Source organism: Nostoc sp. NMS2, from assembly GCF_017115105.1.
Lineage (GTDB): Bacteria > Cyanobacteriota > Cyanobacteriia > Cyanobacteriales > Nostocaceae > Nostoc.
Genome location: NZ_JABXKH010000109.1, coordinates 1 through 57,363, shown reverse-complemented (window position 1 = coordinate 57,363; position 57,363 = coordinate 1). Strand labels below are relative to the sequence as shown.

The 57,363-nt window shown below is 40.9% G+C and carries 60 protein-coding genes (1 of these 60 only partly in view); 29 read left to right on the top strand and 31 right to left on the bottom strand.

Going from position 1 to position 57,363, the window contains the following annotated elements:
* The 6 genes from HWQ36_RS19970 to HWQ36_RS19945 all read right to left on the bottom strand — a co-directional run.
* Nucleotides 1–1,696, bottom strand: the 5' portion of a protein-coding gene (locus tag HWQ36_RS19970; protein WP_292705528.1) for a DUF1998 domain-containing protein. The gene continues 188 nt to the left of window position 1, outside the view; 1,696 of the gene's 1,884 nt are visible here — the first part of the coding sequence; the start codon lies at nt 1,694–1,696; the stop codon falls past the left edge of the window.
* Nucleotides 1,696–5,118, bottom strand: a complete 3,423-nt coding sequence (drmA, locus tag HWQ36_RS19965) for a DISARM system helicase DrmA (protein WP_292705526.1) — start codon at nt 5,116–5,118, stop codon at nt 1,696–1,698. Before drmA ends, HWQ36_RS19970 begins: the two co-directional genes overlap by 1 nt.
* 111 nt (nt 5,119–5,229) lie before the next feature.
* Nucleotides 5,230–9,201, bottom strand: coding sequence for a DNA methyltransferase (locus HWQ36_RS19960; protein WP_292705524.1), 3,972 nt, complete (start codon nt 9,199–9,201; stop codon nt 5,230–5,232).
* Nucleotides 9,202–9,215: 14 nt separating this feature from the next.
* Nucleotides 9,216–12,068 carry a DISARM system SNF2-like helicase DrmD gene (gene drmD / locus HWQ36_RS19955; protein WP_292705522.1) on the bottom strand — a complete coding sequence of 951 codons (2,853 nt, stop codon included), beginning with the start codon at nt 12,066–12,068 and terminating at the stop codon, nt 9,216–9,218.
* Nucleotides 12,069–12,078: 10 nt separating this feature from the next.
* A complete protein-coding gene (locus HWQ36_RS19950) occupies nt 12,079–12,438 on the bottom strand; it encodes a hypothetical protein (RefSeq protein WP_292705520.1) in 360 nt (119 codons plus the stop codon).
* A 553-nt stretch (nt 12,439–12,991) separates the two neighbouring features.
* Nucleotides 12,992–15,967, bottom strand: a complete 2,976-nt coding sequence (locus tag HWQ36_RS19945; RefSeq protein ID WP_292705565.1) for a Tn3 family transposase — start codon at nt 15,965–15,967, stop codon at nt 12,992–12,994.
* Between the two features lie 99 nt (nt 15,968–16,066).
* On the opposite strand from HWQ36_RS19945, the gene HWQ36_RS19935 reads away from it, so the two are divergent.
* The gene (locus HWQ36_RS19935) at nt 16,067–16,537 is read left to right on the top strand and encodes a hypothetical protein (RefSeq protein ID WP_292705518.1); all 471 of its coding nucleotides are present in this window, start codon (nt 16,067–16,069) and stop codon (nt 16,535–16,537) included.
* Between the two features lie 243 nt (nt 16,538–16,780).
* Here the strand turns inward: HWQ36_RS19935 and HWQ36_RS19930 are convergent, their stop codons facing one another.
* Both HWQ36_RS19930 and HWQ36_RS19925 read right to left on the bottom strand, forming a co-directional pair.
* Complete coding sequence (locus tag HWQ36_RS19930; RefSeq protein ID WP_292705516.1) at nt 16,781–17,074, bottom strand: hypothetical protein; 294 nt, start codon at nt 17,072–17,074, stop codon at nt 16,781–16,783.
* A gap of 90 nt (nt 17,075–17,164) precedes the next feature.
* The gene (locus HWQ36_RS19925) at nt 17,165–17,443 is read right to left on the bottom strand and encodes a hypothetical protein (RefSeq protein ID WP_292705514.1); all 279 of its coding nucleotides are present in this window, start codon (nt 17,441–17,443) and stop codon (nt 17,165–17,167) included.
* A gap of 321 nt (nt 17,444–17,764) precedes the next feature.
* On the opposite strand from HWQ36_RS19925, the gene HWQ36_RS19920 reads away from it, so the two are divergent.
* Nucleotides 17,765–22,240 (top strand): NACHT domain-containing protein, encoded by a 4,476-nt coding sequence (locus HWQ36_RS19920; protein WP_292705513.1) that lies wholly within the window; start codon nt 17,765–17,767, stop codon nt 22,238–22,240.
* Nucleotides 22,241–22,350: 110 nt separating this feature from the next.
* Here the strand turns inward: HWQ36_RS19920 and HWQ36_RS19915 are convergent, their stop codons facing one another.
* Both HWQ36_RS19915 and HWQ36_RS19910 read right to left on the bottom strand, forming a co-directional pair.
* Nucleotides 22,351–23,622, bottom strand: a complete 1,272-nt coding sequence (locus tag HWQ36_RS19915) for a plasmid pRiA4b ORF-3 family protein (RefSeq protein ID WP_292705511.1) — start codon at nt 23,620–23,622, stop codon at nt 22,351–22,353.
* Nucleotides 23,615–23,791, bottom strand: coding sequence for a hypothetical protein (locus HWQ36_RS19910; RefSeq protein WP_292705509.1), 177 nt, complete (start codon nt 23,789–23,791; stop codon nt 23,615–23,617). Before HWQ36_RS19910 ends, HWQ36_RS19915 begins: the two co-directional genes overlap by 8 nt.
* Before the next feature lie 14 nt (nt 23,792–23,805).
* Here HWQ36_RS19910 and HWQ36_RS19905 point away from each other — a divergent pair, with 14 nt between their 5' ends.
* The 9 genes from HWQ36_RS19905 (at nt 23,806) to HWQ36_RS19865 (ending at nt 29,673) form a co-directional block, all read left to right on the top strand.
* Nucleotides 23,806–24,045, top strand: coding sequence for a hypothetical protein (locus HWQ36_RS19905; protein WP_292705507.1), 240 nt, complete (start codon nt 23,806–23,808; stop codon nt 24,043–24,045).
* Nucleotides 24,045–24,299, top strand: a complete 255-nt coding sequence (locus tag HWQ36_RS19900) for a hypothetical protein (RefSeq protein WP_292705505.1) — start codon at nt 24,045–24,047, stop codon at nt 24,297–24,299. Before HWQ36_RS19905 ends, HWQ36_RS19900 begins: the two co-directional genes overlap by 1 nt.
* On the top strand, nt 24,296–24,694 hold the full coding sequence (locus HWQ36_RS19895; RefSeq protein ID WP_292705504.1) for a type II toxin-antitoxin system VapC family toxin: 399 nt from the start codon (nt 24,296–24,298) through the stop codon (nt 24,692–24,694). Before HWQ36_RS19900 ends, HWQ36_RS19895 begins: the two co-directional genes overlap by 4 nt.
* A gap of 10 nt (nt 24,695–24,704) precedes the next feature.
* The gene (gene ybaK / locus HWQ36_RS19890; RefSeq protein ID WP_292705502.1) at nt 24,705–25,169 is read left to right on the top strand and encodes a Cys-tRNA(Pro) deacylase; all 465 of its coding nucleotides are present in this window, start codon (nt 24,705–24,707) and stop codon (nt 25,167–25,169) included.
* 489 nt (nt 25,170–25,658) lie between these two features.
* Nucleotides 25,659–25,949, top strand: a complete 291-nt coding sequence (gene hxsA2 / locus HWQ36_RS19885) for a His-Xaa-Ser repeat protein HxsA2 (protein WP_179076355.1) — start codon at nt 25,659–25,661, stop codon at nt 25,947–25,949.
* A 528-nt stretch (nt 25,950–26,477) separates the two neighbouring features.
* Nucleotides 26,478–26,810 (top strand): His-Xaa-Ser system protein HxsD, encoded by a 333-nt coding sequence (gene hxsD, locus HWQ36_RS19880; protein WP_292705499.1) that lies wholly within the window; start codon nt 26,478–26,480, stop codon nt 26,808–26,810.
* Nucleotides 26,811–26,820: 10 nt separating this feature from the next.
* Nucleotides 26,821–28,296, top strand: coding sequence for a His-Xaa-Ser system radical SAM maturase HxsB (gene hxsB / locus HWQ36_RS19875; RefSeq protein ID WP_292705497.1), 1,476 nt, complete (start codon nt 26,821–26,823; stop codon nt 28,294–28,296).
* Nucleotides 28,297–28,298: 2 nt separating this feature from the next.
* Complete coding sequence (hxsC, locus tag HWQ36_RS19870; protein WP_292705495.1) at nt 28,299–29,465, top strand: His-Xaa-Ser system radical SAM maturase HxsC; 1,167 nt, start codon at nt 28,299–28,301, stop codon at nt 29,463–29,465.
* A 10-nt stretch (nt 29,466–29,475) separates the two neighbouring features.
* Nucleotides 29,476–29,673, top strand: coding sequence for a hypothetical protein (locus tag HWQ36_RS19865; RefSeq protein WP_292705493.1), 198 nt, complete (start codon nt 29,476–29,478; stop codon nt 29,671–29,673).
* A 194-nt stretch (nt 29,674–29,867) separates the two neighbouring features.
* Here the strand turns inward: HWQ36_RS19865 and HWQ36_RS19860 are convergent, their stop codons facing one another.
* Nucleotides 29,868–30,404, bottom strand: a complete 537-nt coding sequence (locus HWQ36_RS19860; protein ID WP_292705491.1) for a thermonuclease family protein — start codon at nt 30,402–30,404, stop codon at nt 29,868–29,870.
* Nucleotides 30,405–30,632: 228 nt separating this feature from the next.
* On the opposite strand from HWQ36_RS19860, the gene HWQ36_RS19855 reads away from it, so the two are divergent.
* The 7 genes from HWQ36_RS19855 (at nt 30,633) to HWQ36_RS19820 (ending at nt 36,573) form a co-directional block, all read left to right on the top strand.
* On the top strand, nt 30,633–31,070 hold the full coding sequence (locus HWQ36_RS19855; RefSeq protein WP_292705490.1) for a hypothetical protein: 438 nt from the start codon (nt 30,633–30,635) through the stop codon (nt 31,068–31,070).
* Nucleotides 31,071–32,203: 1,133 nt separating this feature from the next.
* Nucleotides 32,204–32,956: an SDR family NAD(P)-dependent oxidoreductase gene (locus HWQ36_RS19845; RefSeq protein ID WP_292705488.1), complete on the top strand. Its 753-nt coding sequence runs from the start codon at nt 32,204–32,206 to the stop codon at nt 32,954–32,956.
* Nucleotides 32,957–33,172: 216 nt separating this feature from the next.
* Nucleotides 33,173–33,811, top strand: coding sequence for a plasmid pRiA4b ORF-3 family protein (locus HWQ36_RS19840; RefSeq protein WP_292705486.1), 639 nt, complete (start codon nt 33,173–33,175; stop codon nt 33,809–33,811).
* Entirely contained in the window at nt 33,808–35,226 is a 1,419-nt protein-coding gene (locus tag HWQ36_RS19835) for an ISKra4 family transposase (RefSeq protein WP_292705484.1), read from the top strand. Before HWQ36_RS19840 ends, HWQ36_RS19835 begins: the two co-directional genes overlap by 4 nt.
* 150 nt (nt 35,227–35,376) lie before the next feature.
* The gene (locus HWQ36_RS19830) at nt 35,377–35,817 is read left to right on the top strand and encodes a tyrosine-type recombinase/integrase (protein ID WP_292705482.1); all 441 of its coding nucleotides are present in this window, start codon (nt 35,377–35,379) and stop codon (nt 35,815–35,817) included.
* Entirely contained in the window at nt 35,789–36,013 is a 225-nt protein-coding gene (locus HWQ36_RS19825; protein ID WP_292705480.1) for a tyrosine-type recombinase/integrase, read from the top strand. Before HWQ36_RS19830 ends, HWQ36_RS19825 begins: the two co-directional genes overlap by 29 nt.
* A 188-nt stretch (nt 36,014–36,201) precedes the next feature.
* Nucleotides 36,202–36,573 (top strand): hypothetical protein, encoded by a 372-nt coding sequence (locus HWQ36_RS19820; protein WP_292705478.1) that lies wholly within the window; start codon nt 36,202–36,204, stop codon nt 36,571–36,573.
* Nucleotides 36,574–36,776: 203 nt separating this feature from the next.
* Here the strand turns inward: HWQ36_RS19820 and HWQ36_RS19815 are convergent, their stop codons facing one another.
* Nucleotides 36,777–37,112 (bottom strand): hypothetical protein, encoded by a 336-nt coding sequence (locus HWQ36_RS19815; RefSeq protein ID WP_292705476.1) that lies wholly within the window; start codon nt 37,110–37,112, stop codon nt 36,777–36,779.
* 129 nt (nt 37,113–37,241) lie between these two features.
* Here HWQ36_RS19815 and HWQ36_RS19810 point away from each other — a divergent pair, with 129 nt between their 5' ends.
* Nucleotides 37,242–37,430 (top strand): hypothetical protein, encoded by a 189-nt coding sequence (locus HWQ36_RS19810; RefSeq protein ID WP_292705474.1) that lies wholly within the window; start codon nt 37,242–37,244, stop codon nt 37,428–37,430.
* An 82-nt stretch (nt 37,431–37,512) separates the two neighbouring features.
* Here HWQ36_RS19810 and HWQ36_RS19805 read toward each other — a convergent pair whose 3' ends face one another.
* Complete coding sequence (locus HWQ36_RS19805) at nt 37,513–37,974, bottom strand: hypothetical protein (RefSeq protein ID WP_292705472.1); 462 nt, start codon at nt 37,972–37,974, stop codon at nt 37,513–37,515.
* 206 nt (nt 37,975–38,180) lie between these two features.
* On the opposite strand from HWQ36_RS19805, the gene HWQ36_RS19800 reads away from it, so the two are divergent.
* Nucleotides 38,181–38,747, top strand: a complete 567-nt coding sequence (locus HWQ36_RS19800; RefSeq protein ID WP_292705470.1) for a GIY-YIG nuclease family protein — start codon at nt 38,181–38,183, stop codon at nt 38,745–38,747.
* A gap of 67 nt (nt 38,748–38,814) precedes the next feature.
* Here HWQ36_RS19800 and HWQ36_RS19795 read toward each other — a convergent pair whose 3' ends face one another.
* The 11 genes from HWQ36_RS19795 to HWQ36_RS19745 form a co-directional block, all read right to left on the bottom strand.
* The gene (locus HWQ36_RS19795) at nt 38,815–39,318 is read right to left on the bottom strand and encodes a hypothetical protein (RefSeq protein WP_292705468.1); all 504 of its coding nucleotides are present in this window, start codon (nt 39,316–39,318) and stop codon (nt 38,815–38,817) included.
* Nucleotides 39,308–39,640: a hypothetical protein gene (locus HWQ36_RS19790; RefSeq protein WP_292705466.1), complete on the bottom strand. Its 333-nt coding sequence runs from the start codon at nt 39,638–39,640 to the stop codon at nt 39,308–39,310. Before HWQ36_RS19790 ends, HWQ36_RS19795 begins: the two co-directional genes overlap by 11 nt.
* A 107-nt stretch (nt 39,641–39,747) precedes the next feature.
* Nucleotides 39,748–39,963 (bottom strand): hypothetical protein, encoded by a 216-nt coding sequence (locus HWQ36_RS19785; protein WP_292705464.1) that lies wholly within the window; start codon nt 39,961–39,963, stop codon nt 39,748–39,750.
* 23 nt (nt 39,964–39,986) lie between these two features.
* Nucleotides 39,987–40,454, bottom strand: a complete 468-nt coding sequence (locus HWQ36_RS19780) for a hypothetical protein (RefSeq protein ID WP_292705462.1) — start codon at nt 40,452–40,454, stop codon at nt 39,987–39,989.
* Between the two features lie 11 nt (nt 40,455–40,465).
* Nucleotides 40,466–40,705: a hypothetical protein gene (locus HWQ36_RS19775; protein ID WP_292705460.1), complete on the bottom strand. Its 240-nt coding sequence runs from the start codon at nt 40,703–40,705 to the stop codon at nt 40,466–40,468.
* A gap of 35 nt (nt 40,706–40,740) precedes the next feature.
* Nucleotides 40,741–41,187, bottom strand: coding sequence for a hypothetical protein (locus tag HWQ36_RS19770; protein ID WP_292705458.1), 447 nt, complete (start codon nt 41,185–41,187; stop codon nt 40,741–40,743).
* A gap of 63 nt (nt 41,188–41,250) precedes the next feature.
* On the bottom strand, nt 41,251–41,472 hold the full coding sequence (locus HWQ36_RS19765) for a hypothetical protein (protein WP_292705456.1): 222 nt from the start codon (nt 41,470–41,472) through the stop codon (nt 41,251–41,253).
* Nucleotides 41,469–41,849, bottom strand: coding sequence for a hypothetical protein (locus tag HWQ36_RS19760; protein WP_292705454.1), 381 nt, complete (start codon nt 41,847–41,849; stop codon nt 41,469–41,471). Before HWQ36_RS19760 ends, HWQ36_RS19765 begins: the two co-directional genes overlap by 4 nt.
* 172 nt (nt 41,850–42,021) lie before the next feature.
* Nucleotides 42,022–42,516, bottom strand: coding sequence for a DUF262 domain-containing protein (locus HWQ36_RS19755; RefSeq protein WP_292705453.1), 495 nt, complete (start codon nt 42,514–42,516; stop codon nt 42,022–42,024).
* The gene (locus tag HWQ36_RS19750; RefSeq protein WP_292705452.1) at nt 42,513–43,373 is read right to left on the bottom strand and encodes a hypothetical protein; all 861 of its coding nucleotides are present in this window, start codon (nt 43,371–43,373) and stop codon (nt 42,513–42,515) included. The genes HWQ36_RS19755 and HWQ36_RS19750 overlap by 4 nt, the downstream gene beginning before the upstream one ends.
* Nucleotides 43,370–44,335 carry an HNH endonuclease gene (locus HWQ36_RS19745; RefSeq protein ID WP_292705451.1) on the bottom strand — a complete coding sequence of 322 codons (966 nt, stop codon included), beginning with the start codon at nt 44,333–44,335 and terminating at the stop codon, nt 43,370–43,372. The genes HWQ36_RS19750 and HWQ36_RS19745 overlap by 4 nt, the downstream gene beginning before the upstream one ends.
* An 8-nt stretch (nt 44,336–44,343) precedes the next feature.
* Here HWQ36_RS19745 and HWQ36_RS19740 point away from each other — a divergent pair, with 8 nt between their 5' ends.
* The 4 genes from HWQ36_RS19740 (at nt 44,344) to HWQ36_RS19725 (ending at nt 45,741) form a co-directional block, all read left to right on the top strand.
* Nucleotides 44,344–44,583, top strand: a complete 240-nt coding sequence (locus HWQ36_RS19740) for a hypothetical protein (protein ID WP_292705450.1) — start codon at nt 44,344–44,346, stop codon at nt 44,581–44,583.
* Complete coding sequence (locus HWQ36_RS19735; RefSeq protein ID WP_292705449.1) at nt 44,583–45,038, top strand: hypothetical protein; 456 nt, start codon at nt 44,583–44,585, stop codon at nt 45,036–45,038. The genes HWQ36_RS19740 and HWQ36_RS19735 overlap by 1 nt, the downstream gene beginning before the upstream one ends.
* 79 nt (nt 45,039–45,117) lie before the next feature.
* Complete coding sequence (locus HWQ36_RS19730; RefSeq protein ID WP_292705448.1) at nt 45,118–45,381, top strand: Nif11-like leader peptide family natural product precursor; 264 nt, start codon at nt 45,118–45,120, stop codon at nt 45,379–45,381.
* Between the two features lie 93 nt (nt 45,382–45,474).
* Entirely contained in the window at nt 45,475–45,741 is a 267-nt protein-coding gene (locus HWQ36_RS19725) for a hypothetical protein (protein WP_292705447.1), read from the top strand.
* Between the two features lie 331 nt (nt 45,742–46,072).
* On the opposite strand, the gene HWQ36_RS19720 is transcribed toward HWQ36_RS19725, so the two are convergent.
* Nucleotides 46,073–46,252 carry a hypothetical protein gene (locus HWQ36_RS19720; protein ID WP_292705446.1) on the bottom strand — a complete coding sequence of 60 codons (180 nt, stop codon included), beginning with the start codon at nt 46,250–46,252 and terminating at the stop codon, nt 46,073–46,075.
* A 186-nt stretch (nt 46,253–46,438) separates the two neighbouring features.
* Between HWQ36_RS19720 and HWQ36_RS19715 the strand changes: the two genes are divergently transcribed.
* Both HWQ36_RS19715 and HWQ36_RS19710 read left to right on the top strand, forming a co-directional pair.
* Nucleotides 46,439–47,524, top strand: a complete 1,086-nt coding sequence (locus HWQ36_RS19715; RefSeq protein ID WP_292705445.1) for a DUF3696 domain-containing protein — start codon at nt 46,439–46,441, stop codon at nt 47,522–47,524.
* Between the two features lie 99 nt (nt 47,525–47,623).
* The gene (locus HWQ36_RS19710) at nt 47,624–48,187 is read left to right on the top strand and encodes an HD domain-containing protein (protein ID WP_292705443.1); all 564 of its coding nucleotides are present in this window, start codon (nt 47,624–47,626) and stop codon (nt 48,185–48,187) included.
* A gap of 57 nt (nt 48,188–48,244) precedes the next feature.
* On the opposite strand, the gene HWQ36_RS19705 is transcribed toward HWQ36_RS19710, so the two are convergent.
* The gene (locus tag HWQ36_RS19705; RefSeq protein ID WP_292705441.1) at nt 48,245–48,724 is read right to left on the bottom strand and encodes a hypothetical protein; all 480 of its coding nucleotides are present in this window, start codon (nt 48,722–48,724) and stop codon (nt 48,245–48,247) included.
* 192 nt (nt 48,725–48,916) lie between these two features.
* Here HWQ36_RS19705 and HWQ36_RS19700 point away from each other — a divergent pair, with 192 nt between their 5' ends.
* The gene (locus HWQ36_RS19700) at nt 48,917–50,614 is read left to right on the top strand and encodes a serine/threonine protein kinase (protein ID WP_292705439.1); all 1,698 of its coding nucleotides are present in this window, start codon (nt 48,917–48,919) and stop codon (nt 50,612–50,614) included.
* 243 nt (nt 50,615–50,857) lie between these two features.
* Here the strand turns inward: HWQ36_RS19700 and HWQ36_RS19695 are convergent, their stop codons facing one another.
* The 5 genes from HWQ36_RS19695 to tnpB form a co-directional block, all read right to left on the bottom strand.
* On the bottom strand, nt 50,858–51,409 hold the full coding sequence (locus HWQ36_RS19695) for a hypothetical protein (RefSeq protein WP_292705437.1): 552 nt from the start codon (nt 51,407–51,409) through the stop codon (nt 50,858–50,860).
* 3 nt (nt 51,410–51,412) lie between these two features.
* Entirely contained in the window at nt 51,413–52,357 is a 945-nt protein-coding gene (locus HWQ36_RS19690) for a nuclease-related domain-containing DEAD/DEAH box helicase (protein WP_292705435.1), read from the bottom strand.
* Nucleotides 52,358–52,451: 94 nt separating this feature from the next.
* On the bottom strand, nt 52,452–53,978 hold the full coding sequence (locus tag HWQ36_RS19685; RefSeq protein ID WP_292705433.1) for a DEAD/DEAH box helicase: 1,527 nt from the start codon (nt 53,976–53,978) through the stop codon (nt 52,452–52,454).
* A 383-nt stretch (nt 53,979–54,361) separates the two neighbouring features.
* Nucleotides 54,362–54,697 carry a hypothetical protein gene (locus tag HWQ36_RS19680; protein ID WP_292705431.1) on the bottom strand — a complete coding sequence of 112 codons (336 nt, stop codon included), beginning with the start codon at nt 54,695–54,697 and terminating at the stop codon, nt 54,362–54,364.
* The gene (gene tnpB / locus HWQ36_RS19675; protein ID WP_292705429.1) at nt 54,694–55,920 is read right to left on the bottom strand and encodes an IS200/IS605 family element RNA-guided endonuclease TnpB; all 1,227 of its coding nucleotides are present in this window, start codon (nt 55,918–55,920) and stop codon (nt 54,694–54,696) included. Before tnpB ends, HWQ36_RS19680 begins: the two co-directional genes overlap by 4 nt.
* A gap of 404 nt (nt 55,921–56,324) precedes the next feature.
* On the opposite strand from tnpB, the gene HWQ36_RS19670 reads away from it, so the two are divergent.
* Nucleotides 56,325–56,597, top strand: coding sequence for a GlsB/YeaQ/YmgE family stress response membrane protein (locus HWQ36_RS19670; protein ID WP_179069685.1), 273 nt, complete (start codon nt 56,325–56,327; stop codon nt 56,595–56,597).
* A gap of 228 nt (nt 56,598–56,825) precedes the next feature.
* Nucleotides 56,826–57,308: a DUF4174 domain-containing protein gene (locus tag HWQ36_RS19665; RefSeq protein WP_292705425.1), complete on the top strand. Its 483-nt coding sequence runs from the start codon at nt 56,826–56,828 to the stop codon at nt 57,306–57,308.
* Nucleotides 57,309–57,363: the final 55 nt, after the last annotated feature.

Sequence of the window (57,363 nt, the reverse complement as noted above, 5' to 3'; positions counted from 1 at the left end):
CTGGATCGTTAGAACAAAGTTTTCCCAACTCTAGGGCAACATTCAAATGTTCTTCAAGTTGATTCCCTACTTGTACAAGTCCCCCTAAAGTCCCCTCAGAACCGGGAGAACCAGTATATAAAAGGATGCCATAACCTGCATCACTGGCATAGATGCGTTCACGAATTGAACTAGCTGCATAACCACACTCCAAAGATACTGCTGTAATCAAGAGGTGTGATAGGGAATGGAGCATGATATAAGGAAGTCCAGGGAAAATGGCTTTTTCAGGGGGAATGCCCTTGCGATCGCGCCAGACATTGAAACCCCTTTCTAATTTTTGCCCCTGTTGTTTAACAGCCTTCCGTTGCTGCCAATCTTTTATCGCTTGTTTGTTAAAGGCAATAAACACCCCTTCGCCTTTATTCTCGATCGCAGGCACCCATTGACGTTCAAAATCCAAATCAGCACGCCGCACATTAATGCTTAAATCATCAATTTCTCCTTCAATATTAGGGATGGATGCCTCAAAACGGGTAAAGCCAACTTGGGCAATCACTTCTCGCAGACGATGCACTAACACCACCTGTTCTATAAATGGCAATAGTGCAGGATTGAAATTATCTAACTTGCGTTTACTAGCGTAAAACTCGTCATTAGAAGTACCTATTTCTGCTGAACAAGAAAGTAAGGCTTCAATTTCTACTTGTTTGATGGTTTTAGAATCGCTGCTTCTTCCACTTTGACGGCGTTGAATTTCTGCCCAAACCACCTCCGATCCAAATTTAGTTAAGTCAGCATACTTAGGATTCCTTTTCAGATTTTTTTGCACTTCATCTAAGTCTTCCAAATATTCCAAGTCCTGTAAGTAATGGCGATCCACTACTTTTTTCAATTGCTCATCAGCATCTGGAATCGAAATCACGCTGAGGGTTTGAGCAAAATAGGCATTACTAGCAGAACGTACCAAAAGACGGTTATGTTCTCGTTCGTTGGTTTGGACAATATTACCTGATTTATCTGGGGCACAAACCCAACAAGGTTCCTGAGCTTTAGCACCCAGCCAAGGACGATCCCCTTGGCATTGTCCGAAAACTTTGGAATTTTTGGCTTTAGCTATGGAAAGTGGACGACGAGCTTTGCAGCCTTCACAGCGCACAAAAATTTCTTCAAAGTCATTGCCAGAGCCACCTTCATCTAGCCACAGTTGTCCCCGACAGGTGGTTTCAAAATCTTTATGGGCAAAGGCGTACCAGTTTATATCACTCAGATGTCCATTTATACAAGCTTGCACAAAGCGGACTGGTACGTATGACACGCGCTGTCCTTCAAATTTTGATCCCTCCTTAACTGTTCGCCAGTTAGCTAGGGGACGGGTACGATAATCTTTCCCGTTGAAGCGAATGGTTTGATCAACTTGAGCTACAAACCAAGCAGGAAAAATAAATGCATCCACACCACTAAGAGGCATATTCGGGTCTGAAGTCTCTCGCGGTGGACTAAATAGTTCGATATTCTTAACTTGCAGCATTTCGCAAACTTTATCTTTCAAACGGTCTTCACGAATAGGCTGCATTTCGCCTTTCCAGTAGGTCAATCCCCCAATTACTACCGAGTATTTAGGTAAATCTACCATCGCTCCCGGGCCAAAGGTTGATAAAAGCTGGCTTTGGCGGATTTCTGCTTGTGGTTTTATTTTATTATTTGACTTCTTCATTAAACTTCTTCCTCTATTTCTAAACCAACAGGGTCACGCACAAAAAGTTTCACTACTGGCTCGACATCTCGCAAGCTGCGCTGGGCTTTGAATTTTTGCCGATCGCTACTTTCTTTGTCCGCCTTGGGGTCAAGGGCATCAAGTAGTAAAGGGGCTGCCATCTCTACTTCATTGCGTTGATATTGTAGGCGTTGGTCTTGCACGGCAATATGTTGCCATGTATCTAAACGGTCTATAACTTGTCGCCGGATTTCTTGACGCAGACTTTCGGCTTCATCGGCTTTTAAGGGGCTATGTCCTTCTGCACGTTTAACGATCGCATCCACCACAAAATCTAAAAGCAGGCGATGTTGGGTAATTTGAGCAGCACCTAGAGGCGCTGTCATCTCTGCATTACCTAATCTGGCAAGGGCAACGGTAACACCTGATAAACCGCGATCGATGGCGCGGGGTGAGAAGGGAGTAACGCTACTTGCTTCCACTGTGCGGTAGAAAGTATCATGCCAGATTTGAAAACGTTCGTAGTGAGAGCGATCGCGCGGTCGGTGAATGTTGAGTAAGGTAACGACTAAACCAGGTTTTTCAGCTTCTCGACCGACGCGGCTGGTGGCTTGGATGTATTCAGCAGTGGTTTTCGGCTGTCCTAAAACTACCATCAGCCCTAAGCGGGTGATATCTAGCCCTACGGAAATCATGTTAGTTGCTAGGGCAATATCAACTCTTTCTTTCTCATGAAAAGGTAAAGCTAGACGACGTTTGGTATTAGCAATTTTGTTAGTGCTGATGCGAGAGGTTAATTCTTCCGGTTCATCATCAATTTTGCGATCGCAAAATAAGCTAAACGGTTCTTGGTAGCGACGGCGATCGCCATAATGACTCAGGCGGGAGTTTACCTCATCTTCCACTAGGCGGCGACTACCACCCAATTCCCGCAGGGAATTAAAATAACCTAGCAGTGTCATATAAGGGTCAGCAGGATTATGCTGATTTGTTTTTCCGCCGGCATCTTCCCAAGCTTGTTTAGCTGCTCCCAACAGGGCTAAGTATGCTCGTAACAGAACTACTTTAAGGCTGCGTCCTTGGGCTACAACTCCGACATAAAGCCGTCCCGGTGTTTTAGTGATTGGTACGGTTTCGGCAAAAAAGGAGTCGTGGCGATCTGGCCCAGGAGGCGGAAAAATATCTACCTGGCTGTGACTAAACAAAGCTTGAATTTGGCGCTCCGCACGGCGGACTGTAGCAGTGGAGGCAATAATCTTCGGTCGGATAGTTTTATTATTGTGCGTCACACTACACAGAACATCGATAACCGTTTCGTATAATCCCACCATTGTTCCCAGAGGCCCAGAAATCAAGTGCAATTCGTCTTGAATAATCAAATCTGGTGGAGGTAAATTTTTGTCTAAGGCTCGACCTTTGGTTTTAGCATCAGCTGGCCCAGTGAATCCTACTTTTTCATCAAAATGAGTTACCTTGCCAAATAGCGCTCCAGTTTGACCAACCCAAGGCAGATTCGCAAATTTATCAACGGTGGAAATTATGAAGCAAGGAAGCCGTCGATAGATTTGTTCATCTACGGCTACGATGGGTAGGGGATTGTTGCCTTTAAATACACAAGCAGGTTTACCATCCGCGTGTTTTTTCCGATTGTCGCAGATTACCCGCAGGTCAGTAGGTGCATCCGCAAGTGGTAAAAGTTGAAACGATCGCGCTTTCAATTCCGTGCCACACCAAGGACACCTTTCTAGGGGAATCGGCTTTGGTTTATGAGGATAATGCCGATCAAATTCTTGAGTCCGCGCCCAAGCTGAATTATCTTTGTCGCCTTTTTTACCCATTTTATTGGGTGTGGCACCCTGCCCAACCCACAACCCAATCTCAAAGGGATGCTTACCTAGTCTAGGATTTTGCTGACGTTCTAGTTCTAAGGCACAGACGAGGGTTGCGGCTCTTTCCAATTGGTCTAGAGTCAGGAGGCGCAGAGTGTAGCGCATGAGAACGCTGACACCAGCAGAGTGGATACTAGGATCGCGCAGACGACGCAGCACGAGAGTAAACGCTGCCAACCCTAAATAGGCTTCGGTTTTGCCGCCACCAGTGGGAAAGAACAGCAAATCTACTATTTCCCGATCTGGATGTTCTGGTTGAGCAATGCTCAGGATGTTCAACAGCAGAAAAGCTAGCTGGAAAGGTCGCCACTTCGGTGGTGAAAAGTCTTCAGGGGATTTGTCTGGATTATCGTGAGTTAGGCGTTGTCTTCTAGCAGTTGCTAGGGCTTGGTTAGCAATTTGAAAAGCTTCTAACACCAGAGGATCGTCTAAAGCTTGTAATCCGGCGGCTATGCGTTGCTTAATTCTGCTAGCTGTGGTTAATAATTCACTCTTCATCTTTCTCTGGTGCGGTTCAGTGGGGGCTGCGGCTTGCTGTTTGGTAATCCAGTCAGTATATGCAGTCACCATTGGGTAAACCATCTCAGATATAGTTGCCGCGTCTTTTGCCTTAGCTAGTGCTTCCATGCCTAGTTCTAGCCCCGGAATTTCTGCTGGTTCTACTCTGGCCACCTCTGCTGTGGGCATCCAGTTAGTACGAATTTCTTGACAGATATGATTCGAGCTAAGGATAGTAATAGCAGAAACGTTGTGTCCAACAGCATATTCGCAATCGTTGCGGTATTGCAGGCTTGACACCGCTTCGTCCCTGTCTTGGCTGTTTTGCCCCCGCAAGTTAGGGCGGGATACAAAAGCGTCAGCTGTGCGGATGGTGAGGCAGGCTTGAAAAATAAAACTGATGTCGTGCTTTTGGTTGGGATTGTTGCTGCGGTAGTTAACTAAGAATACTGAAACTGAACGCGTACCAACAGGGAGTTTTTGTTGAGGTGATGAAGCTACAGCCCGATTTGACACAAATAACTTTAAGCCGTTGCTGTCTGGAACTTCAATCTGAATTTTTCGCTGATTTCCCAGCAGGGAAATAGGCATACTAATGCAATGAGGAGAGCGTTGCCATAATTCTTGCTTGGCTGACTGGGGATTCTCGCTATCATCTAATTCTGTTTCGCTTTCAAGAAATTGGTAGTCACCCCATTGCACAGTTATATTCAGTTCTGTGGTATTTTCTGGTAGAAGAAAGCTCAAGCCAATGGAAGAAGGAAAGTGAGCTTTACGGGCTGAGGAGGCTTCGGGAGCATTGGCATCTTCATTAGTATCACTGCTACTAAGTTGTTCGAGTGTGTCATCTGCTGTTTCGTCCGATCGCACTTCAACAGGCGCTCCAAAAGGTACTAAAAAACCTGTAAGATACCACTTAGAAGGAGCTTGGGTGAGGATTTCCTCGCCATATTCAACATCATCAGGGGTTGGCCCCACCAAGTCTAGTTGCATGGCGCGGATTAAATGCGATCGCACTTCGGCAGATGTGGTCATAATGAGGGCAGGGAACAGGGAATAGGGAACAGGGAACAGTAAGTGTTCATAAATGATTTAGGATGGCTATGCTTTTTTGGGAATTCATCGGTATGGCTAACGTTGAACCTCTCACATAGAAGTAGAGGGAAAATCAGGAATAGTTAAAGTCGTTTCCGTCGCCTTGCGAGATTTCGCTACTTTTTTAGTATTCCCTTTTCCCTTGGATTTCTCAGCAGCCTTACCGCCTAAAATTTCCGCTTCGGCGCGTTGCTGGTTGAGTTCGAGTAAGCGGGCTAATACTTCGTCATGAATTTCTTCAGCCCAACGGTAGCGCCAAGGCTTTTTCTTCTGGCGTTTGCTGGTGTTTTCGTCGTCTTCTTCGTCTTCGTAGTCAAGCAGGAAGGTGCAGTCTGTGGAAATATCTGTCCAGCCGTAAGCATTGAGGACAGCCCGATCCATTTGGGCGTGGAGTAAGCGTAGTTGTAAAATATCGGGGTGGCGTTCGTCGGGATCGTGGAAGCGGTTGTATGTGTCGGTGAGTCCCTGGTTGTTACGAACCATTAAGGCGGCGCGGTATTCATAGTAGGTTTTACCCACAGTTTCTAGGGTGCAATTGATTTCCCAGTTTTCGGGGAAGGCGAAGGTTTCAAAGCAATCGGTAGGAGAATAGTTAAGATCATCCTTCATAGTAGAAGAAAAAAATCGTGCAAATATTTCGTGAATACGACTTTGTAAAATAGTAAAAGCTGCATTTTTATCTATTGCTAAAACGACTAATTTATGAGAATAAACCATCCCATTTGGTAAAAATGCAAAAGATAAATGTTTACCGATAATACAACTTACCAATACACGATTAAGAGGGGCTATCGCTTTATTACCCTCTTGGTTTCTACGCCCAAAAAGCCACCACTGACGGCTATAGCTTCCTGGCTTATTCTTTCGTTCTGGAAAAACTTTTTCTTTGACTATCTTATACAAATCTGAATATTCTTGCGCTTCCGTCTCACTCATCTCACCAAAATTAATTACATAGCGATGATGTGAATGAGTCGGACTAGAGTTAACCTCTTCTCCACCAATATAAGGAAATATTCGCTCTTGATTTTTGGGATTTTGTTCAATCAAACGGTGCATTTCTGGAATAGGTGTAGTGTCAGGGTTGGAATCATCAAATGTGAAACCCATTCCCAGCACAATGCTACCAATGAAACTTTTATTAGTATTTGCTAATAAAACAGCAGGGTTTTTATGTCCACCTGACTTAAATAGAAAGGCAGAAATTAAGTCAACTTCGCGCCCATCTAACAGCTTTATACCTTTATACTCACCTTTAAAAATGTGAACTACACTTACAATAACGGCTGCTAAACCCGGCCAAATTAACCGCTTTTGAGCATTGTAAATTATACCTTCATTATGACAGATATAGCTTAATCCACTGCTACGTGTATCACCTTGAAAAATAGTATTTGTAGCAATCAAGCCAAAAGAGCCAAACTTCCGTAACAGTGTAAACGCTCGTCTGAAAAAGTGAGCAACTAAATCACTATTGTTATTAGCTTCTGGATTTACTACAGGCAACCAATCTCTATAACTATCTCCTAATACTGTACTAATTCGTTTACCACCTAAAAATGGTGGATTACCAACAATCGCATCAAACCCCGGATTATCTCTATCAAATACCTCTGGAAGTTCAATCTCCCAATTAAACGCGGGAACAGGTTTTTCACCATACCGCAACTCTGCACAAATTCGCCTGACATCTAAATCATCTTCTTGATTTTTCTGCCTGTTATAAAACTTTAACCATGAATTATCACGCTCATCCTTTCTCGCCTTATCCTTATCCTTAGCGAAAAAGGAAGCAATAACTAAATCCCCTTTTAGCCGAATATCATGCAACTCTGTTTCTATATTTTCGTAAAAAACACGCTTCGCTGCATAATTGTCCTCATCTAACTTGTGAATTACATCTCTGTCAAACTTCACCTTCTCCATCGACAGATTAAACAAAGGTAAATTGGGGTCTGTATAGGTTTTATCTTCATCCCAATTAAACGTTTTAATTTGTTCAGAAGTTAACCCAACTAAGGAATCACCCCATTTCAACGCATGGTCTAAAAAAGTAAAAGGATGAGCTTTCGCCAAAGTCGCCAGCCACAAAGATAACTTAGCCAAATTCACTGCAAAAGGGTTTTTATCCACACCATACAAACACCGTTGCGCCACTAACCGCCGCGCATAAAGTAATGGTTCTTCATCAATTGGAATTTCAGGTAATACGTTTTGCTTATTCCACGCTTCAACTAATTTTTCAGCCAACTGACGACAACTTTCGACCAAGAATGCCCCTGACCCCATCGCCAAATCACAAACTTTCAACTCTAAAATCTGCTCAGGTGTGGGGTTTTCTCCCAAAGCTGATAAAATCGGTCTGAGGGTTTCTTTAACAATCGGCTCTGTCAAAGTACGAGGCGTATAATGAGTACCACTACGCCGCAGTTCTTCCCCCGGTTGCAAATACAGAGAACCCACAGGCATTAAACTCGGCGTTTTCGGTGATACCTTGCGTCCTAACGCCGCCACTACATCCTCTGCTGTCCTCGCATCCTTGAACTCAGTTAGGGATTTACCAGTAATTTCGCAACCTGCAACATCCTTTAAATATTTAGCCCGTTCTCCCACCTTAGTTTTGAGAACTTCCTCAACGCTGACAACAACTGTCACCGAAGATTTGGAACCTTTAGGTTTACTCCAAACACCGATGGCAGGACTACTTGCTCTTTCTACCTCATAGCCCGTAACTGCTTCATAAACAGAGCCAAGTTTCTCAACATCCAAAGAACGGTAAGACAGGCGTTCTCCATCCAGTACCAGCAACCCTTGCAATACTCTGTGAATGACACCATCTGAAACGCGAGGGGGTTCAAGACTTTCCCCTGTTTGATATGCTGTATACTGGGGACGACCTTCTAAAAACGGATATTCATCTGGGTCAAATAGTTGCCCATGACGAGCAGGTAAGTACAAATCAGCATGACCGCCGCCGTCGTAAACCAAACGAAACAGACTCAGCAACCATGCCCAAGCACCATACCGTTGATCCATTGTATCTGGGTAGTTGCCTGCATCTTCTCTTAAGCGCTCGTAAAGTCCACTAACTGAGTAGTAGCGTGTATAAACTGCATCTTGAGACATCAGTCCACGGTCTTCAGCGTAAAGCAGGAACACCAACCGTAGCAAGATGGTAATCAGTCCACCGTAAATATGCTGGGGTGCAGTCGTGGCAATATCACTTATTAAGCCGCTTTTAGTAGTTGCATCTGCTATTTGGAAGCCGCGCAGTAAATCCCATAATGCCTCTAATACCTGCTCTGCTAGCTTAATAGAGACATCGTTTTGATATTTCCGGCTTTTCTCCAGAATTGCAGACAAACGGCGATCGCTAGGGACATTAAACAATCGATCAGCCGAGAGCAACATCTCCATTGCACCCAAAATCAGCCGCCCAGATACCTCACACATTGCCTGCACAGGAAAAGTCAGGTGTCCCGATGACTCACCAAGTGGTGCATAAACCAAACGCAATTCTGTATTGTTGCACAATAGCCCAATGTAAACTTTTGTTTCTTTTAAAAGGCGCTCAAACTTAGACTGGGGGCTGGCGTGCCAACCAGTAGATTTACTATCCTCCGCGCCTGCATTGTCGAGTTCAGTCCCATCAGGAAGCACCTGTACCAGCATCATCCAACCGCCATTAGGGTCGGGTACAGCATATGTGGGTGTCAAAACTTCGTTGTAATCTGGGAGTGCGATCGCTAATGACTCTGGACTGACAACTAAATCTTCTGGTTGCCAACCTAAAACATTGATAGTAAAAGCAGGAAAGTCGTCAATTCCAAAGGTTTTCTTGCCTATGTCACCGGAGACGGGTTCGCGTCTGGCAACTTCTTGCAATGTTTGTTGCAGTTCTACCACATTGCGGTTAACCACAGCTTGGGCTGCTGACAATGCAGGCGGAGACACCACCAACCCCACCGGCTGGAGAAAGCCTAACCATTCTTTATGTAACCGAATTTCTGGATCGTTTGCCATTGTTTATACTCCCTCTAGCCGGAAATCGGCCATAAATAAATTACGCCGACTGGCTCAACCCGCACTGCTTTTACTTTGTAGGCGGCTTCAATCCGGGCTGGTTCTGAAATTAGTTCGGTTGCGATCGCTTGCAGGCGTTTTTCCCAATGGCGACGGTCTGCATCCAATTGGCGCTGTTCTTCTATAAATGGAAGAGACAACTGCACTGCCTTAGATTCTTCTTGGCACTTGAGAATTCGCGTCTGCTGTTCCTCCAGAATCTTCTTCATCTCAGCAGCTTCTTTAGTACCGCGATTGGCCAGGTTTTTCTCAGCCCTTTCAGCCAAAGCTGTGGCGCGGCGTTCCAGATGAGGAATTAATTCTGCTACATCTTGGGCAGCACTTTTTTTCAATCGCTCTTTTACCGCTTCGGCAACTTCCAGCAAGTGAGGGGAAGCTAGGGAATTTTCCAGTAATTCCAGTACGTTGTCTTTCTCGCCTTCTCTTAAAGATTGAAGTTTCTTGCGTCCTCGGCTGATTGGGTCTGACCATTCTGCTGCTACTGCAATTACTTGGTCGTGTAAGCGAGAAGCCCGTTCACCATACAGAGCCAGCCGTCCCAGCGCAATCACTTTTGGCATTGGGTCATTAGTTAGACAAACACAAGCACGAGTTAATTCATCGTGCAAGAAACCCTGAGCTAAAAACCTGCTCAGTAAACGCTGGACAATTCTGTGTTCTAAATGCAGATGAACTACATCCCCATCTAAAGAACCAGGATCTCGAAAAACTACAGGACGAATCGGTGCTTCTTTTCGCCATTCCCAAGGCTTTTGTCCGATTTTTCGAGGTGTTCTCAGGGTATCAAGTGTAGTTGACCATGTTGGATCTGCACCAGTACGCTGGTCGAGAGCCGGAATTGTCCAACGCGCAGTTACAGGATTGTTAGCAACTTCATTCACATCTACAGGGGCAAGTGTTGGGACTCCCAGAATTTCTAAAGAAGCAGAGATGGCATTACGGAAGTGATTGTCATCTAGTCCCAACCACTTCCGCGATTCTTGCAACATTTCTTGTAAATTCTCAACTTGTTTAGTCAAATCCTGTTGGCGGAGTCTGGCTTGCTCCAGTTCCTCATTAATTACCTGTGTGTTTACTGTTTCCTTGTTACTGAGTTGCTCTGCTTTATTAATAGAGTCGGCAAGATTATTTACTTCTTGGTGGCGAATTCCATTAGCGAGTAGGCGCGACACATTTCTTTCAACTACTGGTGCAAGGCTGCCAAGTTCTTGTTGAATCGTGGCTGTTTTCCGCACCAGTACATCCAATACTTTGTCTTCTGTGCGTTGCGGTAAAACAAAGTAGTAACAATGGACAACAGGCGATCGCTGTAATTTGCGGTCAATCCGTCCGTTACGCTGTTCCATCCTTGATGGGTTCCACGGCACATCAAAGTGGAACAAGTCAGCACAGTTATTTTGCAGATTCACTCCCTCCCGTGCTGCATCTGTAGCAATCAGGATTCGTAGGGGATGACGTGCTGGATCAGCGTTAAATGCACTTTTAATCGCTTCGCGGCGTTCTTCTCCAATGCCCCCGTGAAATACATCTATGCGTTCTTGTTCGCGGTTAGAATTAGCGATCGCACTTTGTAATTGCTGTTGTAAATAACATTTAGTATCTGTATATTCTGTAAATATAATTACTCGTCTTTCTAACCAAGCAGCATTCGCTTGACCCAGATCGGGACAAAGATTTTGGCGAATCCACTCCACCAGTTGTTGAATCCTCGGATCTGGCTGGTAGCGAGAGGAATTAGCTACATCTGCCATTTCATCTAAAATTGCTAATTCACGCGCTGTTTGTCCGGCAGCCTGCATACTAGCTGCTGTCATTTGAGCATCTTCTTCTGCAATTACTTCCTCTTCGGAGAATTCAGCCCGTTCGTCGTCTGCACCAGGGGATTCAAACAGCAAAGGTAGACTGACTTGATGTATGGTGGGGCGGTGAGCCGCTTGCTTTTCCATCCCCGTCCGATGCACCTTTAAAGTCCGAGCAAATGCCTCAATGGAAGACAAAAGACGCTTTTGTAGTGAAGTAATCACCAGCATCGCCGTAGTCTGGGTAGATTTCGCTGCATCTTTGAGCTTTTCCTCACGCAGATTGCGATACTGTTGCAGCAATCGGGATAATTTGAGTTCTGGTGCGTCTTCTGGCAGGTTATCAATAACTATAGGAAGAACGTAGCGTTGGGGAAACTCTTCTCCAATCTCCCGTAAATCTTGTTTTAAGCGCCGCACCATTACTGTGTCCAGCAACTTGCGATTACGAACGGGTACTCCTCGGCAGAAACGCTGGGGGTCGAGAATTTCTAGTAAGGCAGCAAAGCTGTTGGAGTGTCCATTGTGGGGAGTGGCAGACAAGAACAGCTTGTGTTCAAAACGCGGTGCTAAATCTCGAACAGTTTTGGTAAGTTGGGAATCAACGGCATACTTTGCACCACTCGCAGGTGCAGCATTGTGAGCTTCGTCCAGGATGAGCATGGAAGCAGCCGCAAAATCACCAAGCCAGTCCCGTAATGGTGCGGCATAGGTTTCATCTCGTAGCAAAGCGTGGGAAATAATGAACCTAGTGTGTGTCATCCAAGGGTTAATTCCATAACCCCGTTCTTGACGACGGGCAGCAATAAACTCACGATCCAGAATCATAAATGTGAGTCCAAAGCGACTCTCCATTTCTTCTTGCCATTGCCTTACCACTGACGGCGGACACGAGATAACGACTCGTCTAACCTTTTGCCGCATCAACATCTCACGCAGTATCAGCCCTGCCTCGATGGTTTTCCCCAAACCGACATCATCGGCAATAAACAAACCAACTCTCGGCATCAGTAAAGCTTTACGCAGTGGTCTCTAGCTGATACGCTTTGACTTCTATACCTGCTCGGTAAGGCGCTTGGAAAAGCTTGGCATCTGTGGAGGTTACGCAATTCCACCGTAATGTGTGCAGATAGGCAGAAAATAGACGCGGATTATCAAAACCTCGATTTGCTATGGAATCCCAAGATGTTGCCCCGACGATTTTGGCATCTATTTCCCGTTCCCAAAGAACTTCTAGCGATTCTCCTAACGCATCATCTTCTAAACAAGAAAGACTAACTTTAGTGTCTTGCTCTGGAGACGGTTTCGACACAACTTCTTCTACAAGATATTGCCGCGATCGCACGCGCACAATCTGTCCAGTTACAATGTCAGTCACTCGTGTCTGCCCCCTTGTAACTCGGCTGGTATTATCCCTCCTCTAATCATGAAAAACTCACTCCCCTAAACCCTAATGCCTGGTTAGCTTGGAGTGCTAATCTACAACCATCTTTTTGAAAGTTGCGTTGCAGGTATAAAATAGCTTTTAATCTATTTGTTCTTTAGCACCTGCTACATCTTAATGATGTTATTTTATATACGTCTATAGCAAGTGGCTATTTTCAGCAGAAAACTTTGTAATTCCTAAATGAAGAGAGTCTAAAAGGTATAATCTACCTAATATCACATAGACAATTATTGGATTAAAATTAAATAGTAATCTATTGCTCAGTAATATCACTTAAAATATTTAGGCTGAATTGCGTATACTTAAAGTAACCTGATAAACTAGCATTATTTAACCACTGTCAACCAACATCGAGAATTGCTCACAGAGATGGAAGCCCTCAAGTAGTTCTTGATAGAGAAAGTACCCTTGAGGGTACTGTGAATGGTATTGAGCCGAGATACGTGTAAAAACCTGCAAGATGGTCTGTAAACCGTTGATATATCTAGGTTTCAAAGATTTCTGGTGGAAGATTAATAGCAGCCTCCAATGGTTGGGGAATATTATGTAAATTCACCACATAATCACCGTATCTTTTGATATGTCTTGTTATGTATGGACTCATTGCTGCAAGGTGTCGCATAGGAATCAATTCGCCCTGTGACATTAACGTTTGGATAGCCAACGACATATCAACCGTATTCTGCAAAATAACTGCGCTTGCTACCAAATCAAGATACTTCAGCCGCTTTTCCTGCTCAATAGGATCATTTTCAGTAATCGCTCCCAGCTTACCGAAGAACACCCAGTCCAGAAAGGCATTGTACATCTCCACAATATTCGTTATCGCTGTAATCTCATGGCGAAGAGCCACATTAGAAACATAGTCGAGCAAAAACATTGTTCGCACTACCTTGCCCAACTCAAGAAAAGCTTGATAAAGTCGATTTTTCTTACTATAGCTACCCAATTTACGTAGAAGCATCGAAGGCATCACCTTACCTGCCTTAATTGACAGTACTACACGTATCATGTCATACCAATGAATCTTGATTAAATTCCAATTGACCACGCCCTTAAACAACGGTTCGATATACTTGTAAGTAACATCTGCGCTGGGGCGAACAAAAGTTAAATCTTTCCAGTTACGGATACGCGGCATCAATTTGATACCGAGAAGATAGGAAATAGCAAACACAGGCCCAGATTGACCTTGAGTATCTGCGTGCAAAGTATCCGGTTGAATATCTGAGAGATTTTTCAACAGCCCATCCAAAATATAGACAGCCTCCCACACACCACAGGTGATAAAGTGGGTAAACAAAGCAATATATTTATCAGAGACATGGTGATAGGCGATACCACCGTAACCGCCGTAGCGGATGTGATACTCGCTGTGTAAATTATTCTCGTATATCTCAAACTTGCTTCCGTCAGCAGCAGCCTTTTTCCCTGTACCCCAGCAAGACGGTAAACTAAAACGGTTGTACGTATTGATAATATCCCGAATTGCAGCTTCAATTTTGGCAGCACTAATATGGCGACGGTTTGTATAAGAAATCATGTGACTTGTCACTGCACCTTGGGAATGACGAGCCATCTGATTAGGGCCAAGATTACAGCCGTAGCTAAAGGTAGTAAAAATATAACGTTCAGCAGGATCAGATATTTTTGGTTCGCTTCCTGAAAATAGACCAAAATGCCTTGTCCAGTTCAACCAATGCTCAACATTGCAAAGGATTTCTAAGATACTGCGCTCCGGCATCAAAGCCCGAATTTTTGATTCTAATTCTTCCACTTCATCCGTTTGAGCTAGGGATGGGATTCTTTTAAGTACAGGTTCTCCGTCTTTATTGATAGTGAATTGTTTATCAACCGCACAAATATTATCTACAACGAAAGCTACCTGTGCTAATTTATCTTGTAGGTGTTTAACAAAGTCATCTGGGTTAGCAGGAAATTCAAGTAAGCGACAGTATTCTTCTATCAAAGGTTCGCATTCAGCATGACTCAATAATTGTTCGCGGAAATCGGCATAACTTGACGAACCCACAACACACGCATCTCCTGTTTTAAATTCAGTTGCTAGATTTGAAAAGATGCAAATTTCTAACTGCTGACGAACCAAAACCTCAGCTCCATCAATTTCTTCTACAACTAGCGCACGCCAGTTACTACTAATAAAATCTAAATCAATCTCAAAAGGTAAATACTTGGCGCGTTTGTGTTGATTTTCTAACACGAACTTTAATGCTTCAATTACTGACTCATCAGCAGAAGTAGAGAGAATATCTAAAGAACGTACCAAACTAAAAAGTGCTTTCCGATTGGCAGAATAAAACCGCCACATCAACGGTAAATGGTTATTGGTGTTGTACGCTGCAATCTCATCCAACTTTTGCAACAGCAATTCTGTACCACCATGTTCATCCAAAATTGATTGCACCTGTTCTCCAAAAATAGCATTATCCTGAGTTTCTTTGGCTTTTGTAGATGCTTTTAATACTTGCCCAAAGGTAGCCAATAACTCTGATGTTTCAGTTAAATGTTTGTCGCGTAATTCCTGCAATCGCTGTTTAGCATTATTTTGAATCTTGAGGATACGTTTAATAAACATATCAACAAGATAATCACGGGTGTTAACCTGTGCCTCGTACAATAGACATAACAGCAACGTCCGACGTTTGGGTAAATTAATATCTTGAAATTCCGAGATATCCAAAGCCCTAGCCTGTGCTGCAAAATGTCTAACTTTGGTGATAGCAATACTTTGTAGCAGTCGCTTGGCATCACCAAAGGTCATAAGAATATCAAACTTACTTTGTAGGAGTTTTATCCCACTAAGTTTGGCACTTTTAGGTGGCGATTTCAGTAAATTAAGTGTGGCATTTTCATCTAGCTCATTATTCGTAACCGCTAGCAATTGGTCTAAATAAATCTGCTCGTTGATGGAAAGCCCTTCAGAACAAAGTGCAAACAAGCGATTATTGACCATTGAACGAATGTGGCGAATTAATCGGTCAAGGGTACTAAATGCTGGTAACTCGTATCGTTCTTTAACTAATTCTTCAATGGCTACATTGATTAAATCAGCAGGGTGGTCTTTTACCTCCGCAGCTTCTGCAACTAATGCGGCTATTAATCTTTGACCTGCCTTATCATACTGTTTGACTTTCAGATAATCCCGAATCGCCTGAAGATAAGTGTAGCGTTGGCGTTCGGATGGAATGGCTTTTACCCAATCTTGTAACTTTAAACACGACCGTAGATGTTTAATAACCGCAATTGGTACTAGTTCGGGGTGGGGAAAATAACCAAGCCGTTGGAAGGATTTTAGCATGACCATAAAACTAAGAAATCCTTCGTGGCTCTTAGTTTTGGACTTTGCAAGCTTGATTTCTTCGCTTTGTGGGGTATAAAGCTCTGCAAGCTCTTTTGGGTTAGGAAATTGTTTGAATTTAGGATATGCAGTCCGGTCAATTAAGCGGTACGCAGTTGCGGGCTAGTTGTGGGAATTGTGGTGAGTTGGTGGTGTCGTTGAGGTATAAATTTTGTCCACTATGTGGAAAGCCTTATAAGGATGGAAGCCAAAATCGATGAAAGCTATATACAACAAGGCTTTCCAGACCATCTTGCAGGTTTTTACACGTATCTCGGCTCAATACCATATAGTGTTTTACATTTGTTAACGAAAGATTTGACCGAGATAAAGTATCAGGGAAAATCCCCCTACCCAAAGTTTTATGAGGTTGTGATTCTGCCAAACCAACTATCGACACGAGATGATATTTCTAGGAGAACGTATCTCCAAGAATATGCACCCCCTGATTTGTGGGAAAGAGTGATGGCTTATTGGCAAGCAAACTTACACAACTTTGTACCCAGACCGGACTCGTCTCAAAGCTCGGATTATACGAAAAATGCACAATGGATGTCTGCCTTGAAGGAGTTAGCACCGCAGAATTATGATAGTTTGTTGTCCCAATGGAAAGTCCAGCATAAGCGACGACCTAATTTGTGGAAAGCGATGAGAAATTTGGGATTGGATTGATGTAATGCTTTTTGTATGTGGCATGGGGAGTACACAATTAGGTTGCAGCACATGAAGTTTTTCAACGACCTACCCCAGGAGTGTCAGCAGGTTCTGGAGATTAGCAATCGCCTTCCTTGCTCAAATATATTCCGATTCACTCTTTGGAGACTGTCAAAAGTCTGTTGCAGTCGTTGGGGAAGGTGAATCGTCCTTATCTAACTGAGTTGGAAGAAAAACTTTTGAGCCTTCTAGAGTCTGAAGTTAAAGTGTAATAGCTAACTGCGTTGTCAACTCTTCATAAAACTGTTTATGTGAACCTGAATAATTTTCTGCGCCTAAACGTGTTAAATATCCCTTTTTGCTTGTGTAAGGATTAGGGATATAGCTGTAAATGTATAGTTTTCTGGATTCGGGATTTTCAGACCAACCAATATTGAACGCAGCATACTTGGGAAAAAAGGTGATTGCATTGTAATAATCAATGTAATCGTGAATCCACCATGCTAAGGCTGTCCAATCGGCAGTTTTCTCATAATAATCAATGAAAGAATTCACAATAATGCAGGCTGTAGCACCCATATAACCTTTAGCGTCTGGAACATCCCAGATATGAACTGCATAGTTAGATTCGTTACTAGCACAATTCTATTGGTTTTTATTTTCTGCACCTTTAGCATTGACAGCAGATGACCGATATCCAGAGCGAATGCTGATTCTTCCGAAAGCTTTTTGAATTGGTTCTAGAACTTGCTCACAAAGACTTTTACCGGAGGCGATCGCCAAATCAGGATTATCTGGTATATTTGGAATCCCTTCAATTTGAGAAATTTCTGAGTGCAGAAAATCACGCATAAAAAAGTTTTTTGACAAACGTACTCGACCTAATTCTTCCAATGATTTGACAGTTTGTGGTCTTTTCATCATTGTTAATTTAATTTGATGCGACGAATACCCGCAAATATACCTTAAGTGATGGAATGGGAGGGATGACTGTGGCGAACTACGCTGAAGCAGTTATCAACTACTTCCAAAATCTACTTTGCAATCAACTCTGAAAAAATATTGTTGAACAGGAGGAGCAAAGCGATCGCCTAGTAGATTACAGTTAACAGTTATTAAATGTATTCTTTCGAGAATCATTGAGAAAGTATAAAATAAAACTGTTTTTGGCGGTATATTATTTGTAACAGTAAGTAAAATTAACCCATAGTTAGCAAGATAGCTCTGTGCTTTCGGAGTATTCTAATGAGCTTAATTAACCTGGATCTGGTCTTCAACGCAATTACTAGCATTGCCAACCCTTTAATTAAAGAAAAAATTCTGCGTTCGGAGACTGTAATTAAGTTACTCCAGCAATTTCACCTCGATCCAGAGCATCCACCTGCTGATTTTAGTGGTGTTTACGCTTACGCCTTGGTAGAGTACGGTGTTGGCAAACCTAAGCCATTGCTCGAATTGTTCCGACAACCAGCAATTAAACAAGCTTTTCGCACAGCATTAGACCACAATAACCCCTCAATTCTCCTTTCTGAGGTTGATGCTTTTCTAGATACCTATACCTTGGGTGATGACATCAGTAGTTTGGAACTTGATGTCAGGCGAGAAGTGGCTGAATTTGCAACTGTATTTATTGAAGTTGCGAAACGCACTCGCACACCCTCTGATGTTTTGCTAAACCAGAAAATTAGTTCTCTACATAAAAGGATTGCTTGTATCCAAGAACAACTGGAAAGATTGCCAACGCTGGAGGGAATTCGGACAGAAATAGCAAGGTTGGCAGTAGAGAATTATCCCGCACTACCAGGAACTGCAACTGAAAATCAATGTAGAGCGATCGCACTTGCCCAGCAGATGCGAGGATGGTTTGAAACCTTGGGCTATGACTTTGAAAAATATGAAATCTGGGCAGAGGAATATTTTGAATGGATAATTCACATCCCAGTACGTCGCAGTTATGACCGTATTCTTATACGTGGCGTTGCAGGAGAGGTGGGACTGAGTGATGTCATGGCGTTGCGTTCCTCAGTTGAAGAACAAAAAACTGATGAAGGATGGTTGGTAACTACCCGCCGGATTTCCCGCGCAGCAAGGGATGAAGTCAAGAAGGAAGAAAATCATCGCCTTGACTGCTTTACATTTGACGAACTGATTGACTTAGATGCTGACTTTAATAGTTATCTCGACTGGTTAGAAGTAGAAATCAAACGTCGAAAAATTGATACCAAGTATGTACCGCTTGCTTGTACTAAAGAAGAAATTGAGCCAATTACTAAGCGGCGAATTGGGGTGAGTCGATATGAGGAAGAGGACGGCTGGATTGATGGTTACATCGATTTGTGGCTGGATGACCCTGCCAAAGAGCATATTTCAATTTTGGGAGAATTTGGTACAGGTAAAACTTGGTTTGTCTTTCACTATGCTTGGACAGCATTGGAACGTTACCGCGATGCTCAAAAACGTGGCGTTGAACGTCCCCGTCTACCTTTGGTAATTACCTTGCGTGACTTTGCCAAAGCACTAAATGTTGAGAATGTTTTGGCAGGTTTCTTTTTTACCCAACACAATATCCGCATCAACAGCGAAGTCTTTGACCAACTCAACCGCATGGGTAAGTTGCTGCTCATTTTCGATGGCTTTGACGAAATGGCAGCAAAAGTTGACCGCCAACAGATGATTAACAACTTTTGGGAACTGGCGAAGGTGGTAGTTCCCAGTGCTAAAGTCATCCTCACCTGTCGTACTGAGCATTTTCCAGAGGCGAAGGAAGGACGTGCTTTACTAAATGCAGAACTACAAGCATCAACTAAAAAATTAACTGGCGAAACACCTCAATTTGAAGTCTTGGAACTGGAGAAATTTAACGACGAACAAATTCGGCAGTTATTGTCATACCAAGCTGAACCAGCAACAGTTGAACAAGTAATAGGCAATCCGCAATTATTAGATTTAGCCCGTCGCCCGGTGATGACTGAATTAATTTTAGAAGCATTGCCAGATATTGAGGCGGGTAAACCTGTGGATATGTCACGGGTTTACTTGTATGCAGTACGGCGCAAGATGGAACGGGACATCAAAGCGGAGCGTACTTTTACTTCCCTTGCAGATAAGCTGTATTTTCTGTGCGAGTTGTCTTGGGAAATGCTGTCTAACGACCAAATGAGCCTGAATTATCGGCTGTTCCCAGAATGTATTCGCTACTTATTTGGTTCTGTTGTTCAAGAACAGAAGGATTTAGACCACTGGCATTATGACATGATGGCGCAGACGATGCTTGTCCGCAATGCTGATGGTGACTATACTCCAGCGCATAGATCGCTGTTAGAGTTTTTTGTGGCGTATAAATTTGCAGCAGAGTTGGGGGCGTTGGCTAGCGATTTTACGGAATTAGCCCAAGCACAGTCAGGTTTGGATAGCAGTACAGCGCCTGTTGATTATACTTGGTCTGGTTATTTTTCGCGTCAATTGGATAATACTGGGTGTATGGCGATGCCTGCGGCAACCCCTTTGGGGAACGCACCGCTCAGGCAATTTAGAAGTGAGCCTTTGAATAAGTTGAGAGAGACTTTTGGTAAAGTGCCTTTGACAAAAGCAGTGATGGATTTGCTTTTGCCGATGTTAGGTGATAACGAGTTTCTTATTAAAGTTATTGAGGCGACACGGGGCAAAAGTGAGCATGAAGCGGGTTATGTTGGCGGGAATGCAGCGACGTTAGCAGTGAAAGTTGATCAGGCTGCGTTGGAAGGGAGAGATTTTAGTGACACAGTAATAAAGGGTGCTGATTTTAGTAATGCTCGCTTACAGTATGTTAATTTTAACGGAACGAATTTAGTTGATTCAACTTTTACTCAACTTTTTAGCAGAGTTCATTGTGTTGCATTTAGTCCTGACGGTAAATTTTTAGTGGCAAGTGACTCAATAGGTCAAATTTACCTATGGAAAATAGGAGAAGAGAAACAAATTTTTGCATTTCAAGCGGATACTCTTTGGATATGGTCAATCGCTTTTAGTCCAGATGGTAATATTTTTGCCACTGCTGGGGGAAGTAAAACTATAAAATTATGGGATTTAAAAACAGGTCAACTTCTAAAAACTTTAACAGGACATACCAATTCTATACGAACATTATCTTTCAGTTTAGACGGGCAAATTATTGCTAGTGCAGGCGAAGATGAAACTATACGTCTGTGGGATATTAATTCAGATGAGCATTTAAAAATCAATCTTGAAGATACTAATAGAGTCAATTCAATTGCTTTTAGCCCTGATGGAAAAATAATTGCGACCAGTAATTATAATGCCCAAAAGATATGTTTTTGGGATATTAAAACAGGAGAATGTATAAACATCTTCAAAGGAGATACTGGTCAGATAAAATCTATTTCTTGGAAATCTGATGGTACGAGTATTGTGAGTGGAAGCGCTGATGGAACTATATGTATCTGGGATATAAACACAGGTAATTGTCTTAAGACTTTATATGGGCATAGCGATGCAATTGAGTCAGTTGCTTTCAGCCACGATAATCAAATTATCGCTAGTGCTGGTGATGATAAGACAATTAAGTTATGGGATGTTAATAAAGGTATATGCCAAAAAGTTTTAGAAGGACATAATCAATCAATTTCATCAATTGTATTCAGTCCTGATAGTAAAATTTTGGCAAGTGGGAGCGAAGATCAAACTGTTAGATTGTGGGATGTTATAGAAGGTAAATGTCTCAAAATTTTACAAGGATACAGAAATAATCGGATATGGTCAACTATTATTAGTCCTGATGGTCAACTTATTGCCAGTGCTGGTGAAGAAAATATTATTAGGTTATGGTCTACAGCCGAAGGTAAGTGCCTAAAAACTCTATACGGACACTTGAAATGGTCTTGGTCATTAAGTTTCAGTCCAAATGGAAAAATACTTGCTAGTGGTAGTGATGATAAAACAATCAGACTTTGGAATGTTACTACGGGCGAATGTTTTCATATTTTACAGGGACATTTTGGTAGAGTTCGATCTATCAAATTTAGCCCCGATGGGAAAATACTTGCTAGTGCAAGTTCTGATGGAAGCATCAAAATTTGGGATATAAAATTAGGTCAATGTATAAATACTTTGACAGGACATCTGAACCATGTAGAATCAATAAGTTTTAGTCCTAATGGAAAAACTCTTGTCAGTTGTGGTTATGACTGCTTAATTCGACTATGGGATTTAAATACTAGTGAATGTATAAAAATTTTTAGTGGACATACAGATCATGTCTATTCTGTTGCATTTAGTCCCAATGGCAATATGATTGCTAGTGTCAGTCGTGATCAAACAATAAAATGTTGGAACATAAACACAGGAGAATGTATTGAAAGTTGGCAAGCACACCTTTATGGTGGAGTTTCATCAGTAATTTTTAGAGATAATTTGAGTATAGTAAGTTGCAGCACAGACAAAACTATAAAACTTTGGGACATAACAATAGGTGAATGTTTGAAAACTTTACATGGACACCTAGATGCAGTATGGTCAATTGCTGTTGCTCTTGACAGTAGAATTCTTGTTAGTGGTAGCCAAGATGAAACAATCAAAATTTGGGATGTTGAAACTGGCGAGTGTTTAAAAACCCTGAGAAGCGATCGCCCTTATGAACGCATGAACATCACAGGCATTAAGGGTTTAACTTCAGCCGAAATGGCCACCCTCAAAGCATTAGGTGCAGTGGAAGAAGGCGAATAGATCAGAGAAGATATGTAAGGATGCTTAGGCGAGCGTTCGCACTGCCAATTCTGACACGTATGGATTGTGGGATCGCCTACGGCGGAACGTAGCCCATCGCAGCAGCAAATCTATTCCCAGCCTTCTCCCTCTTCACCATACTGCGCTGGCGGTTCACCATCAGATTCAAGAATCTTGGGCTTTTTCATTTTGTCATTGGCTGGTTCAATTTTCTCTACATATAAATCAAATTCCCATTCTTGCAGTAAATCAAAGATAAATTGTAAATGACTGCCTACCTCTAAGGATAAATCGCCTAAACGAAAATCGCAGGTATCAGGAGAAATTTCGACAACAGGATGATTAAATTCCAAAGTTCTTCCTAAACGGTCTTTGTGAATAAATCTGTAGAGGTGTTCCGGGTCAAAATCAAATGCTTGCACAATTGTGGCAGCCACTTCATCTAAATTGAAGTAACTAGGAATAGCAATCCGTCGCCAAGCATCCTGTAAAGTGGCTTTAAATATATAAACACCCTCAGTAAAATCGCCTTCTGCAATCACTAATGTTTGTGACCATTCCGGGAAATAGGGTTGGAGATAGGGTTTTAAATTGTCAAAAGCTATGCGAAAATCTAACCGAAAAGTGGCGTAATCTTCTACTTGGATATTTGAGCGACTTTCTGTTAATACAGCCATGAGAGCATTACCCCAAGCCTTGGGGTTTACATGAGTAAAACACCAGCCTTTAGCGGCTTGTGGTTTGACTGATGTCAGTTCAATTAATCCAAATAAATGTAAGAGAGCAAGATTGTGGAAACCAGGATAATAAACTAATTTATCTTGTTCTGAGTAATTATTAATTTTTAATCCTGATGATGGGAGATTTTGCCAAAATAATAAACAGCGATATGCTTGGTCAAACATATCTCTTTGGTCGCCTAAGAGTTCACTTTCTCCCCAAACTAACCAAGATTCTAACAGTGTGAAATATTGTTCTGTGTGGTTTAATCCTTGCCAAATTTGCAGAATTTTTTGGTCTAAAACTAACTTGCTCTTTTTACCTTCGGTAATAACTTGAGACTGTCCAGAGGTGCGTAGAAGGAAATAAAGACCGTGAATATAAGGATAGGATTTTTGTACAGGACGTTTGAGGTTAATATCTATGGGATAACTCAATTGTGAGTTAAGTTGTTGGAGATACTTAAGCGATAATTGGTGATAAGTGCTACTAACTTCAACACCATTGGGTTGGAGAAGTTCTAAAATAGTTTGAAAATCCCGCAGAATTGTTCCTGGGATATCTTGAGTAATGGTTTGCTGTTGAAGTAGTTCTTTTTTATCTTCCGTCAGTGGTAGTTTATCTCGGATTTGATCTGGAATGAGGGAAAATAGGTTACTCATCTGAGTTGAAAGGAGGAATTTGTATGGCGGTTAATCTCACAACTTGGCCATTTTGCCAAATGCTAATAAATTCTACTAAACGGCGGTGTCTTTCAATAGCTTTTTTCATAGCGAGTTTAACACCTGCGTCGATTTGGCTAGATAATTTCTCAGGAATTGGCTTATTCATCCGAATCTCAGCAGATGCAGTTAATCAGCGATGGTGCTATTTCTCCCACAGGAAGCGATCGCATTCATAGGCTATGGGAAAATCAAAACTTGGAAGAGGCTGCCCATGCTGTCTTAAAGCACTTGGGAGAGTTGAAGCGACTGTATTTGACGGCTGTGGAAGAGAAGCTGTTGGTTTTTATTAAGAAAGAATACGGCATCATAGATGAGGTACTACCCAATCTCGATAAACCAAGGAATAGGAGAAAACAGTAATGCAAAGTATTAAGTTATGTTCTCATGTTGGGGCTGACGGCATTTTACACCTTAGTATCCCCACAGGGATAACAGACAAAGAAATAGAAGTAACAGTAATATATCAACAGCTAGAACCATCAGCGCCCCCGAAAACACCCCAAGAATTAGGATGGCCAGCCGGATTTTTTGAACAAACAGCTGGATCATTAGCAGATGACCCAATTCAAAGATATCCCCAAGGTGAGTATGACACTAGGGAGCCATTAGAGTGAGATTTTTGTTAGATACTAATGCTTGTATTGTTTATCTGAATCGTCCTATGTCTGCTGTGAGGCAGAGGTTAGAATCGCTATCACCAGCAGATATTGTTGTTTGTTCGGTAGTAAAAGCCGAACTATTTTATGGTGCAATGCGAAGTCATAATCCCACACGGACTTTAACATTACAAGAAGCATTCTTAAATAATTTTGTATCTTTGCCTTTTGATGATCGGGCGGCTCGGATTTTTGGCACAATTCGGGCAGAGTTAGGGAAGGTTGGTACACCAATTGGGCCTTATGATTTGCAAATTGCGGCAATTGCTCTAGTGAATAACTTAACATTAGTTACGCACAACACAAGAGAATTTAGTCGCGTTAGTGGACTGGTGATTGAGGATTGGGAGTAAGTTAAGAGCAATGAAAACGAATGCTGCTCGACTACTGGATAAACTAGGTATTCCCTACCAAATCCTGAGCTATGAAGTTAACCCTGACGATCTGGCTGCTGAAAGTACAGCCTATAAAGTGGGACTTCCCCCAGAGCAAGTTTTTAAAACTCTAGTAGTCAGAGGTGACACAACAGGTATCTGTTTTGCTGTTGTGCCAGGAAATGCTCAGTTAGATTTAAAAGCCTTGGCGCGGATTTCAGGAAACCGCAAGGTTGAGACAGTTGCTCTCAAGGAAGTTCAGCCACTAACAGGATACATCCGTGGGGGTGTGACAGCTTTAGCTAGTAAAAAAGACTATCCAGTTTACCTTGATGAAACAGCAACCCTATTTGAGCAGATTACTGTTTCTGGTGGAATGCGAGGAATGCTGCTTCTGCTATCCCCAGATGATTATTTACGTGCGGTTAATGGCACATTGGGAGCAATTGTATAAAATTAGTACAGAAATTTTCGTAAGTTAAATTCTGAAAGCATACAGCACTTTCGGCGGCTATGAGGTACATCCTCAAAGCTGAAAGCTATGACAAAAGAGGAGCAAGAGGAAAACTGTATTGCATAATAGCCGGAAGCGCTGTAAGGCGATCGCTACTCAAAGAAAGCTACACCGCAAAGATTCCGTGGGCAGATTGTGACTGCTCGAAAGCAACTAAGGTTAAGGTCAGTTATATGCTTAAATAGTCGAATTAAATGCGATTGATGAGTATTTTTAAGAAAAGCTATTTAGTCAATATTACTGTTGTTATGTATGAAAGTCTGTAGTTAAAGTGTTAAGTGTATGGAAAAGCAGCAAGCAAAAAATAGTCTAGGTTTTGAATAAGTTACTTAAAAACCGTGTTAAAAATTATTTGGTGCTTGATCGATGTTTGATTTTTTCTGCTGTTGCATATTCATACAACAAACCTTTTCTATTATATAACCGAGCATGACTAAAAAGAATAGAGGATTTCTGAAACCAGTAGGGTTAGTAGTGGCAGCTTTACTTAGTACAACTCCTTTACCAGGAAATGCCGCTTCTAGTGAACGTTTGAGTAATGCTTTTAGTAAATTAAGTGTAGAGAATGCACAGGTTACTAAAAGTGATAACTTAGATGAACAGCTTGTGATCGCACCATCAGCAGGAATAAACAAAGAACAACTAATAGCAAGACATTACTCACACCGTTCTCATAGCTCTCATCGCTCACACAGCTCCCATTATTCCAGTAGTAGGTAAGTAGCTTGCTACGAGAATTTATGTATAGAAATCATATTTGATTTTTGTAATCTACGTAGGGTGAGTTATGCTTTGCTATAACCCACCCTTGTATTTTATATTAAAAAAAATCTAATCGGATTATTATTGAATAATCAGTGTTGCTAGGTTGATAGTTGTTTGCTGTTAGACATCTACATCCCTCCGTATTGTCTCGTAATTTTTTGCAGAAATCAAATATGATTCCTATATTCAGCAGACTCATTTGCCTGTATATTTAGTACAACTAGTAATATTACTGAGGGCAAAGGTTGTTTTTCACTACTATGCTATTAGCCTGAATACCACAAGTAAAAACAAAAAATAATTAGCCAATTATGACTAAGAAAAACCGAGACTTTTTGAAACCTGTTGGGTTAGTAGTGGTAATTTTACTTATACAACTTCCTAGCTATCTGTAAGTATAAATAGAGAATAGTTAATAGCAATCACTTACCAAAAGTTTTTTCCTAGCTCTCAGTATTATCACTATTTTAATTATTAGTAAGTATGGCATTATCAGATAACAGTTTTATCATAGAAGGTAATCAGGCAAAACTATTTATCAATTTAGATTTATACAGTCTGAGTGCTATTAAAAAGACAGCTTATAAGTTTGCCTCTCAATGTTCTGTGTTTTTACAAGATAAACATGAACAAGAATTATGCGTTCTACTTACTTTTACTGAACCCACGGTTTCCGAGAAAATACAAGAGGTAATTGCTGGTTTTTCGGAAGAACTTATGGATCAAGACTTGCGAGAAATCATTGCCAAAGAAAGCGAGGCAGTACGCAACTTAATACTAGCTCAAGCATTTTCCAAAACTTCATTAATAACTTAATTAAAATAAAATGGGATTACCCGTTTCGCAACGATTTAAACCTCTAGATTTTTACAATCAGAGCTTAATATCAGGGTATCAACTCTTACCGTTTCGCTTTATCCGCCTTGATGCCAAGCGATACGTACTGACTAATGAAGTAGGGGAATATGTTGTCCTGCCCCAAAACCTATTACAGGACTTTGTACATAAACTACTGGTTCCCAATTCAATAGTCTACAACCAGCTTAAATCAAAACATTTTCTATTAGATGCTGATTCATCGGTTGCTTTAGATTTACTAGCTTTAAAGTACCGGACTAAAAGTATGCAAATTGCTAACTTTACCAGTCTGCATATGTTCGTTGTAACCTTGCGCTGTGATCACTCTTGTCCTTATTGCCAAGTTTCTCGCCAAAGCCATGATAGAACTGCTTATGATATGTCTGCTGCTTATGCTCACAAGGCATTAGAGTTTACGTTCCAAAGTCCAGCGCTAAACATCAAGATCGAGTTTCAGGGTGGTGAGCCACTACTTAACTTTGATTTGATCAAAGAGATTGTTTTGGCAGCAAAACAAAAAAACTTAACTCACCAAAAGAACCTACAATTTGTTATTGCTACTAACCTCTCACAAATTAATGAAGAAATCTTACAGTTTTGCTTGGAACACGATATATTAATCTCTACTTCTCTTGATGGTTCAGAGGACTTGCATAATGCGAATCGTCCTCGTCCCGGAATGAATAGTTATCAGTCAACCATTCAAGGTATTCAGCGAGTGCGGTCAGTTTTAGGTATAGATAAAGTTGGCGCACTTATGACTACTACTAAAGCCAGCTTGCCCAGAGTAACAGAAATTATTGATGAGTACATTCGTCAAGACTTCCACAGTATATTTCTGCGGCCTTTAAGTCCTTATGGTTTTGCAATCAAGACTAAAACATATGAAGCCTACACTACTTTAGAGTGGTTGGAATTTTATAAGAAGGGACTTGATTATATCCTGCAAATCAATAAACAAGGATACCAATTAGTTGAGGATTATACTAGCATCTTTTTAAATAAGATGCTGACACCTTTTGGAACTTCCTATGTTGATTTGCAATCACCAGCTGGTATCGGTATTAGTGCCATCATTTTTAATCATGATGGAGAAGTATACGCTTCAGATGAGTCTAGAATGTTAGCAGAGATGGGAGATAAAACATTTAGGTTAGGTAATTTACAAACCGATACTTATGAGCAAATGATGCTCTCAGATGCGCTTCTCGATCCATTAGAGCAATCACTGTGCGAAAGTAGCCCAATGTGTCAAGATTGCGGTTTCCAAGCTTACTGCGGCAGCGATCCCGTTTATCACCATGCTACCCAAGGAGATTATGTTGGACATAAGGCTTTTAGTGGTTTTTGCAAGAAAAATATGGAAATTTTACGCCATATTATCACTTTGCTAGAAGATGACCCAGAAGCCAAGGAAATACTATTTAGTTGGGTAAGGAATTAAGTATGCTAAAACTTTACTCTCGGAAAATTGAATCTATCAGCAAGTGGACATCTGGGGCTTTTATCGCTCGTTTAACCGACAATATTAACCTTCCATTTGCTTTAAGGCATGAGGCTATTTTATTAGTGAAACAGCCCCTCTGTGGTGGACTACCCACAGGTTTCAGGGCTTACTTTTTGATTGATAATACTAAATATGATACTAATCAAGTTAATAATTGTTTTCGCCTAAGTGAAGAACTGCATTATTTGAGTGCTGAAGATGTAGTTCGCTTTGACCCAGAGCAGCATACTTTGAGTGTTATGTACCGCCGTCATTCAACTTCTAACTCTTTGTTAGTAACAGAACGTTGTAACAACTATTGCTTAATGTGTTCTCAGCCTCCTAAAAATATAGATGATGGATACTTAGTCAAAGAGCTATTGACTGCTATTCCTTTAATAAGTAGAGAAAGTAAGGAAATTGGTATTACAGGAGGTGAACCCACCATGCTTGGGGAGGATATGTTAATTTTGATAAGGGCATTAAAAAACTATTTGCCTGAAACTTCTGTGCATATGCTTTCCAATGGTAGAAAGTTTGCCTATGAGCAGCTTGCTTCCCAAATTGCTCAAATCAAGCACTCTGATTTGATGATTGGGATACCCTTATATTCAGACATTTCTAATATTCATGACTATGTTGTTCAGGCAGATGGAGCCTTTGATGAGACAATTCGCGGAATTCTTAATTTAAAACGCTATAAACAACAAGTAGAAATTCGAGTTGTTATTCACAAACAAACTTATTCTCGTCTGCCGGAATTGGCTAGCTTTATTGCACGTAACCTTCTATTTGTTGATCACGTCGCTTTTATGGGTTTAGAGATGATGGGTTTTACCCGTCCTAACATTGATGACTTATGGATTGACCCAACTCAATATCAGCTACAGTTGGTGGAAGCGGTTGAAATTCTTACACGAAACAAAATGGTTGTTTCAGTTTACAATCACCAGTTATGCTTACTTGATCCACGTTTATATCCTTACAATCGCAAGAGTATTTCTGACTGGAAAAACGAATATATGTCAGAATGCAAGGCTTGCGTTGAAAAAGACCACTGTGGTGGCTTCTTTAGCTCTGCAATGTTTAAATATAGTGAAAATATAACACCTTTCCTTACTAAATAGTAGATAAGCAATGTTAGAAAATAGTTCTAATAATGAATCTGTTAATCTATCAGAAATCGGAATAAAAAACACTAATTTAATAGATGAAGCTTTTGGACAGGGCATTATTACCGTTAATGAATATCGGTTGCTTCTAGGGTTGCCTGCATTTGTTGGAGGAGATGTGACCTTAAAAAAGAAAAGCTTGGTAGAACAGTGGAAATCTTAGGTTTTATAAAACAAGCTTTTTAGCATACGGTAGTGGTAATACCATTTCTTTGTGAAGCTGCGCCAAATTTTCTTTCTTCCTTTGCACCCTTTGCGGTTCGTTCCTTATATAATTTGGCGCATCTTTATACAGAATTGGTATAAGGCGCAAAGAAGTAAGATTACCAAGTTTTAATGATCATGCTGGCAATAATCTCAAGGCAACTCTAAGTTGCTTTGGCTCCACACTCCAGCCTTTGATGCGATCGCTATTTTCTGAGCCTGTTCAAAAGCTATCCTGTTTGGGCATTCCACTCCACCAAGTCGCGTTTTAGCCAAGCCGCTTTTAAGCAGTTCTTCCTGAAAACTAATCTCAGCCTCACCCTGTCCGTGAGCCATCACTTCAGCAACAGTACGACCATCGCTATCTTTTGCTACTGGAATAATCATTAGTTGGTTATCGGCAGAAGCGACTAGCTTGAGTAGTTTATCTTTTGCTTCATTGCTCAATGCTTGTGCTGGCACTTCACCTTGTTTCACTTCCGGGGCATCAATTCCACAAAGCTCAACCTCCATTTGACTACCATCTGTTTGACGAACTGTGATGCTGTCCCCATCTGCCACTTGGGTAGCGATCCATTCTTCGGTAAGCGCGATGGATGGCTGGTTAGTTCTTTGGAAAATCAAGATAGCGGTGATGATAGCTCCAGCGACCGCAGTTAAAATTATGGGAGTTCTCCACAATGACTTCATGTTGCTACATCTAGTATTGCAATATTAAGAAACCACAATTTTAACCGCAGTGAACATTCAGCAGGTTCTTTAACAGTTTATGTATAAACAAAGGATAAAACTTTAGCTCTAATGGCGAATAAATTTGTAATTATTCGCAAATTGATGTATTTTATTTCCAGCCAAAAGTATGTTAAGCTTTGGGGTATTTTATCAGCTTTTTCTTGTCATTCAAAGCTTTAAAGTTTTATGAATAAATTTTTAATATTAAATTCTCTGTTTCTTCTATCTCAGACATCTAATCCTGAATCGAAATTCCTCAATTTAAAAAAGCAATTAGAAAAGTTTGGGTTTGAAGTAGTAATTGAGTTACCACCAAAGCGAGGAGCTTATGGTTTATTAAGAGAAGCTGACAAAAAAATTTGGATCAATCCAGTAGTGTTTGAGTTACACATTGGTACTCAGACTATAATTCATGAAGCTGTTCATGCTGCACAGGTATGTGCAGGAAAAGGGAAAATAAAAGTTTTAGGTCTAAATATTAAGCCTAGCAATTATGCTCGACCTTTTTTTAGGCGTTACACTGATGTTCACAGGCAAGATTTAGAAAGAGAAGCCTATGCAGTACAAACTCAACCTAATAGCTATGAACTAGCCGTATCTCTTCTCCAAAAACACTGCAAATAAATTGTATGCAATCAGCACTTGGTAGCGGATAGCATCGGTTTGGCTTGCGTTGACGCATCCGACTCAAACAAAATCCTTGCTCCAGAGTCACGCACAAGAAGCGATCGCTCCAGAAATGTAACTTTGGCTTGAAAAGAATTTTTCGTCAGAGACTTTGGGTTCTATAACTTAATACAAGTGTCAAAAACGACTTAAGCCACGTTTAGTTGCTTCTGCAATGCGTTGCCCAAAGCGTACTGAGGTAAGGTAATCACCAGAATCTAGCACTGCTTCCGTTTAAGCATATTGCTTGAGTTGTAATTCTGTTATTTTGGGAATACTCGCCTAGCCGTGTAACTGCAACTAGAAAATAATTTTTCTCAGAAGCCAGGGATTTATGAGCAAAAATAAAAATGCTGGATATATTCTTGTATGTGTTGGTGCTATTGGCATATTTAGCTTAATTTTAGGGAGCATCTTTGGGATACAGACTCTATTTTTCCTATGTTCGTGGAGTACAACTCAAGTAAATTGCTCCCTGCCAATAGCAATATTATTAGTAATTACTTTTGCCCTTGCTGTCATATTCATAATAATATTAAAACACGGTCTAAAAAAGCTGAAATCTAGAAAAGGTTATCCTGACCAAGATACTTAAAATTTCAGATTTTTTTCAATACCTTTGCTATTTTACAGTTATGTTGTCAGCACCAGTGGTTGTTGCAGGATTCAATGCCCTATTGGGTATAAGTATTGCTATGCCGAACATACGCTACTTCGTCATGCTCAAGCTGGCGGTCTTGGTGAGGAAGCTGTTAATGCTTACCTAAATACGTTCGGTGGTTCTACACTTACTTGAAATTTGTAATGACCTGTAATATTAGTCGCTTTCTAGGCGATCGCTCTACACAGTATCGTCCATGCAGCCACATTCTGAGTTTGGACAATCCCAGTGTATTCTTGAGGTGCAATCGCGTTCATACTCAGCACCACATTTGGGACATTTGCCAGTAAACAACGGATGCCAATCAAGCAACTCTAACTGTTGCTGTTGTGTCCAGCGTGGTCGAGGCTGTATAATCAACTCGCCATTGTAGTAGGTTGCTCTCTGGAACTGACAAAGAGTACAGCGTTGATTCGCAGGGGATAAGCCAGTGACCGAATTCGCAAACAAGATAGCTATTGTCACTGGTGCAGCCAGAGGTCTTGGCGAAGCCATTGCCGTCAACCTGTACAAAAACGGTGCGCGGGTCGTTCTGGCAGACATCAATGCCGAAGGAGCGGAGGAAGTAGCTAGGCGGTTGGATTCATCTGGCAAGCGGACACACGTTATTGAAACTGATGTGTCTGACCATCGCGCTGTGGAGGCAATGGTAGCCGAAACGGTGGAGCGATTTGGCGGGTTGAACCTAGCAGTCAATAATGCTGGCTTTACCGGGCCGCATGGGATTAATACCGCCGATTATGAGATTGAATGGTGGCATCGTGTGATTGCGACTAATCTTAACGGCATTTTCTTTGGGCTGAAATATGAAATTCCAGCAATGATTCAAAGCGGTGGTGGGGCAATTGTGAATATGTCATCTGCCGCTGGTGCGGTCGGAGTGGCGGGTATTGCTCCCTATGTCACTGCCAAGCACGGCATTATCGGTCTGACAAAGGCAGCAGCATTGGAATATGCAAACCAGGGCATCCGGGTGACTGCAATCGGGCCAGGTTATGTTGATACACCTCAGATGCAAGAGTTACCAGAGTCAGCGCGAAAGCAGATGGCTGACTTGCACCCTTTAGGTCGCCTTGCACGAACCGAGGAAGTCGCGGACATGGTTAGCTTCCTGTTGTCGGAGCAAGCCTCTTTCGTCACAGGCAGCTTCCACCTGATAGATGGTGGTTACACTGCTGTGTGACTACTAATCAATCGACTTGCGTGCGATCGCAATACATAATTTTCTTCTTTCATTTGTTTCTTTAACTACTTATTTTTAGCGAACTAAACACTTGAGAAACTGTGACTTTGACCAGATGCCTTGCCAGCCAGAGAATATGGTTGCTTGTGATCGAGCGCTGATGGAGAGCGATTTTTTTCGGGGGAGATGAGACTGGCAATGCGGTAAGATGACGCAATGTCAGATCCTGAGCAACTTGTCATCTACCAGCTTCATATTTTTATCCTGGGCATTAGTCCCATGATTTGGCGTAGGGTCAAAATCCGCAGTGACAGCACAATCGCCGATTTGCACTACATCATCCAGATAGCAATGGGGTGGACAGATTCCCATTTAGATCGTTTCATAATCCACGGTAAGCATTATGGGATTGCTCAAATTGGGGGGATGTGGTTTTCTGATGACCCTAAAGTTGTCAAATTATCAGATTTTGGCTGGCGAATGCGAGAGCGTTTTTTATACGAATATGATTTCGGTGATAACTGGCAGCATCAAATTCGGGTCGAAGCAATTCTCACTCCAGAATCAAATTGCTTTTATCCAGTGTGCATTGATGGTAAACGCGCTTGCCCTCCAGAAGACTGTGGTAGTCCGTGGGAGTTCATGGCACAAAAACAGGAATACTCAGTAAGACATATAGCAAATCGCTTCAGTGAAATTGTGGAAGAAGGTGATATACCTGGCAATATTGAAGAAATATACGAACTACGTCAATGGTTAATGGTTGAACATTTTGACCGCCAAGAAATAAACCAACGTTTACAGCAATACGCGGCTGGGGATAAACAAATGTTATTTGAACAGGAAATAGTGTGAAAGTTAAAATCCAAATAGTCGTGGAGTCAGATCATGGAGATTCCCAAGTTGTCCAAGAAATCATGGAGATTTCGCGCGGTTCCTTACATCCAGAAAACTTGGGGCTAAAACTAGCAGAAGCCAAAACATTACTACAAAGCCTGCAACGCACCCTAGCCGAACAACAAATAGCAGAGTACTCTCAACAACAGGAATCATGTTTGCACTGTAGTAAGAAACTATTGCATAAAGACAAGCGTACAATTGTATACCGCACGTTGTTTGGCAAGTTACATCTCCAATGCCCTCGACTATTTCACTGCTCTTGTCAGGAACAACCAACCCGTAGCTTTAATCCAGTAGCCAACTTACTACCAGAACGCACCTCAAGAGAACTATTGTATCTAGAATCCAAGTTTGGGTCTTTGATGTCTTACGGACTATCTGTGAAACTATTACAGGAAGTATTACCAATAGAAGGTGAAATAAACACTACAGCGATACGGAATAACTTACACACAATTGGTCAACGCTTAGAAGACGAGTTGGGGGAAGAGAAAGGAGGATACATTGAAGGCTGTCCCAGAGATTGGGAGGAATTGCCCCGACCTGATTTACCATTGGTACTGGGAATGGATGGCGGATATGTTCGTTCCTACGACAAAAAATCGCTTTCTAAAGGTAATTTTGAAGTTATCGTTGGTAAGAGTATAAAAGCAGACGGTAAATCTAAGCGATTTGGGGGAGTTTATTCTTACGATACCAAACCCCAGCGTCGGATCTTTGAGGTGTTGATATCTCAAGGGATGCAGATGAATCAACAAGTAACTTTCCTTTCAGATGGTGATGAGAAGATACGCGAACTACAGCTTTATCTCAATCCCAACGCAGAATATCTTCTGGATTGGTTTCATATCACCATGCGGCTGACAGTGATGAATCAAACGGCAAAAGGACTTAGTAAAAAAGATACCGCACTAGATACAGACATACCCAAAGAGTTGGAACTAATTAAGTGGTATCTGTGGCATGGAAACCTGTTCAGAGCATTGCAACTGATAAAAGACCTTGTGGACGACCTAGAAATTGTGATTTTTGATGGTAAGAGCGGAATAGAGCTAAAAAAACTGTTTAAAATGGTGCGGGAGTTTGAGAGCTATATTTCAAACAATGGGTCTTATATCCCCAATTATGGAGAACGTTGGCGAAATGGCGAAGCCATTGCTACTGGATTCGTGGAATCGACGGTTAATCAAGTCATTAGCAAGCGGTTTGTCAAGAAACAGCAGATGCGGTGGACTCCTAAAGGTGTTCATCTTCTGCTCCAGGTCAGAATTTTGGTTCTCAATGAAGAGTTAGAAAGCAAATTCCAGCAATGGTATCCTGGTTTTAGAGTAGATAGTCAGCCGACCCAAGAAATACCTCATGTCGCTTAAATTCTCAGTAATTAAGGTAATTTAAATTACTTTTAAGTGATGATTCTCCGTAAAATGCTGGTTTGTTTTTATGTCTATGTGCTTACCAACTTTAGAGTGTAAGTTGGTAAAATTAGCTCATATACCCCAAGTTTTTCAGGGGGTTGAGTCATGACACCACAAACCCTCCAACCATCGAAAGTTGGTAAAACCGAAAAACAAGAACGTCAATCGCCTAACTTTCGCAAATATTCCGAGGTCAGGACTAGGGAGCATTTGTTACCAGAAGAAGTCTCTGCGATGCGGTCAGCTATCAAAAAATCCAAGGGTCGCGACGCTCACCGAGATTCAACCATAATTTTGCTTTGCTACCGTCACGGATTGCGAGTGGCAGAGGTGGCATCTTTGCGATGGGAGCAAATAGATTGGAATGGTGGCACAATTTACGTGAAGCGAGTCAAAAAAGGTACACCCTCGGTTCAACCCCTTTCCGGTTTGGAGATTCGCTCTCTCCGTCAGTTGCAACGAGATTATCCTGCTAGTCCCTATATTTTCCAGTCTTCTCGACTTGGCCCATTGGCACATGATACGATCGATCGCCGGCATTGTTGAGCGGGCTGGTAAATTAGCAGGTTTGCCTTTCCCTATTCATGCTCATATGCTGCGGCATGGAACAGGTTATTATCTGGCGAATCGAGGGATTGATACCCGAACAATTCAGAATTACTTGGGGCATAAAAATATTCAGCATACCGTTCGTTACACCGAACTTGCGTCTACCAAGTTTCAAGGTCTTTGGGATGATTGATGTTTAAGGCCCCTGCTTAATTGTTGCCCATCTCCCCCGAAAAAAATCGCTCTTGCGGAGTATTGGAAGTGTGCCGTTGGGTGCAATTCCACTGATTCAATCAATGCAAAATGAGGGAGTGCCGCTGGAGGAAATTATTGGTTTTATTAAAAGAGCGAAGGCTAAAAAATAAATTATTAGAGGATGAGATGATACTAACCGAATCTGAAATTAAACAAGTTTTAGAGCAAGTTCAAGCGGCTTTTCCCAACTTAACTAATTGGGAATATAACAATGAAAAAAATGATGAGTATTTTGGCTTCTCTGTTTGGGGAGAGTTTGTGATTAACACCGAAGAATTAATAATGCCCCGGCGGTTTTTCATTACACTTGACACTAATCATGAGGATAAATGGCAAGGATGTTTAACGATAGGGCAACCCAGCTATCTGTGGTCAAGTGCTGATGTGGGGGACGCTCATCTAGTAGATACAGAACCAAGTGATACTTTAGAAGAGGCAATTTCAGCACTCCAGGCGAAAATATCAGAACTGTTCCAAGCTTTCTTGGCAGGAAATTAGAAGGAATAAGCGATCATTGCACCCATAACTTAGAAGCAATTTCTTAGAATAATAGAGCGATGCCTGCGGCGGGCTGCGCCTACGCATACTACAAATTTCCTCTAAGAAAAATCACAGGGGATCGCGCTTATCTCGAACAAGTCTGCCTACATGAGGATTTACGCATAAAGATTCTCTGGAAAAATTAAGGGTAAAGTGTACTATTAACGCTGCCAATCATACATTAATCGTCCATGACGATCGCGCACAAGTTCCCATTCTCCATGACGATATGGTTGTCCGCGATAACGTACAGAGCGATAGCGTCGTCTATAATAATGTTGTCGATTCCTCTGGCGTTGATAATAATATTTTCCAGTCCGTTGCCGTCTATGATAACGTCGTCGAGTCCGTCGGTGAGCTAACAAAAGCTCTTCACTTTGCTCTCCAACTAATTTTGTCTGTGCATCAAGACTCTGTTCATTGAGAACATGATTGAGAGTAGTATCCTTGGCTTCAGCCAAAGCAGGTGGATAAATGAAGGCTAATAGCAGGAACACAATTGAGGATAGCTTTTAAAAACGGTTCACGTCTTTGCTTTTCCTAGACTATTGGTAATAATTTTATTTAATACTTAAGTTGAGCAGCTATATAGCTCAGAATTTACCAACTTGAGGGGAGCAAAAGTAATGAAAGTACCTAAATTTGAAACGCTTGCTAAATCGCTTGAATCGGGCAATGGAAGATTTGGCAGCAGTGGCAGAGTATTTACAGGGATAGCAATACAAATTCCTCAGTGGTATCTCTCATGCAGCCAACTCATAGCGATCGCTCTCTCATCGCCCCTTCATCTGAGAGGATGGTTATTGTTTGTGTAAATGGATACTTAAAATTTTCTTAGAGGAAACAAGCGATCGCTCCAGAAAGTCTATGTCTGGTGTAAGTAGTATCGAGCAAATTTTAAATAAATTCCAGTTCATCTATAAAAACAAATTCGCACTCAATTGGTGAGAGCCAAACATGACCAATTGTGTTATCGTACACTTCAGCTTCAACTGTAATCCCTGGTGCTAGATACTTACTACCTACAAAATCAGAATTTCTAAAATAAAAATCTCCACCCACTAATAGTTTAGCTGGCTTCAGTTTCCCCTCATTTTTAGCTTGGTAGTATGCAAGGTAAAGTTCTTCATTGGTGGGATGATGACGTACATACTTCATCACTGATTCCCAATTTTGGGGACTTAAACTTGATTTTAAACTGTCAGATAAATTTGTGTTTTCTTTCTTATTCTGTTGTAGTTCCAATTTCATTTTTTGGAAATAGAACTCTAAAGCTGACTTAGTACTAATTTTATGAGTTTTAGCAATTGTCATGATATGAGCAACAATCTCTAAGTCTTTAATCGGGTCGGAGTCCATCTTTAGCAATCCTAATTTTCAGATTCTACATCAGTTGATATTCATATATTTACAACAAACCTGCTGCACATTAACGCTTAATATCAATAAACAAGTAAAGTGTGGCGATGCCAAAGGTTTTTGCTTGCCTACGTACTCCTAAACCCGTTAACAGGTTTACTCGATTCAGTTTTGGGAGATAATCTACTGGTTTGTAACTCCCAGTGATGACCTTGGAACCCAATCAGCTAAACCTATTTCCAGACGTAAAACCCACAACAGCACCTAGAACAGAGGCGCTGGTGATGAGCGAAACAGTGCTGCTGAAGTGGAAAGCGCAAATCTTTGACTATCAGCAGGTAGTAAGGGAAAGTCAGCCACCACAACAGACGGCATTATTTGATCTAGCCCCGGCGCACTGCGACCCAGACCGGATTGATCCTTTGCAGTTGTCAGTGCGATCGCTCTCTTTTTGGAGAATGCCAGCAGATAGCCCCGGTGATGCGTGCCTGTACTTCATCGTTGACTCTGCGGCTAGTCTGATTTTGTATGTGGGGGAAACTTGCCGCTCTAACAAGCGCTGGAAAGGGATTCACGCCTGCAAGGATTACATAGCAAGCTATCAGGATTTACATTATCGCTATGGAATGAAGACTGCGGTCAATGCGGCGTTTTGGTGGGATACGCCTGTTGACCGACGCGCACGGCAAGAGTTGGAGTTGAACTTAATTTTGAAGTGGCGATCGCCGTTCAATAAAGAAAATTGGGAGCGCTGGGGGCAACCGTTTGGGTAGGGGGGCTTACTTTCCCCCAGAACTGAGGATGGGGGGCGATGTCTACGACGGGCTGCGCCTACGCATATCAAAGAACGTCTATCGCCTCAGTGAGTAGTGCGTGAGGTGGAAATCCTTCTCGTAATAGCTGGTGTTCATTCATGAAATCGTTGTCTAGGATTCCATAGCATTTAGTCTTTTGGGCTATTTCTCTTACAAAATCATCGGTGAAGACTACTCCAAAATAAGCACTACCTTTAAATCGCTCACCTATCCAAGTTGGATCAATTAATTCTCCATCATTATTTACTAGCCAAGCATGGGATACAGCTATATCAATATCCTCACTAATAGCAAATCCTTCACAGTAGTTTAGGTTTGGATACCTCAACAATCCTTTTAAGCAGTTTTCAAAGCAAGCTTTACGTTCACCTTTAAATGGTGATTTAACCTGAGTTACAAAAGGTTTACCATAATCCAAAACTAGCCTTTGTGTACTTTTGTATTGAAAGTTAGAACGTGTGTTAAGTTGATCAATCAAGTCTGCTTGTTCTTTTAATATTGCTAGCAGTCGGTCTAAGTTACTGCTCATTATTTAAATACTTCCTTGCTAGTTCTTTTTCAAGTTGTGGATTTCGGTGTTCGATGATTTGTATGAGGCTGACTAGCCGATTGAACCAGTATTCACGAATCGCATCAATTTCTAAACAGGCATAGTTTATTGATAATTTTTCATCTGAGTTAGTTGATGTAGCTCCAGATGCTGCTGCAATATTCGCTTTTTTCATTTCCCCAGCACAAAGCGCATACTCAGCTTCTATCGTCTTCTGAAATTCTTCAGCAATATTTAGCTGTTCTGGGATCATGTAACTCTGATTTTTAAATACTTCACTTGTCGCTTCTTTATTACTCATAAAATTAAAATTTTTGTATATATAAAACTATTAGTTTTTGACCTAATTATAAATATAAATTATCCTTATTTCCATTTTATACCTATTATTTTAGTCAAAAAATCATTCTATTCTATAGGCTTTAGCCAACCAATAAATTTTTCATAATGAAATTGCTTATCTTCACAGTTAGCAATTCTAACAAAATTTTCTTGATGATAAGGAAAAGAGAATGAGCCAAAATATCCTTCTTTTATCGAACCATCTTCTAATAATACAAAATAAGTTCCATTATCTTCTGGTAGCCCTTCAATTAGTTCAAACTTTAATATTTTATTTGGCATTTTAATTTCCCTTAAACGAATCGCTAAAATCCTTTTTGTTCTAACTGTCTGAGTTTTTCTAACTTCCGATTTAGGAGTGAAGCATCAGTTTCTGGTTCACCATTGTCATCAGTTTCGCGTTCCTCGTCCAGCCATTCCAACAGTTCGGCTTTTGGACGAAATGACATTATAGGGCGCTTCTGGTTGTAATTTTCTTGAGCTTGGTAAAGTGCATCACGATTGGCTTCATTCCATCGCTGCTGAGAAGATTTTTCTTTTTCATTATCAGTAATTTCTGGCATTATCTCAATTTTGAGATAGCCTCCTTTACTCTTAAATTGCCAATTATTGTTGTAATGATCGAAGTGTTTTTTAGCTCCTTTTTCTGTTTTCCATCGCTTGCACAAATGGAAACTTTTATTTATAAAAGCATATTCAAGATTAGAATCAAATGTGTATAGCCACCCCAAAGGCTTATCTTCTTTGGTATAGCAACGGTATCCGTAGTACATATAAGGTTAAATCACAGACCTAAGCTTTTCTTCAGTAACTTTGATAAAAGTACTTCTCTCACAGCTAACTTAATCTCATCTACTGTTTTACCAATTGGGTTATAGTCTGGTGGTAATTCAAAAAAATCAGATGCCCAATAGCTGTTTTTGGTTTCTCGCTCGTACTTTTCTACTTCTTTATATGAACCAATACAAATTTTCTCTTCTGTAAAGTACAGTCTGACTTGACCTTCTGCGTTTGGTTCAAACATAAAAGTTAACCTCAATTAATGAAATACCTGAATCTTTAGCTAATAGGTTCGTGTTCGCTGACATATTTTTTGATAATTTGCTCAATTTCTGACTCCATAGCATCCATGTGACCATCAACATCAGCATACCAGCCATATTGATTGAGTACTTTAATAGCAGCATTTACTGCTGATGCCGCAGCTTTATCACGTCTACCTTCAGGTGATGCTATGTATGCCTTATATTCTTCTTCTTTTTGTTGCTTACGTTGTTTTGCTTTCTCTATGACAGCTTGAGCTTTTTCTGTGGTACACAAATAAGTTCCCTCGCCCAAAGCACCTACTTCTCTTCCATTTCGGTTGTAGCGAGTGCCATTTTTGAGAGTAATTGTACCACTAGATGAAATATGTATAACTTCTTCAATTACGGCTTTAGCGCCACGCTTGTCATCGTAAAAAAATACTCCGATTTTATCCCCTGGTTTTAGTTCTAATGTGTTCATTTTTATTCTACTAAATTTGATTAAGTGATTTAAAAATTAATCTCTCAATAAAATTCTCACTTATTAATAATTAATATTGGCTCTTTTTCTAAGAGAGTAAGCAAATTTTATCGCTTCGTCAATATTGTCAAATTCTTTCTCTCCAATAAAAGTTTTCCAGTCCAACATAAAGTTAATGACTCCACCTTTCATGCCAGGATAAAAAGTTACAGTTACCGAATGCTCTCCTTGGGTTTTGTTAAGTGGTTCAAGAAGCTTAAAAAGCTCATCCATTTTGGTCATCACGACATCAAATTTAATTCCAACAGTGCTTCAGTTTGCGTTAATAACCTGCCGGAGTACGGCGATCGCCAACATACCCCTGGCTGCTTTGTGTTTTCTTCCTTACACCATCCGGCATCACGTAGCTTTTTTGCTTCAGCGTCACGTTGAATAATCCGTGCCATAATTTCTCTGGCCTGTGCAAGCGTATCCACCCGCCGCAGCTTAGTCTTTTGACTGCTGCTTACTTGAAACGGAGTTGCCCCGCTTCTATCTTCAATCAACCACCCTTTAGTAGTGTTACTCCGTCCAGGTAATCCGTTGGAATAGTAAGTATTGCGGACATAAAACCTACCATCAGGAGTAAGATATTCACCTGCCTCAATACGTTGCAGCTTCATGATGGTTTTAATGGTGATAGCCAGAATGTGTAATCGCTTACTCTTCTATTGTACATAGTTTACTATGAATTTACAATCTGTGCATTTAGCTAACTGATAGCTGCCAACACATTTTCGCTAGCCCAAGGCTTCCTTTTATCCTATTGATGATCTGGTACGCCATCGCAGCCCTTTAATTAAGGCGTTCTGCAATAATCTCTATGATTTTTGCTATTTCTTCGAGGCTGGCATCCTCTGAAGGGATAACCGATATCAAAGATAGAGAATAGCGATTCAGCACTGTCTTTGCATGATATGGAAGAGTAGCATAAGTGCATCTATTTAGTTCGGTCTTAACTTCTAGTCCGCTCAAAACTAATTTATTACTGAAAAAATCGACAATTGCTTTTAACCTTTGTTTGCCATCAATAACTTTGTATGTATGATATGACTTTTCATAGATAACAATTGGCATTACAGGAAAATTAATAATAAAAGATTCAATTAACTGGGATTTTTTAACATCATCCCAATCCACAGCAGATTGACTATAATTATCAATCCTCATGTAATTAGGATTAGACCTAATTTTTTCAACTAAGGCTGGTAACTTTATCCTGTCAATTTCTTGAATTAGTCTGTCTTGAGCAGATTCATATTTGCCATTAATTTCATCGTCTGTCATCATGATGATTCTTTCCCACCCATTACTAAAACTGGCTCAATCCAAACTAGTTTTCTTTGCTGTCTGCCTTCTCCGTAAGGTTGATTACGTAAAAAGCCTCTGCGCCAATGGACACTCTTAGTACCATGTGTACCGCTACTGCCTTCACTGCTTTGCGTCCCTTCACGTTTGAGTTTATATCCAAGTCCTAGCCAAAGTGGTTGATAAAAATCTTGGGCTTGCGCTTTGCCAAAACCTCTATTCACTCTGACTAGTTCGCTTGTTGAATCTACAAGTTCCGGGCGACACTCCATTATCAAAATTAATCGCAAGAAAATTGATTGTAGATATTGATTAAAATCTGTAACTACTTGGGGATTGAAATCTTGAGTATCAGTATATGTAAATTTTTTGAAATTATCGCTAATTTTCAATCTGCGGCAGAAAACGGTATCCCTATCTATTGCAGCCCAATAAAGTAAGTCATCAGATGTATCACAATGCCAAAAAATTGTATCAATACTACGTTTTTCTGGGGAAAGAACTACACCCTTGGGCAACATAAAAAATCCTGTTTTCATTGCCCACTGCAAATTTTCAACTTCAATATCTAAATTTGATTGCATCAATGCGCTTAATAAATCATTATTTACCCAATAAGCAGGGCATTTGGCTTGCCCTACTTTAAAAAGCGTGTAGAGGGTAATATACCTTGAATCCTTGGGGTTAGTTCTTAGTTGGCGCAGTAGCTTTTGTTCCTCCGAAGAGTAATAAAATTCTGCAACAATACCGCACATCTTTTCATAGCTTTCGTAACCGTCTACATGAACAACGGGACGAATAACAATTTCATTAAACCAACCTCTAGGTTTTTTACTCATGCAGCACGCCTTGAAAACTCTTCACGATGCCATTGTAGTGAATCAAGTCTAGGATAATACTGTTCCTGGGCTGGAAGGATAATGCGATCGCCCCTAAATTCTCGCATCGGTCTAGCGTTGGGTGAATCTTCCCGCAGGTTGTCAGAGACGATGATAGTGTAATCATCGTTGATAGTAAACCAGAAGCGGTCAAATGCCCAGTGATGATTTTTGCATAGTGACAGCCCGTTATCAATGCGGTCATCGTAGAACTGGGAAAATGGTTTGATGTGTGAGCCATCAACGATGTTCTGACCGAGTGAATCGAGTATCTGTAACCCGCAAAAGGCGCAAGTGTGGTTGTAAGTTGAGACAACGATTTTACGGAACGCCCCATCTCGCACAATTACAGCTTGCTCATCTTCTAATTCCTCTGGTTGGTAAACCTTACCGCCGGAGCGTTGCAACTGGTCTTGTAGTTCAGCAAAGGCGTTGACTTGCAATAATGACTCGATATCCTGTGTACGCTCGTTAAACCAGGAATTAATTAGTGTGTGGGTTAGTACAGTGCGATCGCTCTCTTTTTGCAGGAGTGACCAGAGTTCATCATCGAGGTAAGCATACTCTACAGTTTGCCTAATAGTACTGGGAGTTCTGATTTTCACCTTGGCAGCAATCAATGATTCAAACCCCAGTTTCATCTCAAAATACCAGAAACCGTCACTGGTGAGGTGGTAAAAAGGTAAACCTATATCCGGCTTGCGTACTGGCTCCAGGTGGCTCCACAGTTTGAGAAATGTGGCGATGAGTTCAGCAGATAGAGGAATTTGGTTTCTCACTATTTGCCCAGTAGTTATCATTTCAATGATAGATAAAAGCAAAATCGGTTTATTGGGCGCACCAGGGCTAACATTTAAGCCTAGCTTTCCAACAACATACTTGGGAGAAAATTTCTTAACGTAGTAAGCTAAATCTTTGGCCATTCGCAGTTATGAGAGAATATCGCTGTACACGTAACGCATTATACTCACACGACTGCATAGGTCGAGATGACCTTAGAGAACGCCAGGGTCATTACATCTGGGCAATCAACGAAGAGGCTGCTTGGCAGGAAATGGCACGGCGGTATCCAGAAGAAACCGAGGCGGGGTTTAGTGTGGAGGAGTGGGAAAGTTTTGACGTTAAGGTGGTGGAAGTGAGGCGGGATGAAAATGGGGATATTATTGATTGATGGAAACTCTGAATTGGATTGAAAAATCTGCATGGGCAGACGGTGAATGGCAAAAAGAACCTGACAGAATGGAATGGGTTTATCTGGGATTCCCTTGTTTAATAGTCAGACAAAATGAAGGTACTTTCTCTGGGTACGTGGCTATTAATAAAACTCATCCTTATTATGGTAAGGATATGGATGATAATGAATTAAAGTTCATTCGGGTTCATGGAAAAATTACATTTTCTGGAGGAACTGACCAAAGTGAAGACCCCAGAGCAGTTTGTCATAAATTATTACCAAAAACCGCTAATGATTGGTGGATAGGATTTGATTGTATGCACAGTGAAGATGTTATCCCAATTATGGTTAATTTTTTTAACTTTAGAGATAGCACCTATAAAAACATCGAATACGTGAAAAACCAAGTTGAAAGTTTAGCAGAGCAATTAAATAACTTAAAAACAGAATAGATGATGTTATCAGGTAGTACAGTTCTCAAACATGAGAGCAAGGTAACAAGCTATAAAATCTCCTTACTACGTGTCGAAAATGAATAAGTCACTAAATGCCGCTCAAAGTGAACTACAAGTTATGGAATTTTTTGCAGCAGCCCTCCAAGATAAACTGTTGTTAGACCGACTGATGGAAGCAATGGGTGCGAAAGATAACGCTGCAATCATAACTATGGCTGTTGAACGTGGCTATAACTTCTCTCAAGAATCATTGCGCCAGGGGCTAACAAGGATATTCCATTTGATTTCTTCAAGCCGCACACTTGTGACTTCCAGTCATGAGTTAGGCGCTCTATTTTAAGTATCAATTTCTGTTAAAATTAAAGGGTATTAAAAGGATTCAAGAAATTGTCATCCATTCAAAAATGACTCTTCTCAAACAGAGTGCGATGGTATGGTTCACATCTGTCACACCGTACTAACTAATCACAGCATTGAGCATCAACCGATGTTTGGGGTTTTGACTCAACATCATCAACACATTGAGCCGCATTTCTGGATTGATTTACCAAGTGGAGAACGCATCAATTATCGAGCTAATATGTGGCTTAAAGGAGATGGTATTCCTCACGGAATCTTTCATCCTCAAGACTTTCCAGATGTCACCTACACTGGTGAACCTATCAGGGTAAGCGCATCTCAAACCCTATTGACACGGTAGTTTTGGGGTTCACCCAAAGCACAAATAAGTTCAAAATTACTACACTGAGCCAAGGGGTGGGATTGACATTTTCGTCTTTATGTGGTTAAAAAACATAAAAAGCTATTTGACCCATGTTTTTTCAATCATTTACGACAATTCGTCCTATTTTGAATGAAAAATTGATATTCAGATAAAGTTTTAAGTTTTTTGTCTGTATCAAGAGCTACAAAATTAGATGCGCTTACCCTGGTGAACCTATAGAGTTAGATGTGTTGTCACCAACACTATTTGAAATCCTGACTCTTGAGTTTGATTGGGAAAAGTTTCAGCAATATGAAACACCTGACGCTTAATTTTGCTCAGGTTCTACCGTTATGATATATTGACCATACGCACGACCATTCTCCCATTCCCTAGCATCAACTATATAATAAGTGTTATCAAGCTGGAAGACTGACATTCTTTTATTTATTCTGGTCGCTACTTGGCTTGCAACATTGACAAGTTCTTTAAAATTTTCAGATGCCATTTATAATTCCAATTCAATCTTGATAAATTGTTAGTTTTTTGGATTAATTATGAAAAAGGTAAATCACAAAATATACTTAATATTTTTTCATCTACAGGTTATTTATTAAACTACAAGATTCTTACAAAATAGCTTGATATAAACTAACTATAATAAAATTGAAGAACATCCATATTTTAACTATTAATGATTAGCTCATTACGGCTGCTAAATTTTAAAGCATTTGAAAATCAATTAGTTGAATTCAAATCGCTTACCCTACTCTCTGGTTACAATAACACTGCTAAATCCTCTGTGTTGCAAGCACTATCACTGCTGCATCAATCTTACCAGCAAAATTTACTACAAAACACTGGCTTATTGCTCAATGGAAACTTGGTAAATATTGGCACAGCAAAGGACGCTTTGTATGAAAATTCCAAACAAGACTATGTAGGATTTGAGCTTATTTTAAAAAACGAAACTAAAGGAATATGGCACTTTAACTACAACTCATTAGAGAGAGAAGCTGATGTTTTAGAGATTGGATTCAAATCTGTTGATGCCGATATTTATCAGTCAAGCATTTTCAGTAAAGAATTTCATCACCTTCAATCAGAACGTGCAACAACTGTATCAGGAATCTTAAATTACCAAAGGCGAGAACTTAAACAAATTGGTGCGCTTGGCGAATATACAGCACATTTTCTCTATACATACGGTAATCAACCAATCCCCATCACCGAACTCGCTCACCCGGAAGCCAAATCAATGAATTTGCTAGACCAAGTTGAGGCGTGGATGGGAGAAATAAGTTCTGGTCTACGCATCCAAGTTGACGTATATCTAGATATGGATTTGGTTAATTTACAATTTAGTGACCCTATTGGATACGGCATTACCTACGTTTTACCAATTATCGTGGCAATCCTCGCCTCCAGTCCGGGTGCGTTAATTCTGATTGAACACCCAGAAACCGGACTCCACCCCCAAGCACAAACAAAGCTGGGTAAGCTGTTAGCATTAGCTGCTAACTGTGGCGTTCAAGTGGTGGTAGAAACTCATAGCGACCAGATTTTAAACGGCATTCGTCTTGCTGTGCTTGGTGATAAAATTGAGCCGGAGGATGTGCAATTACATTACTTTCAACGTCAAGAAAACCAAGGTCAAGCTTTTATTAAAGTTGTGTCACCACGCATTAATAAAGACGGCAGAATTGACCGATGGCCTGATGGGTTCTTCGATGAATGGGAAAACATTTTAATGGTTTTGCTAGAGCCTGCGAAATCATAAATCGATTCTGTTGCAAGCTGCATAGGCTAGCAAGCACCGCAGGCATCGCTTCCGGCAAGTCCTACGCTCATCGCCCCATCTTATGACCAAAATTGACAAATGCGAACATATCAACTCAGCTTACAAAACTGGTCACAAGAAAGCTACATCAAAGCCTATAGATTTGCCGCACACGCACATCAAGGTCAAAAAGTGCCAGGGTCAAATATACCTTACATCATGCACTTGAGTTTTGTAAGCATGGAAATCATTGCAGCTCTAAGTGTCGAAATAGAACATGATGGCAACCTTGCTATTCAATGTGCCATTTTGCATGACACCATTGAAGATACTGATACCACTTTTGAGCAAATAAAAACTGAATTTGGTGAATCAGTAGCTAATGGTGTACTGGCATTGACCAAAGATGAAAGTTTAGCAAAACATCTCCAAATGTCAGACAGTTTGCGAAGGATAAAAGAGCAACCACGAGAAATATGGATGGTGAAATTAGCAGATAGAATCAGCAATCTCCAAGCACCTCCACATTATTGGAATCAAGACAAAATTATTCGATATCGAGAAGAAGGTATTCAGATTTATGAAGATTTGCACGATGCCAGCCCGTTTCTAGCATCCCGCTTGGCTACTAAAATTGAAGATTATAAGGCGTTCATCAAGTAAATACCTACATTAGAGGAGGCGATCGCCGTGTGTTGGGCAGTTCCACCATGTAATTTATTACACTTCCAACTCTCGTAGCAATGCCTCATTTATCCTTTGTGCCTCTTCCCCACTAGTTTCTACTACATCAAAAGCTTCTTTGACTGCTGCTTGAACTCTAGGCGGCAGTGCTTCAAATTTCTCGTTGTTGAGTATGGGAATGCGGCAACCAATGTAGGGCATAAAATCAATGAATGGCTGCATTCCCGATTTAATCAAAAGTTTTGATAACAAAGTAATGGGATGGTAGGGTTTATCGTTGTCTGAAGTGCTGTTAATTTCGGATGCAAAATAACCACACAGCCAACTGAGGCTATCAATGTCTTTTTTTAAAGCTGCAACCGTACCATTTAACACTTGCTGGTTGAGCTTAACAGGCAGATTGTCAAAAATTTGGTCTAATGCTTCTGGCTGTTGCTGTTGGCAATAACGCACCGCAGATTCAACAATTTTATCGATTTTTGTAGGTTGGCGTTGCCCAAATCCTTTGCCAGACATGGTAGTTGGTGTATTGAATACAGGGATTTTAGCAGGATTTTGGGTTGTGACGGTGGCGATGTCCGGTGGGAGTCTGCTGGGTATGTGTCAACATGAATACAACATTTAAATTGCAAATCCTACCGTCTGGCAGGGTTTATTCTTTTATTGAATCGCTGATAAAGCTTGTTTCACTAACGCTTTGAACGTAGCATGAAAATAAAACAGTTAAACAATCGCTATCAAGTTATTCAGGTACTGGGTGCTGGTGGGTTTGGTGAAACCTTCCTCGCAGAAGATACTCATATACCTTCTCGCCGTCGCTGCGTGATTAAGCAACTCAAACCCATCGCCAACGACCCACAAACCTACCAAATAATCCAACAGCGATTTGAGAGAGAAGCTGCAACTTTAGAGTATTTAGGTGAACATAGTGACCAAATCCCCAAACTTTATGCTTACTTTTTAGAGAATGGGCAGTTTTACCTCGTGCAAGAATGGATTCAAGGCCAAACCTTGAGGAATCTTGTGGAAACCAAAGGATATCAAAGTGAAACTGCTGTTCGGGAAATTCTTGTCAGTCTGTTATCAGTTTTGGATTATGTACACAGTAAAGGGATTATTCATCGGGATATTAAGCCAGATAACATTATTCTCCGTTCCCGTGATTTGAAGCCATTCTTGATTGATTTTGGCGCAGTTAAGGAAACAATCCGTTCAGTAGTGGGTTTTCCAGGTAATCCTACACGATCTATAATAATTGGTACACCTGGGTATATGCCCAGTGAACAAGGTGTTGGTAGGCCAGTATACGCCAGTGATATTTACAGCTTAGGATTAACAGCAATTTATCTGTTAACTGGCAAAAACCCCGAAGAACTGCAAACCAATCCCCAAACAGGAGAAATTCTCTGGCAGCAACACGCGCCTTATGTTTCCTCTGATTTAGCTAGTGTCCTAAGTCAGGCGATTAAACCGCAGGCTAGCGATCGCTTCAACACTGCTAGCAAAATGTTATGTGCTTTGCAATCTCTCAGTTCTATTCTTTCAACATCTTCTAACCAGTCAACTCAATCTGCTATTCCTTTGTCTCCTGTTGCAGGACAAACTCAGCCCTTATCTTCTTCCCAGAAATCTACTTTTATCCCTGCCTCTGGCGCAGATGGAAATTGGCAAAAACCCGCTTTAATTTTTGGTGGTTTGATTGTAGGTATTTTGATTGGTGGGACAGTGATTGCTAATATTACTCACCAGTCACAACCTGAAACAACTATTGCTACATCACCTGCACCTGGGACTACACCAGAATCTAACGCTATAAATCCGTCACCTACATCTATTGCTCCTACTAGCGAACCCAAAGATACGCCTGTTGCTTCCCAGCCTTCCCCAGAGCAGCCAATCACTTCTATTTCTTCCTCACCTCCAGTAGCTTATACACCAGAAGCACAATCGCAACCCACACAAGAAAAACCCGCTTCTTTACCACAGTCAAAGCAGGAAAATCAACAAAAAGTCACAACTAATACTAGCAATGACAATATTCTTGGATTGCCCACAGATATAGAGTTGAGTCCATCTTTGCCAAGTGTTTCTGAATCAACAAAACCTGAGACTGTGGTTTCGCCACAAGAAAGTCCTTCTATCCAACCAACTATTCACAGGGGGTATTGCACATTTATTGCTATTAGTAAGAGTGAAAATATTGTCGATGATCCTTGCTCAATTAATGACTATAAAAATGGGAATTACAAACTTATATGGTCGAATGGTAAAGAATCATACATCACTTCTAATTCAGGTGTATTAGTTGATAACGCTCCAGCCTCAATTATTCAAAGCGGAGCTAATCACATGACCCTACAATGGACTCAAGGAAAGATTGGATTATGCTGGAATTGTACCCCTTGACTTTAATAAATTATTTGCATCTATATTTTCCTTTCCTTTTGTAATACCCTACTCCTCTATAACCTTCACAAATAGGCTTTGTGTAACTTTTGAACTGAGCGGCTGGTAGTATGCAAGCTGGTATGCCCCAAAGTCTGCTGTACCAATTACACAGGTGCGCCCTGGTCTAAACTATGTCTAGCGTAGGCGTAGCCCGCCTTCGGCATCGCTCGTTTTCAGTTTCTTAGAGGAAACCCTTAACACCTAAAATACTGCTATGTGTAATTGTTGCACTCGCCCTGCTAGGTAATCTACCTCGTGTTTAAAACTGGGTAAATGGATGAGGTCTGGTTTGGGGCCTTGCCGTCCTGCACTAGTCGGTTCTACCAATACTACTTGGTCATCATCCCCGGTGGTGGGGGTCATGACTTCTTTCGCAAATTCATAAGCCACCCCCAACACTTGAGCAGTATTGCGGTAGTTGAGTTTAAAAATAGTTGTGCGTCCCTGTGCCTGGATGCCTACGCTCTTAAAGCTAAATTTCTTAGTGCGTTGTTCACCGTAGAGGTTTTGGGCATCGTCGTAGAGGATAAGTAGAGAATTGGTTTCAGGGTTGACCATTTGAGCAATCAACTTTAACCACTCTGGTTTAAAGTCGTGGCCTTCATCTAGCATCACAGCGCCATACGTGCCAGCCGGTATCAACTGGGCATCGACGGCGGTAATTACTCGGTTAACCAGTTCGTCTACATAAGCTTCCCCTTTGTATTCTCTAGAGTCGGGTCTGGGAATGTTGTATTTTTTGAGTAAATCCATGCACTAGCCATGAAAGTGTCGTACTTTAATGCGACTAATTTTGTTTGGGTCTTCTTGAACAACCTGCCTGAGTTTGGCGGCTAGAGAAACGTTGAAACACAGTACCAAAATTGGTTTATTACTGACTTGAGCAAGGTGCTGACAACGGTAGGCTAAAATCATGGTTTTTCCTGAACCCGCTACACCATGAATTACTCGATGTCCATCACCTAGACTGCGGGCTAACTGTTCCTGTTGCAAGTCCATAATTTTCAGAATGTCGGGGATTTGCAACTGCGACGATTCTTCTTCAGTGGCCGCGGTGTCTGATTCAAATTTGGTATTAATCCGCACACCTGGGAAAAGATGCCAACGGATTCTATCTATTTGACTACTGGTTAAGGTCTTGCCAAATTGATATGCCGATAAATCCCAAAGTCGTTGCTGAAATTCCCCTGCATCTGTGCTAGGTAGCATTTCATCTTTGCAGATAACTAAGTGTGACTCAAACACTGTGGGTAGTTCACTTTGCTCAAAATCCTTGCGGGTGATGTTGGTGAACACGACCCCATAACCGTAAGGAATGACCAGCTTACCTTGATAGTTACCTTCTTGCTGCACCAGAGCAGGGTCTTTTTCTAACATTTTGTTGACTGCTAGGGCATAATCTCTTGCCTGTTGTAGTGGGTGTTTAACTTCCTTTATTCCATCTTCAGTAAGCAGTGTGACTGTGGAGGGGTTAATACTTTGAATAGTGTTTAACTTCCAGTCTTTCACCTCAAGGATGAACAAGCCCCGGCTAGGGTACAACACTATAAAATCTGGATGTAACTGCTTTTTACCTACTGGCACATCGTACCAAAGTAAATAATCACTTTCTAATTTTTCCTCTAAGCGCTGCGCTAACCTCCTTTCGCCAGGGGTCATCCGCATTGAGCAGCTATTGAATGAGGGAATTAGTGTGGCCATAGCAAGTATGATTTGGGGTTTCCTCTAAGAATGGGGGCGATCGCATACAGGACTAAGAGCGATCGCTGTACTGTTATCTCTTCTATCTCCCATTTCAAGGATTTGTAAACACATCAACTGTGTGTCCAGCGATTTGTTCTGCAAAAATAAGTTCAGAACATTGTGAACGCAAAGTTTTCCAAAGAATTGCTTCTTCATAGTTTTCAAGTTCTGTTGGAATATAATCCAATAGTGTTTTAGAGCAAACTATTATTAAGCGTTTTTTAGCTCTTGAAAATGCAATATTTGATCGGTTTAGACTAAGAATAAACTCCACATTTTTACTAATTGCTGATTGATTACTTGCTGTTGCAGAGACAATGACATTATCACGTTCACCACCCTGAACTTTTTCGACAGTATCAATAACATCTACAGCCTTTCCGTAATCAGTTTCCAATTCTGTTTTTAGCAATGATCTTTGAGCGCGATGTGGCGTGAGAATTGCAGTAGAATTATCAGGAAGTTCTCCTCCTGCATCAAGAATCTGTTTGATTATTTCTACTTCAATTTGATTACTACGTTTTGATTCACGTTCAGAATGCAAAACAAGATAAAGTCCTTTCGTTCCTTGTAAAAGCTGTTCCCAAGTTCCTGCAATCTCTTTCTCTTCTATATTTTGATCTTTTTCTTTGCCTTTTAGTTGAATATCATCTTTTTGATATACAGGTTCAATTAGTTTACGAATTTCATAAGGTAGACGAAAAGTATTATCTAAAGGAGAACGTAAAATTGCTTCATCAGCTACTGGAGTTTCTGAATTTTCTTTTAAATTTTGAATTGCTTGGTAGGCACTGACATAGGGTTGGTAAAATACAACAGGAGGACGATCTTCATTTTCCCAGTCATGGGTAACAATAGGAGCAAGTTGCCGGTGATCTCCTGCTAACATAATTTCACCATCATTTCTAACTAATGTAGCTAAAGCCAGAAAGTGAGGAAATACCATCATACTTGCTTCATCAACAATTAGAGTAGTTGTTTGAAAACGTTGAGGATATTTATTAGTAAACGTCGGTTTACTATTTAATTCATCTACCATTTTCAAAATTGCACTGGTTGTACCACCGATAACTAATACATTATTAGATACCATTTGAGTAACTTTTCTAACACAAGATTTAGAGGAAAAGTCTTGTATAGTTCCACCTGTAACCTCAATTTCTGAAGAATGTACTTTACTCAACTGAATAGCTGGGGTGGTAAGTCCAGATTTAGCGGTGTGCTGGTTTAAAATAGGTAAAAGACTATCTAAACGTAATAGTAAATTATCCACCGCCGTATGGGTATGAGCCGTAATAATAACAATATCACCAGCAGAACAACGTGCCATAATTCTCAGAAAAGTTGCGATCGCAGTTGTTTCTGTTTTCCCAGTTCCTGGTGGGCCTTGCAAAAGTTGAATTCTTGTATTTAGTCCATTGATATTAAATTCACCTAAATTTCCGTTTATGGAGATTTCTCGTCCATAAGCTTTTTGTCCAACTGACAATTTTTTTAACTCTTCAACAAAGTCATTCCAATCAGTTGGTTGATTTGAATTTGAATTTTGACTAACTTGAGTTAAGTTAAGTAACCCCATTTTTTGAAGTGAAGTTTCCCATTCTTTCTCTCTTCTGTAACCTTCTTCCTTTAAAATTGGGTCTAAAGAAGTAGCAAAAATTAACTCCGAAAAGGGAACTTGTTTAGCAATTGATATATCATTTGCTTTATATTAACTACACCTATGCTTATGCGCTCTCCGTAAAAACTCGGAAATTTTTTGAATTAACAAGATTTTAAGCAGTTTCGTCCAACTGAAAAGGCATAGAATGCGATAACTTCTCTACGAGACGCTCTTGCGTTCGTTAAGCTGCGCGATCGCCCCCTTCGCTTCAGTTCTCTTGGAATTTAACAATCATAAATTATGTATGCGTGCGTGCGTTCGCTATAAAGGGCGGCTCCATGCGATCGCCCCATCGCCCCCTACAGCTGCTCCATCTTAATCCCCGCCACTTCCAACATCACCGTAGTAATTGGCACAAGTCGCCCCACAGTTGTGTAATAGCTACTCCCCACTGGCGTTGTTGTGGTACGCTCCCGAAACCGCCGCATGGTAATCAAAAACCATTCCCGCGTTTTGGGCATCGGTAGTCTGTACAGTTGGCGAGTATTGACAAAGTAATAAAACAGCCAGTCCGCCTCAGTGTACATGAAGCAGCCGGGGGTTCCACGTTCTAAATTGCTGTGGGTTTCAAAGAACAAGTTACGAGTTTTATTCCACCTATCGCCCTTAATCTCATTGAACCTCACACGACTCAAAGTCGCGTGATTCCTGTTTCAACGATCTCTGCCTGAAAAAATCCAGGACTTACAAGTTCTCCGCAGGCGTATATAGCATCCGGCGCACCGACGGCTGCTGTTAAAATTCTCAACCCCTCACTCAATATATTTAAACTTGCATTTGCGTCTCTCAAGTTGTAATTATTGCAAATAGGACAAGTCCATTCACGCAACTTTAAATCCTTAACTAGTGGATTGATAAAAACACAGCAGTTGCAAGTCTGAGATGAGGGATAAAACGTACCAACTTTTTGTACAATTCTGTTATGCCACAAAGCTTTGTATTCAAGCATAGTAACGAACTTAGACCAGCTAGCGTCTGAGATACTCAAAGCTAATTTGTGATTCTTTACCATGTTGCTAACTCGCAAATCCTCAATACAGATAATACTGTTTTCTTTGATTAAGCGAGTTGACAGTTTGTGCAAAAAGTCATCTCTCAAATTCGTAATCCGTTCGTAGATACGAGCCAGCTTGATTTTCGCTTTGACTCTGTTGCTACTACCTTTTACACTGCGGGATAGTTTTTTGTGTGCTTTACGTAACTTCCTTTTTTGAGTTCTGTAATACTTCGGGTTATCTACCGTCTCGCCATTGCTGGTAGTTAGATAAGACTTCAACCCTAAATCTAATCCAATATTCTCTGTTACCTGGGGATATTTTTCTATCTCTGTTTCACACAGAATACTAGCAATATATTTACCTCTGGAAGTGCGAGTTATGGTAACGTTTACAAGCTTCCCAGTAATGTCTTGGGATTTGTGGAACCTTACCCAACCTAACTTCGGTAGCTTTAAACGATTTTCTATTATCTGAATGTTGCCGTTAGTCAGGTTAGTTTTGTAAGACTGCTTGCACCCGTGTTTCTTTTTGAATTTAGGAAAACCTACCCCTTTCTTGCCTTTAACCTTCTTTAAGTCAGCAAAAAAGTTTTTGTATGCTGTTTCTAAATTCTTAAGTGAATTTTGTAAGGCAAACTTATCTACTTCTTTCAACCATTCAATTTCTTTCTTGAGTATAGTTAAGTGTTGACTGCAAGCATTATAATTTAAGGTTTTTCCCTCACTTGCATATAACTCTTTCTTTAGTGCCAAAAAGCGGTTGTACACATATCTCACACAGCCAATTGTCTTATTGATTAAGATTTCTTGGTTGTGTGTAGGTATGAGAATGACTTTAAACGCTTTTTGGATGGATGACAATTTATTAAATCCTCTGAAGACCCTTCCATTTTAACAGAAAATGATACTTAATATAGAGCGTATACATAACTCATGACTGGAAGTCACGAGTGTGCGGCTTGAAGAAATCAAATTAATATTCGGCTTTCAAACTTTAAACTTAGCTTAATTCTTAAAGTAGATGAGATAAATCATTAAAAATGCATATACTGCAATTATCAAGCAATGAATAAACGAAGCTCCTGGTTTTAGACCAACTAGGAGCTTTTTTATTTATTATCCATTTCAGTTATGGGGTATATCACCAGAAGTAACAGCATTCATCCTCAAGGCTATTAATAGTTGATTCTGTTGGTAGATTGAATGTCAATGTTTAGATTGCTATTGTTTATTTGTAGGTAAAAAACGTCTATCGAATTAAAACAATGAATATTCTTGCTTGGATTGTTTTAGGTCTAATTGCTGGTGCTATTGCAAAGGCTATCTACCCCGGTCATCAAGGCGGCGGAATCTTAGGAACAATCTTATTAGGAATTATTGGTGCTTTTGTTGGTGGTAGTTTGGGTATATTCTTCAGTACAGGAACGTTGACATTAGCCGCCCCCACACTCAGCATTCCTGGTATTGCAGTAGCGGTTCTTGGCGCAATTGTCGCTGTTTTCTTGTGGAATTTGCTAAATCGTCGCAGTGCAATCTAAGAAATTAAATTGGAATTAATTAATAGTAAATATCAGGGATTCATTTCACTATATTTTCTCCCTGAATTTAAATTATTTGAATAGCGCCTGCCTGTATTTAGGTGGGTGCTATTATCATAGCGATTGCTCTTGCGGGTAGGCATCACACTTATTCAATCACCAGATAGAGCCAGAGAGGGAAAATTAATGATAGCTTGAAATGATGGAACGCTCATCTCAACCCCCGAAGTGAATAACTCAGTATTAATCGCCCTGACCCTCACCGCGTCTATAGTTCTATCGCCAGTCAGCATTGCTGGTACTGCCCAAGGTTCAACCCATGCCATCAAAATGTCTTCATTTAACCTTAGTTCCCAAAAATGGCAAAACCGCGTGCTACTGGTGTTTGCACCGTCTGTTGATAACCGTACCTATCAGCAGCAGATGCAGCTATTGCAAGAGCAAAAAAGCGGTTTTACAGACCGGGATTTAATTCTCGTTCAGGTTTTGGCAACAGATAAAAGCTATGCCAACGGACAATTAATAGATGAGTCTTCTGCTGCTAAGTTGCGCGATCGCTTTGGGGTTGATCAAGAAAATTTCCGCATTATTTTGGTGGGCAAAGATGGTGGTGTTAAGCGCAGTGACACTACACCAGTCCAGGTGAGAGCAATTTTTGAGCAAATTGACGCTATGCCCATGCGCCAGCAAGAAATGCGCTCTTCGAGGTAGCGTTGGCAAGTTTCAACTTTTAGTGCCAGAAATTCGCCACTCACTCAAATCCTCT

Excerpts from the sequence above, each read along its gene's own strand:
- HWQ36_RS19960 (WP_292705524.1), bottom strand. The coding sequence starts at position 9,201 with ATGGCAAACGATCCAGAAATTCGGTTACATAAAGAATGGTTAGGCTTT.
- HWQ36_RS19720 (WP_292705446.1), bottom strand. The coding sequence starts at position 46,252 with ATGGCATCTGAAAATTTTAAAGAACTTGTCAATGTTGCAAGCCAAGTA.
- HWQ36_RS19750 (WP_292705452.1), bottom strand. The coding sequence starts at position 43,373 with ATGAGTAAAAAACCTAGAGGTTGGTTTAATGAAATTGTTATTCGTCCC.
- hxsA2 (WP_179076355.1), top strand. The coding sequence starts at position 25,659 with ATGACTAAAAAGAATAGAGGATTTCTGAAACCAGTAGGGTTAGTAGTG.
- HWQ36_RS19775 (WP_292705460.1), bottom strand. The coding sequence starts at position 40,705 with ATGTTTGAACCAAACGCAGAAGGTCAAGTCAGACTGTACTTTACAGAA.
- HWQ36_RS19770 (WP_292705458.1), bottom strand. The coding sequence starts at position 41,187 with ATGAACACATTAGAACTAAAACCAGGGGATAAAATCGGAGTATTTTTT.
- hxsD (WP_292705499.1), top strand. The coding sequence starts at position 26,478 with ATGGCATTATCAGATAACAGTTTTATCATAGAAGGTAATCAGGCAAAA.
- HWQ36_RS19715 (WP_292705445.1), top strand. The coding sequence starts at position 46,439 with ATGATTAGCTCATTACGGCTGCTAAATTTTAAAGCATTTGAAAATCAA.
- HWQ36_RS19790 (WP_292705466.1), bottom strand. The coding sequence starts at position 39,640 with ATGAGTAATAAAGAAGCGACAAGTGAAGTATTTAAAAATCAGAGTTAC.
- HWQ36_RS19685 (WP_292705433.1), bottom strand. The coding sequence starts at position 53,978 with ATGGGGTTACTTAACTTAACTCAAGTTAGTCAAAATTCAAATTCAAAT.
- HWQ36_RS19910 (WP_292705509.1), bottom strand. The coding sequence starts at position 23,791 with ATGAATAAGCCAATTCCTGAGAAATTATCTAGCCAAATCGACGCAGGT.
- hxsC (WP_292705495.1), top strand. The coding sequence starts at position 28,299 with ATGCTAAAACTTTACTCTCGGAAAATTGAATCTATCAGCAAGTGGACA.
- HWQ36_RS19740 (WP_292705450.1), top strand. The coding sequence starts at position 44,344 with ATGAGAGAATATCGCTGTACACGTAACGCATTATACTCACACGACTGC.
- HWQ36_RS19745 (WP_292705451.1), bottom strand. The coding sequence starts at position 44,335 with ATGGCCAAAGATTTAGCTTACTACGTTAAGAAATTTTCTCCCAAGTAT.
- HWQ36_RS19920 (WP_292705513.1), top strand. The coding sequence starts at position 17,765 with ATGAGCTTAATTAACCTGGATCTGGTCTTCAACGCAATTACTAGCATT.
- HWQ36_RS19735 (WP_292705449.1), top strand. The coding sequence starts at position 44,583 with ATGGAAACTCTGAATTGGATTGAAAAATCTGCATGGGCAGACGGTGAA.
- HWQ36_RS19730 (WP_292705448.1), top strand. The coding sequence starts at position 45,118 with ATGAATAAGTCACTAAATGCCGCTCAAAGTGAACTACAAGTTATGGAA.
- HWQ36_RS19915 (WP_292705511.1), bottom strand. The coding sequence starts at position 23,622 with ATGAGTAACCTATTTTCCCTCATTCCAGATCAAATCCGAGATAAACTA.
- HWQ36_RS19725 (WP_292705447.1), top strand. The coding sequence starts at position 45,475 with ATGGTTCACATCTGTCACACCGTACTAACTAATCACAGCATTGAGCAT.
- HWQ36_RS19825 (WP_292705480.1), top strand. The coding sequence starts at position 35,789 with ATGATACGATCGATCGCCGGCATTGTTGAGCGGGCTGGTAAATTAGCA.
- HWQ36_RS19795 (WP_292705468.1), bottom strand. The coding sequence starts at position 39,318 with ATGAGCAGTAACTTAGACCGACTGCTAGCAATATTAAAAGAACAAGCA.
- ybaK (WP_292705502.1), top strand. The coding sequence starts at position 24,705 with ATGAAAACGAATGCTGCTCGACTACTGGATAAACTAGGTATTCCCTAC.
- drmD (WP_292705522.1), bottom strand. The coding sequence starts at position 12,068 with ATGCCGAGAGTTGGTTTGTTTATTGCCGATGATGTCGGTTTGGGGAAA.
- HWQ36_RS19785 (WP_292705464.1), bottom strand. The coding sequence starts at position 39,963 with ATGCCAAATAAAATATTAAAGTTTGAACTAATTGAAGGGCTACCAGAA.
- HWQ36_RS19905 (WP_292705507.1), top strand. The coding sequence starts at position 23,806 with ATGCAGTTAATCAGCGATGGTGCTATTTCTCCCACAGGAAGCGATCGC.
- HWQ36_RS19820 (WP_292705478.1), top strand. The coding sequence starts at position 36,202 with ATGATACTAACCGAATCTGAAATTAAACAAGTTTTAGAGCAAGTTCAA.
- hxsB (WP_292705497.1), top strand. The coding sequence starts at position 26,821 with ATGGGATTACCCGTTTCGCAACGATTTAAACCTCTAGATTTTTACAAT.
- HWQ36_RS19840 (WP_292705486.1), top strand. The coding sequence starts at position 33,173 with ATGTCAGATCCTGAGCAACTTGTCATCTACCAGCTTCATATTTTTATC.
- HWQ36_RS19705 (WP_292705441.1), bottom strand. The coding sequence starts at position 48,724 with ATGTCTGGCAAAGGATTTGGGCAACGCCAACCTACAAAAATCGATAAA.
- HWQ36_RS19865 (WP_292705493.1), top strand. The coding sequence starts at position 29,476 with ATGTTAGAAAATAGTTCTAATAATGAATCTGTTAATCTATCAGAAATC.
- HWQ36_RS19700 (WP_292705439.1), top strand. The coding sequence starts at position 48,917 with ATGAAAATAAAACAGTTAAACAATCGCTATCAAGTTATTCAGGTACTG.
- HWQ36_RS19800 (WP_292705470.1), top strand. The coding sequence starts at position 38,181 with ATGACCTTGGAACCCAATCAGCTAAACCTATTTCCAGACGTAAAACCC.
- HWQ36_RS19935 (WP_292705518.1), top strand. The coding sequence starts at position 16,067 with ATGGAAGCCAAAATCGATGAAAGCTATATACAACAAGGCTTTCCAGAC.
- HWQ36_RS19780 (WP_292705462.1), bottom strand. The coding sequence starts at position 40,454 with ATGTACTACGGATACCGTTGCTATACCAAAGAAGATAAGCCTTTGGGG.
- HWQ36_RS19670 (WP_179069685.1), top strand. The coding sequence starts at position 56,325 with ATGAATATTCTTGCTTGGATTGTTTTAGGTCTAATTGCTGGTGCTATT.
- HWQ36_RS19830 (WP_292705482.1), top strand. The coding sequence starts at position 35,377 with ATGACACCACAAACCCTCCAACCATCGAAAGTTGGTAAAACCGAAAAA.
- drmA (WP_292705526.1), bottom strand. The coding sequence starts at position 5,118 with ATGACCACATCTGCCGAAGTGCGATCGCATTTAATCCGCGCCATGCAA.
- HWQ36_RS19855 (WP_292705490.1), top strand. The coding sequence starts at position 30,633 with ATGAATAAATTTTTAATATTAAATTCTCTGTTTCTTCTATCTCAGACA.
- HWQ36_RS19690 (WP_292705435.1), bottom strand. The coding sequence starts at position 52,357 with ATGGCCACACTAATTCCCTCATTCAATAGCTGCTCAATGCGGATGACC.
- HWQ36_RS19925 (WP_292705514.1), bottom strand. The coding sequence starts at position 17,443 with ATGATGAAAAGACCACAAACTGTCAAATCATTGGAAGAATTAGGTCGA.
- HWQ36_RS19755 (WP_292705453.1), bottom strand. The coding sequence starts at position 42,516 with ATGATGACAGACGATGAAATTAATGGCAAATATGAATCTGCTCAAGAC.
- HWQ36_RS19710 (WP_292705443.1), top strand. The coding sequence starts at position 47,624 with ATGCGAACATATCAACTCAGCTTACAAAACTGGTCACAAGAAAGCTAC.
- HWQ36_RS19860 (WP_292705491.1), bottom strand. The coding sequence starts at position 30,404 with ATGAAGTCATTGTGGAGAACTCCCATAATTTTAACTGCGGTCGCTGGA.
- HWQ36_RS19805 (WP_292705472.1), bottom strand. The coding sequence starts at position 37,974 with ATGGACTCCGACCCGATTAAAGACTTAGAGATTGTTGCTCATATCATG.
- HWQ36_RS19695 (WP_292705437.1), bottom strand. The coding sequence starts at position 51,409 with ATGGATTTACTCAAAAAATACAACATTCCCAGACCCGACTCTAGAGAA.
- HWQ36_RS19810 (WP_292705474.1), top strand. The coding sequence starts at position 37,242 with ATGAAAGTACCTAAATTTGAAACGCTTGCTAAATCGCTTGAATCGGGC.
- HWQ36_RS19760 (WP_292705454.1), bottom strand. The coding sequence starts at position 41,849 with ATGAAGCTGCAACGTATTGAGGCAGGTGAATATCTTACTCCTGATGGT.
- HWQ36_RS19900 (WP_292705505.1), top strand. The coding sequence starts at position 24,045 with ATGCAAAGTATTAAGTTATGTTCTCATGTTGGGGCTGACGGCATTTTA.